Source organism: Streptomyces sp. NPDC021225, assembly GCF_044332865.1.
In the GTDB taxonomy this organism is placed as follows: domain Bacteria; phylum Actinomycetota; class Actinomycetes; order Streptomycetales; family Streptomycetaceae; genus Streptomyces.
Map to the genome: position 1 here is coordinate 1,125,824 of NZ_JBIRPV010000003.1, position 57,671 is coordinate 1,183,494.

The 57,671-nt window shown below is 72.6% G+C and carries 28 protein-coding genes (2 of these 28 running past the window's edge); 24 read left to right on the top strand and 4 right to left on the bottom strand.

What is annotated here, in order from left to right; all coding sequences use genetic code 11:
- On the top strand, positions 1–660 hold the 3' portion of the coding sequence (locus ACH4S9_RS18345) for an ABC transporter substrate-binding protein (protein WP_398372917.1). Its footprint begins 621 nt before the window's first position; only the last 660 of its 1,281 coding nucleotides appear in the window; its start codon lies off the left edge, out of view; it ends in the stop codon at positions 658–660.
- A gap of 7 nt (positions 661–667) precedes the next feature.
- Here the strand turns inward: ACH4S9_RS18345 and ACH4S9_RS18350 are convergent, their stop codons facing one another.
- A complete protein-coding gene (locus ACH4S9_RS18350) occupies positions 668–1,153 on the bottom strand; it encodes a VOC family protein (protein WP_311721758.1) in 486 nt (161 codons plus the stop codon).
- Positions 1,154–1,395: 242 nt separating this feature from the next.
- On the opposite strand from ACH4S9_RS18350, the gene ACH4S9_RS18355 reads away from it, so the two are divergent.
- The 6 genes from ACH4S9_RS18355 to ACH4S9_RS18380 all read left to right on the top strand — a co-directional run bounded on the left by ACH4S9_RS18355 (position 1,396) and on the right by ACH4S9_RS18380 (position 9,231).
- Entirely contained in the window at positions 1,396–2,505 is a 1,110-nt protein-coding gene (locus tag ACH4S9_RS18355; RefSeq protein ID WP_398372919.1) for a LacI family DNA-binding transcriptional regulator, read from the top strand.
- Positions 2,506–2,546: 41 nt separating this feature from the next.
- The gene (locus ACH4S9_RS18360; RefSeq protein WP_311721760.1) at positions 2,547–4,145 is read left to right on the top strand and encodes an FAD-dependent oxidoreductase; all 1,599 of its coding nucleotides are present in this window, start codon (positions 2,547–2,549) and stop codon (positions 4,143–4,145) included.
- Between the two features lie 85 nt (positions 4,146–4,230).
- A complete protein-coding gene (locus ACH4S9_RS18365; RefSeq protein ID WP_398372922.1) occupies positions 4,231–6,363 on the top strand; it encodes a hydantoinase/oxoprolinase family protein in 2,133 nt (710 codons plus the stop codon).
- Positions 6,360–6,911 (top strand): hypothetical protein, encoded by a 552-nt coding sequence (locus tag ACH4S9_RS18370; RefSeq protein WP_311721763.1) that lies wholly within the window; start codon positions 6,360–6,362, stop codon positions 6,909–6,911. The genes ACH4S9_RS18365 and ACH4S9_RS18370 overlap by 4 nt, the downstream gene beginning before the upstream one ends.
- Before the next feature lie 3 nt (positions 6,912–6,914).
- Positions 6,915–8,201: a transporter gene (locus ACH4S9_RS18375; RefSeq protein WP_398372924.1), complete on the top strand. Its 1,287-nt coding sequence runs from the start codon at positions 6,915–6,917 to the stop codon at positions 8,199–8,201.
- A 25-nt stretch (positions 8,202–8,226) separates the two neighbouring features.
- On the top strand, positions 8,227–9,231 hold the full coding sequence (locus tag ACH4S9_RS18380) for a hypothetical protein (RefSeq protein WP_385338553.1): 1,005 nt from the start codon (positions 8,227–8,229) through the stop codon (positions 9,229–9,231).
- A gap of 21 nt (positions 9,232–9,252) precedes the next feature.
- Here ACH4S9_RS18380 and ACH4S9_RS18385 read toward each other — a convergent pair whose 3' ends face one another.
- Positions 9,253–9,879 (bottom strand): class I SAM-dependent methyltransferase, encoded by a 627-nt coding sequence (locus tag ACH4S9_RS18385; RefSeq protein WP_398372927.1) that lies wholly within the window; start codon positions 9,877–9,879, stop codon positions 9,253–9,255.
- A 255-nt stretch (positions 9,880–10,134) separates the two neighbouring features.
- Between ACH4S9_RS18385 and ACH4S9_RS18390 the strand changes: the two genes are divergently transcribed.
- The 12 genes from ACH4S9_RS18390 (at position 10,135) to ACH4S9_RS18445 (ending at position 35,667) form a co-directional block, all read left to right on the top strand.
- Positions 10,135–10,941 (top strand): AfsR/SARP family transcriptional regulator, encoded by an 807-nt coding sequence (locus ACH4S9_RS18390; RefSeq protein WP_311721767.1) that lies wholly within the window; start codon positions 10,135–10,137, stop codon positions 10,939–10,941.
- A 73-nt stretch (positions 10,942–11,014) separates the two neighbouring features.
- Positions 11,015–11,290, top strand: coding sequence for an acyl carrier protein (locus tag ACH4S9_RS18395; protein ID WP_311721769.1), 276 nt, complete (start codon positions 11,015–11,017; stop codon positions 11,288–11,290).
- Between the two features lie 46 nt (positions 11,291–11,336).
- Positions 11,337–12,548 carry a beta-ketoacyl-[acyl-carrier-protein] synthase family protein gene (locus tag ACH4S9_RS18400; RefSeq protein ID WP_361182084.1) on the top strand — a complete coding sequence of 404 codons (1,212 nt, stop codon included), beginning with the start codon at positions 11,337–11,339 and terminating at the stop codon, positions 12,546–12,548.
- Complete coding sequence (locus ACH4S9_RS18405) at positions 12,545–13,672, top strand: beta-ketoacyl synthase N-terminal-like domain-containing protein (protein WP_398372930.1); 1,128 nt, start codon at positions 12,545–12,547, stop codon at positions 13,670–13,672. The genes ACH4S9_RS18400 and ACH4S9_RS18405 overlap by 4 nt, the downstream gene beginning before the upstream one ends.
- 15 nt (positions 13,673–13,687) lie before the next feature.
- Positions 13,688–14,725 (top strand): guanitoxin biosynthesis L-enduracididine beta-hydroxylase GntD, encoded by a 1,038-nt coding sequence (gene gntD / locus ACH4S9_RS18410; RefSeq protein ID WP_398372932.1) that lies wholly within the window; start codon positions 13,688–13,690, stop codon positions 14,723–14,725.
- A 133-nt stretch (positions 14,726–14,858) separates the two neighbouring features.
- Positions 14,859–24,419: an amino acid adenylation domain-containing protein gene (locus tag ACH4S9_RS18415; protein WP_398372934.1), complete on the top strand. Its 9,561-nt coding sequence runs from the start codon at positions 14,859–14,861 to the stop codon at positions 24,417–24,419.
- Positions 24,420–24,433: 14 nt separating this feature from the next.
- The gene (locus ACH4S9_RS18420) at positions 24,434–31,339 is read left to right on the top strand and encodes an amino acid adenylation domain-containing protein (protein ID WP_398372936.1); all 6,906 of its coding nucleotides are present in this window, start codon (positions 24,434–24,436) and stop codon (positions 31,337–31,339) included.
- 1 nt (position 31,340) lies between these two features.
- Entirely contained in the window at positions 31,341–32,345 is a 1,005-nt protein-coding gene (locus ACH4S9_RS18425) for a 3-oxoacyl-ACP synthase (RefSeq protein ID WP_398372938.1), read from the top strand.
- Positions 32,346–32,382: 37 nt separating this feature from the next.
- Positions 32,383–32,646 (top strand): acyl carrier protein, encoded by a 264-nt coding sequence (locus ACH4S9_RS18430; protein ID WP_358843065.1) that lies wholly within the window; start codon positions 32,383–32,385, stop codon positions 32,644–32,646.
- Positions 32,646–33,761, top strand: a complete 1,116-nt coding sequence (locus ACH4S9_RS18435; RefSeq protein WP_398372940.1) for an acyl-CoA dehydrogenase family protein — start codon at positions 32,646–32,648, stop codon at positions 33,759–33,761. The genes ACH4S9_RS18430 and ACH4S9_RS18435 overlap by 1 nt, the downstream gene beginning before the upstream one ends.
- Positions 33,758–34,783, top strand: a complete 1,026-nt coding sequence (locus tag ACH4S9_RS18440) for an HAD-IIIC family phosphatase (RefSeq protein ID WP_311721778.1) — start codon at positions 33,758–33,760, stop codon at positions 34,781–34,783. Before ACH4S9_RS18435 ends, ACH4S9_RS18440 begins: the two co-directional genes overlap by 4 nt.
- Positions 34,784–34,806: 23 nt before the next feature.
- Positions 34,807–35,667, top strand: coding sequence for a 3-hydroxyacyl-CoA dehydrogenase family protein (locus ACH4S9_RS18445; RefSeq protein ID WP_311721779.1), 861 nt, complete (start codon positions 34,807–34,809; stop codon positions 35,665–35,667).
- A gap of 62 nt (positions 35,668–35,729) precedes the next feature.
- On the opposite strand, the gene ACH4S9_RS18450 is transcribed toward ACH4S9_RS18445, so the two are convergent.
- Positions 35,730–37,019 (bottom strand): cation:proton antiporter, encoded by a 1,290-nt coding sequence (locus tag ACH4S9_RS18450; RefSeq protein WP_311721780.1) that lies wholly within the window; start codon positions 37,017–37,019, stop codon positions 35,730–35,732.
- Positions 37,020–37,261: 242 nt separating this feature from the next.
- A complete protein-coding gene (locus tag ACH4S9_RS18455; RefSeq protein WP_385338841.1) occupies positions 37,262–38,803 on the bottom strand; it encodes a tryptophan halogenase family protein in 1,542 nt (513 codons plus the stop codon).
- 518 nt (positions 38,804–39,321) lie between these two features.
- Between ACH4S9_RS18455 and sbnA the strand changes: the two genes are divergently transcribed.
- The 5 genes from sbnA to ACH4S9_RS18480 form a co-directional block, all read left to right on the top strand.
- Complete coding sequence (gene sbnA / locus ACH4S9_RS18460; protein WP_311721783.1) at positions 39,322–40,317, top strand: 2,3-diaminopropionate biosynthesis protein SbnA; 996 nt, start codon at positions 39,322–39,324, stop codon at positions 40,315–40,317.
- Positions 40,314–44,915 (top strand): amino acid adenylation domain-containing protein, encoded by a 4,602-nt coding sequence (locus tag ACH4S9_RS18465; protein ID WP_398372944.1) that lies wholly within the window; start codon positions 40,314–40,316, stop codon positions 44,913–44,915. The genes sbnA and ACH4S9_RS18465 overlap by 4 nt, the downstream gene beginning before the upstream one ends.
- On the top strand, positions 44,912–56,692 hold the full coding sequence (locus ACH4S9_RS18470) for an amino acid adenylation domain-containing protein (protein ID WP_398372946.1): 11,781 nt from the start codon (positions 44,912–44,914) through the stop codon (positions 56,690–56,692). Before ACH4S9_RS18465 ends, ACH4S9_RS18470 begins: the two co-directional genes overlap by 4 nt.
- Positions 56,693–56,756: 64 nt before the next feature.
- Positions 56,757–57,575 (top strand): ABC transporter permease, encoded by an 819-nt coding sequence (locus ACH4S9_RS18475; RefSeq protein WP_311721786.1) that lies wholly within the window; start codon positions 56,757–56,759, stop codon positions 57,573–57,575.
- A gap of 40 nt (positions 57,576–57,615) precedes the next feature.
- On the top strand, positions 57,616–57,671 hold the start of the coding sequence (locus tag ACH4S9_RS18480) for a cytochrome P450 (RefSeq protein WP_311721787.1). The gene runs 1,174 nt beyond the window's last position; only the first 56 of its 1,230 coding nucleotides appear in the window; the start codon lies at positions 57,616–57,618; its stop codon lies beyond the right edge, outside the window.

Below are 57,671 nucleotides of genomic sequence, written 5' to 3' on the forward strand. Positions count from 1 at the left end.
GAGGGCCTGACGGTGAACTTCTCCGAGGCCGTGCAGTCGGCCGGCGGTGTCGTGACCGACGCCGGCGGCAAGCCGGACGTCGACACCCCTGAGGCGAAGAAGGGCCTGGACTTCCTGGTCGGCTCCTTCAAGGACGGCACGATTCCCAAGGAGGCCCTCACCTACCAGGAGGAGGGCAGCCGTCGGGCGTTCCAGTCAGGGAAGCTGATCTTCCTGCGCAACTGGCCGTACGTGTACTCCCTGGCGCGGAAGAGCAATGTGGCGGGGAAGTTCGCGGTCGCGCCGCTGCCCGGTCTGAACGGGCCCGGCTCCGCCAGCCTGGGCGGGCACAACCTGGCCCTTTCCTCCTTCGCCAGGAACAAGGCCACGGCGATGGACTTCATGAAGTTCTTCACCAGCCAGGACAGCGCGAGAACGTTCCTCAAGGACGCCGCCTTCGCTCCGCCCTACGCTGCGCTGTACGACGACGCGTCGCTGACCAAGGAGTATCCGTACCTGCGCGTCCTCAAGCAGTCCATCGAGACCGCGGTGCCGCGTCCGCGCGTCGTGCGGTACGGCGAGGTGACCTCGGCCATCCAGCAGCAGGCATACGCCGCCCTGACCGGCGTCAAGAGCAGCGAGCAGGCGCTGAGGACCCTGCAACAGGACCTGCGGAAGTAGTACGGAGCTACGGCGCGGCGGGCCGCACCTGCTCGGCGCTCTCCAGGGGGTCCACCATGCGCATGACCTCGCCGGGCTCGTGCGAGGTGTGTTCCTCCATGGTGTAGAAACGCACCTCGTGGCCGTCGGGGTCATGCAGCGACGGCAGCACCCATCCGCGCAGGCCGCGCCAGACGCCGCCGTGCGGCTCGCCAAGCGCCTCCAGGCGAGCGGCGAGCGCCTCGATCGCGGCGCCGTCGGGCACCGCGATGGCGAAGTAGTCGAAGCCGGCGGCGGCCTCCGCCCGGTCCGGGGCGAGCCGCAGCGCCAGGTCCGGTCCGCCGGCCGGATGGCTCAGCACGATCTCGATCAGCACCCCCTGCTCGAGGAACTCGGCTGCCCGCTGGTAGCCGAGCGTGCGCCCGTACCACGCCTCGGAGCGGGCGAGATCGCGTACCGGCAGCTTCAGGTGGTGGACGCCGACGAGGCTCGGGATGTCGGCTTCCACGCTCATGGCTCACCTCAGGACGGGTCGGCTCGGCACTCGGGAGTCGAGATCGATCATGACCAGCTTGCCTTTTTCCTCCGGCTTCCGCACCCGCTGCGACCTTCTTCGCCTCCGTCAGCAGGCACCGCGGTTCGCAAAGTTGCCGCACACGTCTTGACCTACTCCGCGCGCCACCCGCAGAGTGCTCGGTAATGCGCATAGGTAATGCGCATTACCAATGGTTCAGCGGTGGCGAGAAGGAATCAAGCGTGGAGCAGTCGAGGAAACGGGCGAAGCCGGGACGGAATCCGGGCTCGGGCAGCCGTACGTCACGCCCGCGGCAGGCCGAGGTGGCTCAGCTCGCCGGAGTCTCGCAGGCCACGGTGTCGCTGGTGCTGTCGGCCCGCACGGACGGCAAGGCGGCGACGATCTCCGAGGAGACCCGGCAGCGCGTCCTCGACGCCGCCCGCAGCCTCGGATACACGCACGACCCGGCCGCGCGGCGGCTGGCCGCCGCCCGCAACAACCTCCTCGGCGTCTTCAGCTTCACCGCGACGTTCCCGACGGACGTGCAGCACTCGTACTACCCGTTCCTCGTCGGTGTGGAGCAGGAGGCCGCCGCCCGCGGCTACGACCTGGTGCTGTTCACCGGGTCGAGCAGCGGCGGCGCGGGCGCGGCCGGGCCGGACGCGTTGAGCCGGGTGCGCCTGGCCGACGGCTGCCTCTTCCTCGGCCGCCACGCGCCGGGCGCCGAGCTCAAACGGCTCGTGGCCGACGGCTTCCCCGTGGTCCACCTCGGCCGCCGCGAGCAGGGGGAGGGGCCGGCCTGGGTCGGCGCCGACTATGTCAGCGCCAGCCGCGCCGTCGTGGAGCACCTGGCGGCCCTGGGTCACCGGCGCATCGTCCTGGTGCGCGAGGACGACGACGCCCCGGCGTCCGCGGACCGTCAGCGGGGCTTTCTGGAGGGGCTGGCGGCCGTCGGTGCCGAGGCGGGGCCGGAGGCGGTGCTGCGCTGCGCCGACCCGGCGGGCGAGGTGACGGCGGAGCGGGTGCGCGCGCTGGTCGCGGACGGCGTGACGGCGTTCGTCGCGGAGGAGACGGACACCGGCGCGGCCTGGCGCGCGCTGGACGCCGCCGTCCGGGAGGCGGGGCTCAGCTGCCCGGGGGACGTCTCGCTCGGGCTGCTCGGCGGCCCGCCGCCGGACTTGGCCGCCGCGCCCGTACCCATGGGGTTCGACGTGCCCCGGCACCAGCTCGGCGCGGCCGCCGTCCGGCTCCTCGCCGCCCTGGTGGCCGGTGAGGAAGCCCATGAACCGCTGGTGGCCTGCGAGTTCCGCACCGGCGAGACGGCGGGCCCGCCCGGTCCGCGGCGGCCATGACGCCCCCTGACGAACACTCGGACACGAGAACAAGGAGCACTGTGACAGCGGAAACGGACATCCTGATCGTCGGTGGCGGCCTCGGCGGGGTCGCCGCCGCGCTCGGTGCCTGCCGGGCGGGCCGACGTGTCGTGATGACCGAGGAGACGGACTGGATCGGCGGTCAGCTCACCGCGCAGGCGGTGCCGCCGGACGAGCACCCCTGGGTGGAGCAGTTCGGTACGACGGCGTCGTACCGGGCGCTGCGCGAGGGGATCCGGGCCTACTACCGGCAGTGGTACCCGCTGCGCGCCGAGGCGCTGGGGCTCGCGGAGCTGAACCCGGGAGCGGGCAGGGTCAGCAAGCTGTGCCACGAGCCGCGGGTGGCGCTCGCCGTCCTGGAGAGCCTGCTCGCCCCGTACCGGGCCGCGGGCCTGCTGACCGTCCTGACCGAGCACCGCGCCGTGTCCGCCGAGACGGACGGCGACCTGATCCGCGCGGTGACCGTGCGCGACCTGCGCGGCGGCGCGCTGACCACGTTCACCGCCCGGTACGTCGTCGACGCCACCGAGACCGGTGAACTGCTCGACCTCGCCGATGTGGAGCACGCCAACGGGGCCGAGGCGCGGGACGAGTTCGGCGAGCCGCACGCCCCCGCCGAGGCGCGGCCCGACAACCAGCAGGGCATCACCGTGTGCTTCGCGCTCTCCCACCACGAGGGCGAGGACCACACCGTGGACCGGCCCGAGGACTACGACTTCTGGCGTGCCTACCGACCCGACTTCTGGCCGGGTCCGCTGCTCGGCTTCGAGGCGCCCGACCCGCGCACCCTGGAGCCCGTGGCCCGCACCTTCGTGCCCAACCCGGACCTCGACCCGCTGGCGGTCAGCGCCGACCAGAGCGCCGACGCCGGGGACAAGGAGCTGTGGGGGTTCCGCCGGATCCTCGCCCGCAAGCTGCACCGGCCGGGCGCCTTCGGCTCTGACATCACCCTCGTCAACTGGCCGCTGAACGACTACTGGCTGAAGCCCTACGTCGGGCAGGAGGTCGAAGCCCTGCGCGGGGCACGCCAGTTGTCGCTGTCGGTGCTGTACTGGCTTCAGACGGAGGCGCCGCGCGCGGACGGCGGCACCGGCTTCCCGGGGCTGCGGATCCGCCCGGACGTCACCGGCACCGCGGACGGTCTGGCCAAGGCGGCCTACGTGCGCGAGTCGCGGCGCATCAAGGCGGTGACCACGGTCGTCGAGCAGGACGTCGCGATCGACGTGGTCGGCCCGTACGGCGGGACCCGCTACCGCGACTCGGTCGGGGTGGGCGGTTACCGCATCGACCTGCACCCCTCCACGGGCGGCGACACCTACATCGACGTCGGCTCCGTGCCGTTCGAGATCCCGCTCGGCGCGCTGGTGCCGCGCCGGGTGCGGAACCTGCTGCCCGCCGGCAAGAACATCGGCACCACCCACATCACCAACGGCTGCTACCGGCTGCACCCGGTCGAGTGGAACGTCGGCGAGGTCGCGGGCGCGCTCGCCGCGCACTGCCTGGACGAGGGCGTGGAGCCCCACCAGGTGCAGGCCGACGACAAGCGGTTCGAGGAGTTCGGCCGCCTCCTGGACCGGGCGGGTGTGCAGCGCCGCTGGCCCGACGTCCGCGGCTACTGACCCCGTCCGACAGCACTTCCACGTTCTTCCGGCCCCCCACGTCATCGACCACGCAAGCACGTCAACACACAAGGAGGTGCCCGCCATGACACCAGACCGCCGCATCCGCGTCGGCATCGACGTGGGTGGCACGTTCACCGATGCCGTGGCGGTGGACGCCGCCACGCTCACGCTGGTGGGCCAGGTGAAGGTGCCCACCAGCCACCACCACGAGGACGGCGTCGCCCACGGCATCGTCCAGGCGCTCGAACAGCTCCTGGCCAAGGTCGACCGGACGGCGGGCGACGTGGTGTTCCTGGCACACGGCACGACCCAGGCCACCAACGCCCTGCTGGAGGGCGACGTGGCCACGGTCGGGCTGATCGGGATCGGCGGCGGGCCCGGCGCGGTGATCACCCGGCGGCTCGCCGCCTTCGGCAAGCTCGAACTCACCCCCGGCAAACGGCTTCCGCTGGCGTACGCCCACGTGGCCGACCCGTCCCAGGAGGCCGAGGTGCGCGCGGCCGTGGAGCGGGTGCGCGCCGAGGGGGCCGAGGTGCTCGTCGCCACGGAGCCGTTCGGCGTGGACCGGCCCGAGGGCGAGCAGGCCGTGCTCGACGCGGCCCGGTCCACGGGGCTGCCGCTGGCCGCCGCCCACGAGATCACCTCGATGTACGGGCTGCACAAGCGGACCCGGACGGCGGTGGTGAACGCCGCGATCCTGCCGCGGATGCTGGCGACGGCCGATCTGGTGGACGCGTCCATCACGAAGGCCGGGGTGACCGCGCCGCTGATGGTGATGCGCTGCGACGGCGGTGTGATGTCGCTGGACGAGATGCGCCGGCGTCCGCTGCTGACGATCCTGTCGGGCCCGGCGGCAGGCGTCGCCGGGGCGCTGATGCAGGAGCGGATCAGCGAGGGCGTGTTCCTGGAGACGGGCGGTACTTCGACCGACATCAGCGTGGTGCGGCGGGGAAAGGTGGCGGTGCGCCACGCGACGATCCTCGGCAGGACCTCCTATCTGAGCGCCCTCGACGTCCGCACGGTCGGGGTCGGCGGCGGTTCCATGGTGCGGGTCTCCGACGGGCGGGTGACCGGCGTCGGTCCGCGCAGCGCGCACATCGCCGGCCTGCCCTACGCCTGCTTCGCCTCGCTCGACGATCTGCGGGACGCCCGGGTGGCGACGATCCGGCCGATGACAGGTGACCCGGACGACTACCTGGTCCTCGACGCGGCGGGCGGCCGGTTCGCGGTGACGATGACATGCGCGGCGAACGCGCTCGGGCGGGTCGGGGAGGAGGACTTCGCGCGCAGCGACCAGACGGTCGCGCGGGCCGCCCTCGCCCCGCTGGCCGCCGCCCTCGGCACGGATGTGGCCGGTGCGGCCCGGGCGGTCCTCGACGCGGGGACGGAGCAGGTCAGGTCGGTGGTGGACACCATGATCCGCGACTACCGCCTGGACCGGGACACGGTACTCGTCGTCGGCGGGGGCGGCGGCGCGGCGGCGGTGACCCCGCACCTGGCCGCCTCCGCCGGGCTCGAAGGGCGCATCGCCCGGCACAGCGAGGTGATCAGCCCCGTCGGGGTGGCGCTCGCGCTGGTGCGCGAGCAGGTCGAGCGCATCGTGCCCGGCGCCACCCAGGAGCAGATCCTCGCGGTGCGCGCCGAGGCCGAGCGGGCCGTCGTCGCACAGGGCGCCGCCGCCGACGGCGTCGAGGTGGAGGTGACCGTCGACCCGCAGACCAACACCGTGCGGGCGGTCGCGACGGGCGCCACCGAGCTGCGCACCCAGGACCGGGCGCACCGCGCCGACGCCGACGAGCGGCTGCGCGCGGCCGCCACCAGCCTCAAGGCGCCGGAGACACGTGTGCGGACGCTGGCCGGTACGGACGCGTACACGGTGTACGGCACCGAGGTGCGGCGCCGGTTGCGGGCGGACCGCCATCCGGTGCGGGTGGTGGACGCGGACGGCGTGGTGCGGCTCGGCGCGGCCGACGCGCGGGTGGAGGTCATGACGGTGGGAAGCTCCGGCGAGGCGCTTGCCGCGCTGGTCCGCGACGCGACCTCCTACGGCGACGGAGGCGTACGGGCCCCGGCCGTGCGGCTTCTGGTGGGCGGCCGGATCGCGGACCTCTCCGGTGTCCTGGAGCCCGAGGCGCTGCTGGCCCTGGCCCGCACCGAGCTGCGTCCGCGCGGCACCGAGGAGCCGGTCGTCGCCGTCGTGGAGTCGCGGACATGAGCGATGACCACGATGTGGACCTCGCGGTACGGCTGCTCGGGGGAACACCCACGCATGAGGGCCGCGATCCCGTGCTGCTGCGCCACTGGGCGGTGACGGCGACGGAGTTCGGCCGCCGGATGACCCCGCGTGTCGAGGCCGTACGGGTCGTGGAGCGGGACGGCGGACTGGACGCCGGGCTGCTGGCCCGGTACCGGTCCCGGCCGCCGGTGGTCGAGGTGTACGTCGACACCGTCGAGCGGGCCGAGCGGCTGGTCGCCGAGCGCGGATGGCGGGACTGGTACCCCGCGGGGTCGGTGCGCGCGGCGGCGCTCGCCCACGAGCGCGCACACGCCTGGCTGCACCACGCCGCGGTGCGCGCCGAGTTCAAGCGGGCGCTGGGCCACACGGCACTGCGGCTCGGGCGGCGCCGGCTGTACGCGTACGTCGCGGGCGCGGACGAGATCGCCGCGCACGCCTACGCCCACGCCGCCTGCGGCCTGGGCCGCAGCCCCCTGCTGCTCACGGAGGCGCTGGCCGCCGCCGTGTCCTGTGAAAGCGAGAACTGATCGATGGGTGTCGTCATTCTGCTCGTCATGGCCGCGGGGGTCGCGGCCATGCTCAGCCGCAAGCTGCCCACGGCGTTCGCCCTGGTGCTGTTCGCCGTGGTGATCGCGTTCCTGGCGGGTGCGCCGCTCTCCGGCAAGGGCAGCGTGCTCGACACGGTGCTCCAGGAGGGGGCGCCCGCGCTCGCCGCCACGATGATCGCGATCCTGCTGGGCTCATGGCTCGGCAAGCTCCTGGAGGAGACCGGTATCGCCGGCACCCTGGTCCGCAAGATCGTCGAATTCGGCGGCGACCGGCCGGTGTTCGTGGCGCTCGGCGTGCTCGCCGTGTCGGCGCTGGTCGGCACCGTGACCGGATCGGCGCCCGCGGCGATGCTCGCCGGTCTGATCGGTATCCCCGCGATGATCGCGGTGGGCATCCCGAAGGTGACGGCCGCGGGCACGGTCCTCATGGGGATCGCCGTCGGCGTGCCCTTCGAACTGCCGGTGTGGCAGTTCTTCTCCACCGCCCTGGAGCTGCCCGTCGACACGGTGCGCGGCTTCATGGTGAAGCTGTTCCCGTTCGCGCTGGTGGCCGCCGTCGCCTACGTCCTCGTGGAGTCCCGGCGCCGCGGCGTCGAGCACACCTGGTCCCTGAAGTCGGTGCAGGCCCGGCCGTCGCGCGGCGACCGCCGCCGGCTGCTCGGCGACGCCCCCTGGTACGCCCTGCTCACCCCGGCGGTCCCGCTCACCCTCGCCCTCGGCCTGGACGTGGCCATCATCCCCTCGCTGCTGGGCGGCGTGCTGTACGCGCTGGTGACGACGACCCGGCCGCGGGAGATGAACCGCCGCCTGCTGCGCACCCTGTACGGCGGGTTCGAGGTGGCCGCACCGCCCATCACCCTCTTCGTGGCCATCGGCATCCTGCTCGCCGCGGTGAAGCTGCCCGGCGCCATCGACGCCCTGCAACCCCTCGTCAAGGCCGTCAGCCCGCAGAACGCCGTGCTGTTCGTCCTCGTCTTCACCCTGCTGGTGCCGCTGTGCCTGTTCCGCGGCCCCCTGAACGTCTTCGGCCTCGGCGCCGGCATCGCGGGCGTCCTGGTGGCCACCGGCATCTACCCGGCCGTCGCCGTCCTCGGCATGACCGCCTCGTACAACCAGGTCTTCGGGGTATCCGACCCGACCAGCACCCAGACCGTGTGGAGCGCCCAGTACGCGGGCGTCTCCCCGCACCAGGTGATGGTGCGCACCCTGCCCTACGTGTGGGCCGTGGCCTTCGGTGGCCTGTGGGTCACCGCCGCCACCTACCTCTGACAGCAACCGACTTCAGGAGCCGATCATGCATGAGCCGCAGTCCGGCCCGGACCGCCGGATGTTCCTGCGCGCCACCGCCCTCTCCGGCGCGGCGCTCACGTTCGGCGGGCTGGCGACGCCCTCCGCGTCGGCCGCGCCCGGCGGATTTCCCGACTACACCTACGTCCGCACGCTGCTCACCCCGTCGCAGCTGAAGTACAACCCGACGGGCGAGATCATCTTCCCCACCGTGCGCGGCGTCTACGACAAGCTCTCCTCGCCGCTGGGCCGCTACTACCTGTACTACGCGCCGCACGACGCGCCCGGCGGCATCTGCCTGGCCTACGGCGACTCCATGGAGGGCCCGTTCACCGAGTACCCGGACAACCCGATCGTGTCCAACAAGTGGGACCCGCACTACTCGGTCACCCATGTCTCCTCGCCGCATGTGCTGTGGAACCAGGACGCCAAGGAGTTCTGGCTGTACTTCCACGGCGAGAACACCACGACCCGGCTCGCCCGGTCGAAGAACGGGGTGGACTTCACCTACGACAAGGTGGTGCTGACGACGTCGATGATGCCCGCGGGCACCAGCGAAACGTCCTACGCCCGGGTGTTCCGGTACGACCTGCCCTCCCGCGGCGCCCGCTACGTCATGCTGTTCATGATCAACAACACCACCGACCACCGCGACATCGGCTGGGGCTGGTCCGCTGACGGCCGTAACTGGACCTTCGCCCAGACACCCCTGGTGCGCCACTCGGACGTGGGCGCGGTGAACATCGGCGGCCCGCACCTGCTGACGCGCGACGGCTCCGCGTTCGTCGTCTACAACAAGGACAAGTCCAGCGGTGGCGACATGATGATCACCGAGGTGGGGGCGGACTTCTCGCTCCGCAAGCACCTCGGCGTCTTCTACAACTCCCGCTCCGCGCCGCCCGACAACGGGCGCTCGGCGGCTCCGACCTTCGGCACGGACGGCGGCGTGCCGTACATGGTCTACGAGGCCGGGGAGCGCCTCGCCGGCTCCATCGCGGTGGCCCGGGGCTGAAGGGCGGCGCCGGCCACCGGGTCAGGCGGTGCGGCGGATGAGGAGGACATGGTCGATGACCTCGGCGGTGCGCCCGCCCGGGCCGGTCGCGATCCGGCGGGGGGTGTCGGCCCGCTCGACCGTCCAGGTCTCCGGCGCCAGCGCGATACCGGCGGCGACCTCCTGCGGGCTCGGGTACCGGAGGTCGGGGTCCTGGTTCCACGACCATGGCGAGGTCGAGCCGTGGTCGACGACCAGCAGCCGCCCGCCCGGGCGCAGTGCGTGCGCGGCCGAGCGCAGGACGGTGGCCCGGTCCAGGTCGAGAGGGGTGTGCAGGTAGTGGGCGCAGATCAGGTCGAAACGGCCGGACGGGAACGACGTGTGCAGGTCGTGCCGTACGGCGCTGACGCGGTCGCCCAGGCCGTGTGAGCGGGCGAGGGCGGCGAGCCGCTCGACCGCCACGGCCGAGATGTCGGTGGCGGTGACCTGCCACCCCTGGCCGGCGAGCCACAGCGCGTCGCCGCCCTCGCCGCATCCGAGGTCCAACACGTCACCGGGCGGCAGGCCCGTCACCATCTCGGTGAGGCGAGCATTCGGCCGCGGGTCGCCGGCTGCCGGCCGGGCCGCGTAGACGCTGTCCCAGAATGCGACCGCATCGGTGGTGCTCATCAGGACTCCTTGTGTCGGTGGACCCTCAGTCTTGCCAGGCGCACCATGACCTGGCACGAAAACTTGCCATAACGGCAAGACGGGCCTCATGGGTCCCGCGACGGACGACAACGGGCTCGACAGGCCGTCAGTGCGGAGTCACTGGCGTGTCATCGGGCCTTCGTAGTCTTCCGCTGGTTTCACGTGGGTGGTGTGCCGCGTCACCGGTAGTGCCGCTCGCGAGTTGTCGTCCGGGTGCCGACACCGGAGGGGTGCATGGAGTATCGGATTCTCGGACAGGTCGAGGTGCGGCACGGGGAGAAGCAGCTGCCGCTCCACGGCGCCAAACAGCGCACTGTGCTGAGCGCTCTGCTCCTGGCCGGCGACCTGGTGGTGTACGACTCGCAGCTGGGTGAGTACCTGTGGGGTCAGAAGGCGCCCGCCACCAGCAACGCTCAGATATACACCTACGTCTCGCGGCTGCGGAAGACGCTCGGTCCGCACGCCCGGATCATGCGTCGTTCGCCGGGTTATCTGATGCAGATCGGGTCCTCGTGGTTCGACCTGGACGAGTTCACCGACCAGTCGCAGCGCGGCCACGAGGCGCTGGACGCGGGCGACTACGAGCGGGCGGTCTCGCTGCTGTCCTCGGCCCTGTCGCTGTGGCGCGGGCCCGCGCTCGCGAATGTGTCCTCGCATCTCGCCGAAGCGGTGCGACCGCAGCTGGAGGAGGCCCGGATCACGGCGCTCACCGGCCGGTTCGAGGCCGAACTCGCGCTCGGCAGGCACGCCTCGCTGGTGCCGAGGCTGACTCAGCTGGTCCGCGAGTACCCGCTTCAGGAGCGGTTCCGCGCGCAGCTGATGACGGCCCTGTACCGCTGCGACCGCCAGGCCGACGCCCTCGCCCTCTACGAGCAGGGCAGGAGGATGCTGACCGGCTCGCTGGGCGTCGACCCCGGCGCGCTGCTGCGCGAGGTCATGCTCGCGATCCTCAACTCCGATCCGAAGCTGCTCGGCCCGGTCCGCGAACGCTCGACGGCCGGTGTCGGCCGCTCGGCGTTTCCGGGATTCGCCGTTCTCTGAGCGGTGGCCGGACCGACCACCCGTGGCGTGGGATCCCGCCCGCGTCCCGAACGACACCACTGGAGGCAACGTCATGACCGCACCTGTGCCCGAGACCGCGCTGGGGGACGAGGAACGGGCCCGCATCAAGGACGTGGTGTGCGAGGTTCTCGACATCGAACCGGAGGACATCACCCTGACCGGGTCGTTCACCGAGGAGTACGGCGCCGATTCGATGGCGCTGGTGGCACTCGGCGCGTCGCTGGAGCGCACCTTCGACGTCGAGATCGAGGACTCCAAGGTGGATCTGATGGACGATCTCAAGAACGTGTTCGTGGTGGTGGGCGAGGCCCTCGCCACGAGTCGCTGATCCGGTTTCACGACGCGAGGAGGGCGAAGTGAACGCGGACGGGGACATGGAGAGAGTGGTGATCACGGGTCTCGGCGTGGTCAGCAGCATCGGCATCGGGGTCGACGACTTCTGCGCCGGGCTGCGTGAGGGGCGCAGCGGGGCGAAGCCGATCACGGCCTTCGACACCACCGGCTTCGCGCACTCGATCGGGTGCGAGGTGACCGGGTTCGACCCGCACGAGTGGCTGGACCGACTGGAACCGGAGGGCATCGGCCGGGCCACCCAGTTCGCGGTCGCGGGTGCCCGGATGGCGCTGGCGGACGCCGCACTGGACGTCGAGGAACTGCGGCGCCGTCGGGCTCTCGTGTCCGTCGGCACCAGCGATGGCGAGACGCGTGACCTGGACACCCTGACCGAGCAGTATCTGACGGACGGTGCCGGGGGGCTCGACCCCGCGCTGGCCAGGCGCGCCGACGCGAACCAGCTCACCTCGGGCATGGTCCGCGAACTCGGGCTGCGTGACGTCGAGTCGATGACGATCGGGACGGCCTGCGCGGCGGGCAACTACGCGATCGGCAGCGCGTTCGACGCCCTGCGCGCCGGCGACGTCGACTTCGCGCTGTGCGGTGGCGCGGACGCCGTGTGCCGCAAGACGTTCACCGGCTTCTACCGGTTCGGCACCATCGCCCCCGAGAAGTGCCAGCCCTTCGACCGGGACCGCAAGGGCCTGCTCGCCAGCGAGGGCAGCGGAGTACTGCTCCTGGAGAGCCTGCGCTCGGCGCGGGCCCGCGGCGCGCGGATCTACGCCGAGGTGCTCAGCTACGGGCTCAACTGCGACGCGGGACACGCGGTCGCCCCGGACCGGGACAGCCTGGCCCGGTGTATCCGGCTCGCGCACCGCAACGCCGGCATCAAGCCCGAGGACGTGGACCTGATCTCGGCACACGGCACCGGCACCCCGACCAACGACGTGGTCGAGACCAGCGCGATCCGCCAGGTGTTCGCCGCCCCACCGCCGACGGTGTCGGTGAAGAGCATGATCGGGCATGCGATGGGCGCGGCGAGCGCGCTGGCCACGGTCGCCTGCGCGCTGGCCATCCACGAGGGCTTCATCCCGCCCACCATCAACCATATGAACACCGACCCGGACTGCGGGCTGGACTGCGTGCCGAACCAGGCGCGCCCCGCCGTGCTGAACGTGGTGCAGAACAACGCGCTCGCGTTCGCGGGCAACAACGTGGTTCTGCTGCTCGGTCGGACCCGGGAGACGACATGACGACGGTCGAGGCGACAGGGCCGCTGCGCCCGCGCGGGGTGGACGCGGACAGCCGGGCCCTGGTGCTGTCGGGATGGTCCACCGTGACCGGCTACGGCGTGGGCCGCGACGCCCTGCGCGACGGACTGCTGTCCGGACGCTCGGCGGTGGCGGATCTGGAAGCGGCCGGGTTCCCCGGGCCCGCCCGGGCCGCGGTCGTGCCGGGGTTCAAGGCGGCGGACCACCTGGGGCGCAAGGGGACCCGCACGATGAGCCGCTCCACGGCGTTCGCCGTGACGGCCATCGATGTGCTGTTGCGCGAGCTCGGCCCCGAAGTCACCGAGGACCCGGAACGGATCGGGCTGGTGCTCGGCGTCGGCCAGGGCAATGTGCAGGCCGCCATGGACTTCACCCGGGAGGCGCTCACCGCGTCCAGGCCCTATCACGTGGACGCGATGCGGTTCCCGGACACGTTCCTCAACCGGGCCGCGGGGCAGAGTGCGATCTGGCACCACCTCAAGGGCCCGAACACGACCATCGCCGGCGGCAGGCTGTCCGCGCTGCTGGCGATCGGCTACGGGGCCCGCCTGTGCCGTGGCGGGCACTGCCGACGGCTGCTGGTCGGCGCCACCGAGGAGTATTCGCAGGCGCGGGCTCTCCTGGTGGACGCGGCAAGCGGGCCGAGCGACACCCCTGCGCCGCTGGGCGAGGGCTGTCTGGTCGCGCTGATGGAGTCGGCAGCCGACGCGGCGGCGGCCGGACGCGTCCCGGTGGCCACGGTGCCGGCGACGCACTTCCGGGCGACCCCGGAGCCTGAGACGGGTGGCGCCGAGCTCGCCGAGTGCGTGCGTGCCGTGCTCGCCAAGGCGGGCGCCACCGCCGACCGGATCCGGCTGGTGGCGCCACTGGGCGAGCACTCGGAGCAGGAGGAAGCCGGTATCCGCGCGGTGACCGGCCGCTCCGCCATGCACTGGCTGCACTGCCGTCCGCTGCTGGGCGACGCGTTCGCCGCGTCCGCGGGGCTACAGCTGTCGGCGGCCCTGGCCGCCGGGCGGCACTGGTCAGAGCCCGCGGATCTGGCCCTGGTCACCGGCATCGATCGGGACGGCACGGTCGGCTGCGCCCTGCTCGGGCGTCCCGCCTGAGGAGAAGAGGAGGCCATGCCCAACAGCCAGGACGCGCGGCCGGGAGAGAGGGCCGTCGAGGACCCGAGCGATGTCTACCGGCTCGACGCGGCCGAAAGCGAGCTGCTGGACAAGGTGGCCGCCGAGGTCGCGGGGACCTATGACAGCGTGGAGGACCCGCGCTTCATCGCCAACGCGCGCCTGCACGCCCAGCGGCTGCCGTACGGCCTGCGCGAGTGGCTGGAACGGGTCCGGTTCAGCGACGACATCGGCGCGTTCCGTGTCCGCGGACACCGGCTGCGCGACGACGAACTCGGCGCCACTCCGGCGGAGTTCGAACGCCGGCCGAGGGAGCCGGCGCTGGTGCCCGAGATCTGCCTGGTGCTGCTCGGCGTGCTGCTCGGCGACGTGTTCGGCTGGGAGACCCAGCAGGCCGGGCGCCTGGTGCACGATGTGGTGCCCAGTGAGTACGCGCAGAGCTCGCAGACCAGCGCGAGCAGCTCCGCCGAACTCGGCTGGCACACGGAGGACGCCTTCCACCCGCACCGGGCCCACTATCTGGGGCTGGCCTGCCTGCGCAATCCGGACCGGGTGCCGACCACGCTCACCGAGCTGCGCTCGCTGCGGCTGACCGAGCGGACCCGGTCCGTACTGAGCATGCCGCGCTTCCACCACCTGCCCGACACCTCGCACAGCCCCACCGGCAGCGACGACGCCGGCGCATGGGCGGATCCGGCGCCGGCGCGGATCCTGGCGGGGCCGGCGGGCAACCAGTCGCTGTGCGTCGACGCCGACTTCACCGTCGTCTCCGGGGACGATCCGGAGGCGCGGGCGGCGCTGGACGAGCTCAAGGAGGAGATCGGCCGGCACCTCGGCGACCTGGCCCTGGAGCCGGGGGACTACCTGTTCCTGGACAACCAGCGCTGTGTCCATGGACGCAGGTCCTTCCGGCCGCGGTTCGACGGTACGGATCGCTGGCTGAAACGGGTGAGTGTGACCCGCGACCTGCGGCGGATGGCCGACGCGGGCGTCACGGCCACCCGGCGCACCGCTCGGGCATTCCTGTCCGGTTGACCTGGCTGTTTACCGCACAACTTAAAAATCTTCCGCGGCCTGACGCCGTGCGAAAACATGAAGTCCGTGCAACGGCCGGTGAGGCGACGGGGGAGGATCTTTGCGAGCGCCGTTAGACCTGTTCGCGGAAACGTTGGCACGCACACCGGACGCCCCCGCGGTCATCGCGGAGGACGAGCAACTGTCGTTCGCCGAGCTCGACCGGCGGGCCGGCGTCCTGGCCCACGCCCTGACCGAGCGTGGAGCCGGTCCCGAGCGGCTGGTGGGCCTCAGCGTACGGCGTGGCGCCGCGATGGCCGTCGGCGTGCTCGGCGTACTCAAGTCCGGCGCGGCCTATGTGCCGCTCGACCCGGCACACCCGAGGGCCCGGCTGCGGTGGATGGCCGAGGACGCGGGCGTGCGGGTGGTGGTGGCCGAGCCGGGGACGGCGGGGCTGTTCGACGGGCTGGCCGGGCTGACGGTGATGGATCACACGGCCGGTGCCCGGGCCGGGGGAGAGGCCGAGGCGCCGTCGGCGGCGCGTCCCGCCCCCGAGGATCTCGCCTACGTCATCTATACCTCCGGTTCCACAGGACCGCCCAAGGGCGTCGCCGTCGAACACCGCCAGCTGGCCCATATCTGGGCGGCCTGGGACGAGCTGTACGGGCTGCGCGCGGAGCCGCTGCGCTTCGTCTCGGTCACCAGCCTGTCCGTCGACCTGTTCTTCGCGGACATGCTGCGCTCCGTCTTCGCCGGTGGCGCTCTGGTGATCGCTCCCGATGAGGCGGTCACCGAGCCGGCGCGGCTGCTGGAGCTGGTCGAGCGGCACGGGGGCACGGCCGTGGAGACGATGCCGGGGCTCGCCACGGAGCTGGTGCGGGAGGCAGGGCGGGCGGGGCGCGGCATGCCGCCGCTGCGGCTGCTGTCGGTCGGCTCGGAGGGCTGGGCCGCCCGGGACTACCGGGAGCTCGCCGGGCGGCTGCATCCCGACACGGTCGTGGTCAACGCGTATGGGACGACCGAGACGACCATCGACTCCTGCGCGCTGCTCCCTCGCCCCACACCCGAGGCCGTACGGGCCGTCCAGGGCCGGTATCTGCCGATCGGGCGGCCCCTCGCGCGTACGGCCGCCTATGTGCTGGACTCCGGGCTGCGACCGGTGCGGGACGGGCAGCAGGGCGAGCTGTATCTGGGCGGCAGCGGGGTCGCCCGCGGCTATCACGGGCGTGCGGCGCTGACCGCCGGGCGCTTTGTCGCCGACCCGTTCGCGCCGGACGGGGCCCGGATGTACCGGACCGGGGACCTGGTGCGGTGGGGGGACGACGGAAACCTGGAGTATCTGGGCCGTACGGACGAGCAGTTGAGCGTCCGGGGCTTCCGGATCGAGCCCGGTGAGATCGAGGCCGTCCTGCTGCGCTACCCCGGGGTGCGGCGCGCCGCCGTGACCGCGGGGGAGGAGGGCAGGCAGGGGCTCGTCGGATACGTCGAGCCGGAGACGGGCGACGGCGCGCCCGTACGGCCGAGCGGCGACGCGTTACGGGTCTTTCTCACCGACAGCCTGCCCGCGCATATGGTCCCCGCGGCGTTCGTCGTGCTCGACCGGCTTCCGCTGCTGCCGGGCGGGAAGCTGGACCGGCGTGCGCTGCCCGCGCCGGAGCGGGGGGCGGCGTATGTTCCGCCGCGCACCGACGCCGAGCGGGCGCTCGCCGGGATCTGGGCCGAGGTGCTGGGCGTCGAACGGGTGGGCGCCGAGGACAACTTCTTCAACCTGGGCGGCGACTCCGTCATCGGCATCCAGGCCGCGGCCCTCGCCCGGTCCCGGCTCGGCGTCGGGTGGCCGTACCGCGCCCTGTTCGACCGGCCGACGCTGGCGGAGCTGGCCGCCGTGCTGGCACCCGCCGAGCCCGCCGGGCCGCCCGTACGGAGCGCGCCGCCGTCCGGGGCGGGCGCCGACGAGCGGCTGCCGCTGTCGTTCGCGCAACAGCCACTGTGGTTTCTGCACGACTACGAGCCGGGCGCCGAGTACAACATCGGCAAGGCCCTCCGGCTGACCGGCCTGCTGGATGTCGCGGCGCTGCGGAAGGCGCTGACCGAGGTGGTCTCGCGGCAGGACGCGCTCCGTACGACCTTCCAGAAGGTCGACGGGCAGGGTGCGCAGGTGGTGGTGGCGCCGGGCGAGGTGGCGCTGGAGTCCGTCGACCTGCGGGACACCGATGCCGGTCCATCCGTGGAGGACGCGCTGGAGCAGGTGTTGCGCGAAGAGTACGGCACGGTCTTCGACCTGCGGGCGGCGCCGCCGCTGCGCGCCCTGCTCATACGGCTCGGCGACAAGGAACACGTCCTCGCGCTGACGATGCACCACCTCATCACCGACGGCTGGGCCAACGAGGTCCTGCTCTCGGAGCTCGCCCACTGCTACTCCGCCGCCGTGCGCGGCGAGCCCGCCGAGCTGCCCCCGCTCGCCGCCCGCTACGCCGACTTCACGCGCTGGCAGCGCGAACACCTGGTCGGCGCCGACGCCGATCGCCGGCTCGACTACTGGCGTGCGCGGCTGGACGGGCTGACGCCCACCGAGCTGCCCACGGACCGGCCGCGCCCCGCCACCCGCGGCACCGCGGGTGCCGCGGAGTGGGCCACGGTTCCGGCCGAGGTGACCGGCCGGCTGAAGGAGCTCAGCAGGGCGCGGCAGGTGAGCCTGTTCACGACGCTGATGGCGGCCGCCCAGCTCCTCCTCTCCCGCCACTGCCGCCAGGCCGATGTGGCGGTCGGCACCGCCGAGTCGGGCCGGGGCCGGGCCGAGTGGGCGGATCTGGTCGGGTACTTCGTCAATACGGTCGTGATCCGCTCGACGGTGGACGAGCGGCAGGCCTTCGGCGACTTCCTCGGCCAGGTCAGGGACACGCTGCTGGATGCCGTCGCGCACGCGGACGTACCGTTCGAGCGGGTGGTGCGGGCGCTGGCACCGGAGCGCGACCCGGCCCGTTCGCCACTGGTCAGCGCCATGGTGGTGATGCAGAACGCGCCCGCCGGAGAGCCGGACTTCGCCGGGCTGACCGCGGAGGACCTCGAACTTCCCACGGTCGCGGCCAACTTCGACCTGACCCTGGAGTTCCGCGAACGGGGCGATGAGCTGCGGCTGTACGCCAACTACAACACCGATCTCTACGACGGTGCGACGGTGCGACGGCTCAGCGCTCAGCTGACCGCGCTGCTGGCGGAGATCGCCGCCGATCCCGAGCGGCCGCTGCGGCTGCTGCCGATGGGCGGGGACGGCCGGGAGTCGTCCGCGCTCTCCGCGCCGCCCCTGCCCTCGTCCCGGGAACGGCCGTCCGGGGGTGCCCATGAGCAGTTCGAGGAGTGGGCGCGGCGCACCCCCGAGCAGCTCGCCGTCCTGCACGGTGGGACGGAGCTGACCTACCGCGAGCTGGACGAACGCGCCAACGGGCTGGCCCACCGGCTGGTGGCGCGCGGGGTCGGCCCCGAGACACCCGTCGGGATCTGTCTGGAGCGCTCCCCGGACCTGATCGTGGCGCTGCTCGCCGTGCTCAAGTCCGGGGGCGTGATGGTGCCGCTGGACCCCGGGTATCCGCGTGAGCGCCTCGCGCTGCTGCTCGCGGACACCGGCACGCGGGTGGTGCTGACCCGCGAGCCGCTCCACGATGTGCTGCCCGGCGATACGACCGTGACCTGCCTGGATCCGGGCGGGGCCGAGCCGCCGGCACGGGCGGCCGCGCCGCCGCGCACCGAGGTGGGGCCGTCGAATCTGGCGTATGTCCTCTACACCTCGGGCTCGACCGGCCGCCCCAAGGGCGTGATGATCACCCACGGCTCCCTGGCGCTCGCCGCCGAGGACGCCCGCCGCATGTTCGGCTTCGGCCCGGCCACCAGGACGCTGCTGCATCTGTCGATCTGCTTCGACTGCGGGCTGTGGCAGGCCCTGACGCCGCTGTTCTCCGGCGCGACCCTGTGCCTGAGCGAGGCGGGCGAACGGGACGGCACCCTCGGCCTCGCCGAGCAGCTGCGCCGCGACGGCGTGACGCTGCTGTTGCTGACGCCCGCGCTGCTCGCCACGGTCGCCCCGGACGAGGTCCCGGCGCTTGAAACGGTCCTCGCCTGCGGCGAGGTCTGCCCGCCCGAGCTGGCGGCGGGCTGGCTGCCGGGGCGCACGTTCGTCAACGCGTACGGGCCCACGGAGACGACCGTCATGTCCACCGCGCACCTGCTGCCCGCGGGCACGGACCCGGGCACGGTCGCCGGGGCCGTGCCCATCGGCGGGCCCGTCAACGGCGCCCGCATCGAGGTGCTCGACCCCTATCTGCGGCCCGTGCCGGTCGGGATGGACGGGGAGCTGTACATCGGCGGGTCCGGAGTCGGGCGGGGGTATGTGGGCAGTCCCGGCCGCACCGCCGAACGTTTTGTGGCCGATCCCTACGTCCCCGGCGAGCGGCTCTACCGCACGGGGGACCTGGTCCGCCGGCGGGCCGACGGGGTGCTGGAGTTCCGGGGCCGGGTCGATCAGCAGGTGAAGATGCGGGGCTTCCGGATCGAACCGGGCGAGATCGAGGCGGTGCTGGGCACCCACCCCGGGGTGGGTGGCGTCGCGGTGGTGGTCAGGGACGAGCGCCTCGTGGCGTATGTCGCCGCCGACGGGCAGTCGGCCGACGGGCGGCCGACCCCCGAGACCCTGCGGCGCTTTGTCGCGGAGGTGCTGCCCGCGCCCATGGTGCCGTCCGCCTTCGTGGTGCTGGACGAGCTGCCCGTCAACCGCAACGGCAAGGTCGACCGCCCGGCCCTCCCGGATCCGGCGCTGCCCGCCGCCCGAACCCGCTTCGCGGCGCCGCGCACCCGCACGGAAAGGATGCTGGCCCGGGCGTGGACGGCGGTCCTCGGCGTCGAACGGCCCGGGATCGACCACAACTTCTTCGCCCTCGGCGGCGACTCGATCCTCAGTGTCCAGGTCGTCGCCGCACTGGGCCGGGAAGGGCTGCGGATCGCGTCGCGCGACATCTTCCAGCGGCAGACGATCCGCGAGCTGGCCGACGTGGTGTCCGTCGAGTCCGGCGCGCCCGGTGCCTCCGGTGATACGTCCGCGGCAGCGGACGCGTCCGACGCCTCCGTGTTCGGGCCGTTCCCGCTCACCCCGATCCAGCACTGGTTCTTCGAGAACATCACCGCGTGCCCCGACCGCTTCACCATGCCCCGCTGCGTCGAGCTGGCCGCCGGGGTGGACGTGACGGCCGTACGGGCGGCCGTGCACGCGGTCGTCGCCCACCATGACGCGCTGCGGACGCGGGCCGAACGAGCCGATGCCGAGGGGGACGAGGGGGCCTGGCGGCTGCGGATCGCGCAGGTGGAGGCCGAGGGGGACGGCGACGTCTTCCAGATCTGCGGCGAGTTGGCCGACGACCCGTCCCCGTCCCCCGATATGTCGACCGTCATCGCACATGCCGAGGCCGCGCTCGATCTGCGCGCGGGGCCGCTCCTGAAGGCCGTCTATATCGACCTCGGCCCGGCGCGCAGCCCCCGACTGCTGCTGATGGTCCATCACTTCGTCGTCGACGGGGTCTCCTGGCGGATCCTGCTGGACGATCTGCGCACCGCCTACGTCCAGGCCGCCGAGGGCACCCCGATCGACCTCGGCCCGAAGACCACGTCGTTCCCCGACTGGGCGCGGCGGCTGAACGAGTACGTGGCCTCCGGCGGACTCGACGGCGAACTGCCCTACTGGACCGCCGTCCAGGCCCCGCCACCGGGCATGGCCGCCCCCGCCGACGTCAGCACCAGCGCGGTCGTGACCGCCCGGCTGAGCCGGGACGAGACCGCGGCGCTGCTGCGCCAGGTGCCCGTCGCCTACCGCACCCGGCCGAACGACGTCCTGCTGGCCGCGCTGGCGCGGGCGCTCGGCCCGGGGCCCGTCGCGATCAACCTGGAGGGCCATGGCCGGGAGCAGCTCTTCGACGGGGTGGACATCTCCCGTACGGTCGGCTGGTTCACCACCCAGTTCCCGGTGACCATCGAGCTGCCGGATATGGCTGATACGGCAGACGCGGTGGACGCCGCCGACTGGGGCCCGGCCCTCAAGGTCGTCAAGGAGCAGTTGCGGGCCGTGCCCCGGCACGGCCTGGGCCATGACGCGCTGCGCTATCTGGGCCGGAACGGCTCCCCGAACGGGCCCCGGCCCCACGTCAACTTCAACTATCTCGGCCAGTTCGCGCCCCTGGACACCCACGGTGGCTTCTACAGCGGACGGGAGTTCCCGCTCACCGACGCCATCCACCCGGACGAGATCCGGCCCTTCGAGCTGGAGGTGACGGCCGAGACCACCGGCGGCGAACTTATCTTCACCTGGGACTACTCCCGCGCCGCCTACGACGAGACGGAGATCCGGCGACTCGCCGACGGCACGCTCGCCGCGCTGCGCGCGCTCACCGCCCACTGCCTGGCGCCCGGCAGCGGCGGGCGTACCCCCTCGGACTATCCGCTCGCCTCGCTGGACCAGGCACAGGTCGACGCGCTGGTCGGCGACGGCCGCGCGGTCGAGGACGTGTATCCGCTGACGCCTCTCCAGTCCGGGATGCTGTACCACTCGCTGAGCGGCGGCGAGCGGCTCGATGTCTACGGCCGCCGGTTCACGCTCGTCATCGACGGGGTCACGGACCCGCGGGCGCTGGATGCCGCCTGGCGGCGGGTGGTGGCGGCGCACCCCGTACTGCGCAGCACGGTGCACTGGTCCGGGCTCGCCGAGCCGGTGCAGGTCGTGCACCGCGCGGAGCCCCGGATCACACACCACGACCTGCGGTCGCTGCCGCCGGGCGAGCAGCGTGCGCGACTGCGCCGACTGGAGGACGGGGACCGCGCCGAGGGGCTGGATCTGCGCAGCCCGATCCCCTTCCGGGTGACGATCTCGCGGCTGTCGGACAGCAGGGCGCACGTACTGCTGACGACACATCATCTCTTTTTCGACGGCTGGAGCCTGACCAGGACCGTGGACGCGGCCCTCGCCGCCTGCGCCGCGCTCACCCGGGGGGAGGCGCCAGAACCCCTCGTGTGCAGGCCGTTCCGGGACTATGTGGAGTGGCTGCACGGGCAGGACGGCAGAGCCGACGAGGCCGCCGAGGCGTACTGGCGGGAGGCGCTCGCCGGGTTCGACACGCCCACGCCGCTGCCGTACGACCGTCCCGTGGGGCCGGTCGGCGGCCACATCCGGACGTTCGACCTCCGGCTGTCGGGCACCCCGGACATCGGAGACTTCGCGCGGCGCCACCGGCTCACCGTCGGCACGGTCGTCCAGGCGGCCTGGGCGGTGCTGCTGGCCCGGCACGCCGGAGTGGACGAGGTGCTGTTCGGCGCCGCGGTGTCCATCCGCCCGACCGCCGTCCCCGGCGTGGAGACGATCAGCGGGCCGCTGATCAACACCCTGCCGGTACGGGTCGCCGTCGACCCCGCGGCCGACACCCTCGACTGGCTGGCCCGGCTCCAGGAGGAACAGGCGGTGGCGCGGGAGTTCGGCCACTATCCGCTGGCGCGGCAGCAGGCCCACAGCGGAGTGCCCGCCGGGACCCGGCTGTTCGACAGCACGGTCGCGTTCGAGAACTACCCCGGTGAACCGACGGACGTCCAGCACGACGCGGTGCGCGTGGTCGAGCTGGACGGCGACGACAGCACCAACTATCCGCTCGCCCTGATCGCGTACCCGGGCGATGAGCTGGTGCTGCAACTGGGCTATGACCCGGAGCTCTTCGACGCCGCCACCATCGAGCGGCTGGCGGCCCAACTGCGGGCCGTGCTGCGCGGCATGGCCGAGGAGCCGCACCGGAGCGTCGGGGACCTGCCGATGCTGCCCGACGAGGAGCGGCGGCAGGTGCTCGGGGACTGGACCCGGTCCCCGCTCACCCCCGTCCCCCTCGGCTGCATCCAGGACCTGTTCGCCGAGCAGGCCCGCCGCGGCCCGGACGCGCTCGCCCTGCTGAGCGGCGACGGCGCCGAGCAGGTGACGTACGCGGAACTGGACCGACGGGCCGACCGGCTGGCCCACGCGCTCACCGCTCGCGGCATCGGGCCCGAGTCGATCGTCGGCCTGTGCCTGCCCCGCAGCGTCGCCATGGTGACGGCCCAGCTGGCGGTGTGGAAGGCCGGTGCGGCGACGATGCCGCTCGAGCCGGCGCACCCCGCGGAGCGGCGCGCGTGGATGCTGGCCGACGCGGGCGCCGCGCTGGTGCTGCTGCCCGCGGACTCCGGGTGGGATCCGGGCGTGCCCGTGCTCACCCTCGACCTCGACCTCGACCTCAGCCTCGACCTCGACGGAACGGGCGCGGCGGACGGACGTCCGGACACGGCGGCGCCGAAGGTGCGGGCCCACCCCGAAAACGCCGCCTACGTGATCTACACCTCCGGCTCCACAGGGCGTCCCAAGGGCACCGTTGTCACCCACCGCGGCATCGCGAATCTGGCCGCCACCGGGCAGCAGAACGGGGGCATCGGGCCCGGCAGCAGGGTGCTCCAGTGGCTCTCGGCCGGCTGGGACAGCGCGTTCTTCGAGCTCGCCGCGCCGCTGCTCACCGGGGGCGCCGTCGTGGTGGCCCCGCCGGGGCCGCTGCCGGCGCTGACCGGGTTCATCAGGGAGCGCGGGGTGACCCATCTGGTCGCACCGCCCGCGGTCCTGGCCACCATGCCGGCCGCGTCCGTACCCGGGGTGACCGTGTTCGCTGCCGGCGAGGCGCTGCCGGGTGAGACGGTGGAGAGCTGGTCGCGCAGGGGGCGGGTGCTCAACGGCTACGGGCCGACCGAAGCGACCGTATGCACGGTGATGAGCGCGCCGCTGTCCGGGCCCGCCACCCCGCCGCTCGGCAGGCCCGCCGCGGGCACCCGGTGCTTTGTGCTGGACCCGTGGCTGCGGCCCGTACCGGTGGGCGCCGTCGGCGAGCTCCATCTCGCCGGGGACTGCCTCGCGCGCGGCTACCTGGGCCGCGGCGGGCTGACCGCCGGGCGCTTTGTGGCCTGCCCGTTCGGCGAGCCGGGCGAGCGGATGTACCGCACGGGCGACCTGGTGCGCTGGGCCCCCGACGGCACCCTCCGCTTCGTCGGCCGGTCCGACGACCAGGTCAAGGTGCGCGGCGTGCGTGTGGAACTCGGCGAGGTGGAGGCCGCGCTCACCGGGCACCCCGAGGTGGCGCAGGCGTGTGTGGTCGCCGCCGGGGAGGGCGCGGGGCGGCACCTGGTGGCGTATGTGGTGAGCAAGGCGACCGACGTGGCCGGACCGGGGCCGGGGGAGTTGCGGGAGCACCTGGCGGCGCGGCTGCCGGAGCAGATGATTCCGACGGTGTTCGTCCCCATGGAACGGCTGCCGCTGAACCTCTACGGCAAGGTCGACCGCCAGGCCCTGCCCTCGCCGGACGCCACGGTGGACCCCGCGTATCTGCCGCCCCGCACCGACAGCGAGCGGACCGTGGCCGAGGCGTGGACCGGGCTGCTGGGCAGGGCGCGGGTCGGGATCCGGGAGAAGTTCTTCGAGGCGGGCGGCTCCTCGCTCACCCTCATCCAGCTCGCCGACCGGCTGCCCGCCTTGAGCATGGCCGAGTTGCTGGAGCACTCGACCATCGAGGGGATGGCGGTCCGCCTGGATCTGCGCCGCGCCGGGCACGCGGACGACGGCGACCGGCACGACGGCGCCCCGTACGGGAACGACCACGACTCCGACGGCGACTACGAACTGTGAGACGGGGGCATCGGATGGGCCGAGACGGCCGCGAGAGCCGAGAAGCTGTCGCGATCACCGGGATCGCGTTCGCGCTGCCGGACGCGGACACGCTGGAGCGGCTGCACGGCAACCTCGCCGCGGGCCGGGACAGCGTGCGGCCACCGGACGCCGACCGGATCCGGTACGCGGGCGGCCACCCGGGGACCGACTATCAGGCCCTGGGCTATCTGGACCGGGTCGACCTGTTCGACCACGCCTTCTTCGGCATCTCGCTGGGCGAGGCCGAACTGATGGACCCCCACCAGCGGCTGACCCTTCAGCTGGTGCACCAGGCGCTGGAGAACGCCTGCTACGCCCCCGCCACGCTGCGCGGCTCCCGCACCGCCGTGATCGTCAGCGCGCCGGAGCCGTCATACGCGCGGCTGTACGCGGAGGACGACCCGCAGCAGATCCTCGGCTCGATACCGGCCGCGCTGGCCGCCCGTATCTCGTATCTCTTCGACTTCGCGGGGCCCGCGCTGGTGGTCGACACCGCGTGCAGCGGCAGCCTGAGCGCGCTGGCGCTGGCTGTCGAGAAGTTGCGCGAGGGCCAGTGCGACCTCGCGGTCTCCGGCGGGCTCAGGGTCGAGTCGGTGTTGCAGCCCAAGCGGGCCCATGACCCACTGCTCGGCCTGTTCTCGCAGGAGGGCGTGTGCCGCCCGTTCGACGCGAAGGCCGACGGCACCACGCTCGGGGAGGGCGGCGGCTATGTCGTCCTCAAGCGGCTGTCCGAGGCGCTCGCCGACGGGGACCACATCCACGCCGTGCTGCGCGGGGTCGCCGTCAACCACAACGGCGCCGGGGCCACCAGCATGAGCGCCCCCAGTGCGAGCGCCCAGGCCGCCGTCATCGCCGAGGCGTGGCGGGACGCCGGGGCCGGCCCCGGCACGGCGGGCTGTGTCGAGTGCCACGGGTCCGGCACCCCGCTCGGCGATGTCATCGAGGCGGACGGGCTGCGCCAGGCCCTCGCGGCGAGCGGCGGACGGCCCGGTGCGCCGCTCGACATCGGCGCTGCGAAAAGCAACGTCGGGCATCTGGACCACGCGGCGGGCATGGCCGGACTGTTCAAGGTCCTGGCCGCACTGCGCCACACGGCGCTCTATCCGACCGTCCACTTCAGCACGCCGAATCCGCTGATCGAGTTCGCGGACCTGCTGAACGTACGGACGGAGACGGCGCCATGGCCGGCGCCGGAGGAGGGGCCCCGGCGGGCCGGGCTGAGCTCGTTCGGGCTGACGGGGACCAATGTGCACGCCGTCATCGAGGAGGCGCCGGAACCCTTGCCGGGGGCGGAAGCGCTCAGCGGCGCACCGCACCTGGTCACCCTCTCCGCGAAGACCCCCGCCGCGCTCGCCCGTTACGCCGCCCGTCTCACGGAGTTCCTGGAGGCCACCGAACACGCCCTGCCGGAGGTCGCGTTCGCGCTGAACACCGGCCGGGACGACCACCCGTTCCGCTGGGCCCGCACCGCGCACGACACCCGCGAGCTGGCCGAGGCGCTGCGCACGGCCGTACCGCCGGACCGGCCCGTCGCCCCCGAGGTCCCGGTGGTGCTTCTGTTCTCCGGCGACACGGAATTGGACGACGCGACCTGGATCCGGCTCTGCTCCGCGTTCCCCTCGCTGGACCCGGAGCAGACGGGGCGGCTGCTCCGGCACCGCGCGCTGTACGAGCTGGTCAGCGGGCTCGGCCTGAAGACCTCCCGGATGGTCGGCTCCGGGCCGGGGAACCTGGTGGTGCGGCTGCTCCGGGACCGGATCGGCGAGGACGAGGCGGTCCGGCTGGCCGCCGACACGCCCCCGACCGCCGAGGTCGACCAGGAGGGCCTGCGACGCGCGGTGCGCGGCTTCCTCGCCGAGGGCGCGGTGCTGCTGGAGATGGGCGCGGGCGGCGCCTTGTCGCGGGCGATGGCCACCGAGGCGCCCGAGCTGCCGCTCGTACGGCTGCTGTCGGACGACGGTACGGACGGCGGGGTCCTCGGCGCGATGGCGAGGCTGTACGAACTGGGCGCGACCTTCGACTGGCGCGCGCACCACGCGGGCGCCGGCGTCCGCCGCATCGAGGCCCCGACCTACCCCTTCGAGCCCGTCCCCTGCTGGTACGGCACGCAGGAGGCGCCCCGCGGCCCCCAGAGCGGCGAAAGCGGTCGAAGCCGTCAACTTCCTGCGGCTTCCACCAGCACACCGGACAACCCGGACATCGAGCAGTCCATCGCGGACATGTGGCAGCGGATGCTCAAGGCCCCGGGCATCCAGGCCGACTCGGACTACTTCGCGCTGGGCGGCACCTCCATCGCCGGCATCAGCCTCCTCCGCGAGGTCGAGCGCAGATTCGCCGTCCAGCTGACCTTCACCGACCTCTATGAGCACCGTACGGTCAGCGAGTTGGCGGCCCTGATCGGCGGGCGGCGCGGCGCCGACGACGCGAACACGGACTGGACAATTCCGCTGCTGCCGCGCGAGCACGGAGGCCCGCTGCCCCCGTCCGTCGGCCAGGAGCAGCTCTGGTACATCGACCAGCTCGCCCCGGGCACCCCCCTCTACAACATCCCCCTCGATCTGCGCCTGCACGGCCCCCTGGACCGTACGGCCCTGTGCGGCGCGATCGCCGACCTGGCGCGGCGGCACGAGGTGATGCGCAGCCGAATCGCCGCCGACGCCGACGGCGTGCCGTGGGTGCACGCCGATGTGCCGGAACCGGAGCTGAAGGTGGTGGACCTGAGCGGGGCGGCGGACCCGGAGGAGCGGCTGCGGGAGCTGGCGGCGGCCGAGGCGACCACGCCGTTCGACCTGGCGCGCGGCCCGCTGGTGCGCGCCGTCCTCTTCGCCGTCTCGGATGAGGACCATCTGCTGCTGTGCACCTGGCACCACAGCGTCTTCGACGGCTGGGTGCCCCGGATCTACTTCCGCGACATGGCCGAGTTCTACGCCGCACGCCTGGCCGGACGACCCCCCAACCTGCCCGAACTGCCCGTCCAGTACGCCGACTTCGCGGCCTGGCAGCGCAGGCGGCTGGACTCCGGGGTGCGGGAGCGCGGCCTGGAGTTCTGGCGCGCGCAGCTCGCGGATCTCCGCCCGCGCGAACTGCCACTGGACCGGCCGCGCCCCGAGGTGGAGTCCCACGCCGGGGCGCTGATCAAATTCGCGCTGAGCCCGGAAGACACCGAGGGGATCAGGGAGTTCAGCCGCCAGGAGGGGGTGACGACCTTCGTCACCATGCTGGCCGTCTTCGACGCGCTGCTGCATCTGTGGGCGGGCCACGAGGACATCGTGGTCGGCTCCGCCACCTCCGGACGGCTCAACCCGGCGACCCACGAGCTGATCGGCTACTTCAACAACGCGCTGCCCTTCCGTACGAGGGTCGACGGCGGGATGACGTTCCGCGAGCTGGTCCGGCGCTGCAAAGCCACCGTCGCCGGGGTGCTGGACCACGAGGAGGTGCCGTTCGCGGACATCGTGGCCGCGCTGAAGCCGCCGCGCGACGCGTCCCGGCACCCGCTGTTCACCGTGGCCTATTCGCACCAGAACACCGCGACCCACCCGGCGGAGCTGGAGGGTGTCACAGTCGCGCCCCTCGAGGAGGACAGCACCGACGGCATCGCCCCCGGCACCGCCAAGGTCGACCTGACGCTCGGGATCGGCGACCAGGACGACGAGCCGATGCGTGGCTATCTGGAGTACGCGGTCGACCTGTTCGACGAGTCCACCATGCGCGAACTGCTCCGACTCCACCAGGACATCATCGCCGCGGCGCTGGCGGACCCGGACAGCCCGATCAGCGATGCCGCGCCCCGCAGGGGCACTGATCCCACGGCGCATCCGGACCCGGCGTGGGAGGTCATCAGACGGCACGCCGAGCGCGCCCCCGAGCGAACCGCCCTGGTGGATGCCGGGACACATATCTCGTACGGCGAGCTGATCAGCCGCGCCGAGGAACTCGCCAGGCGGCTGCGGCAATCCGGCGCGGGCCCACTGATCCCGGTGTACGCGAAACGCGGCCCGGACCTGGCCGTGGGCTGGCTCGCCGCACACGCCCTCGGCGCGGCCTTCGTCTGCCTCGACCCCTTGGCCCCCGAGACACGCAGGGCCGCGATCCTGGGCGAACTGCGGGCCCCGGTCATGGTCGAGGGCAACGACGTGACCGTACTGCCGGACCGCGGCGAAAGCGGCCACAACGCCTCCCCGGAGACTTCCGGGGGATTGGCCTACATCGCGTACACCTCTGGCTCGACGGGCCGACCGCAGGGCTGCGAGATCGAGCACCGCGGCCTCCTCACCCTGCTGCGCTGGTACGGAGACCAGCTGCGGATGTCCGCCTCGGACCAGGTGGCGCAGTCCTCGGCCGCCGGATACGACGCCGCCGTCATGGAAATCCTGGGCGCCCTCTACCACGGCGCCACCCTCCACTTCCTCCCGGAGAACCAGACCCCCGCGCAGCTGCTGAGCTGGCTGGCGGAGCACCGGATCGCCGTGCTCATGCTGCCCACGCCCAGGGCGGAACTGCTGCTCGGCGAGTACACCCCCGTCCCCGGACTCGCGCTGCGCACCCTGGGGACCGGCGGGGACCAGCTGCGCGTACGGCCGCCCGCCCGGCTGCCGTTCGAGGTGCTGAACCTCTACGGGCCGACCGAGTGCACGGTCCTGTGCACCTGCTCCCGCGTCTCGGCATCGGGCAGCGCGGCCCCGGACATCGGCCACCCGATCGCGGGCTCCGACGCCTATGTCCTCGACGAGCGCGGCCGCCCGGCGGATACCGGCGAGCTCTATATCGCGGGCGCGTCCGTGGGGCGCGGCTACCACCGGCGGCCGGGCCACACCGCGGCCCGTTTCGTGGCCGACCCGTTCGGCGCACCGGGCTCGCGGATGTACCGAACCGGCGATCTGGCCAGCCGCGGGCCGGACGGCACCCTCACCGTGCACGGTCGCGCCGACAACCAGATCTCCCTGCGCGGATTCCGTATCGAACCCGCGGAGATCGAACGGGCCCTGGTGGCGCATCCGGGTGTGCGCGAGGCCCTCGTCGTGACCGAGCGACAGGCGTCCGGCTCGCTGCGGCTGATCGCCCATATCGCGGGGGAGGCGCTGCCGGGCGAGGCCGAGCTGCTCGCCGCCGTGGCCGAGCGGGTGCCGCCGCACATGGTCCCCGCGCGCGTCGTTCCGCACACCGCCCTGCCCAAGACCTCCGGCGGCAACAAGATCGACCGCCGCAGCCTGAGCCAGGAATCCCAGGAGCCGACCATGCCGCCTGCCGAACTCCCTCACCCTGCCCTGTCCTCGACCGAGACCGAGCGGGTGCTGGCCCGGATCTGGTCCGAGCTGCTCAGCCGCGACGGCATCGGGCCCGATGACAACTTCTTCCAGGTCGGCGGGGATTCCGTCCTCAGCGTCGGGGTCGCCGCGAGGGCTGCCCGCGCCGGCGTCTCGGTCACGCCCCAAGACGTGCTCCGCCACCCGACGCTGCGCGGCCTCGCCGAGGTCGCGAGTGCGAGTGCGAGTGCGGGGGTGGCGGGCAGCGCACAGCTCGAGGCCCCGGCGGACACCGGCCCGCACGACCCCGCTCCCTCTGGCCCCCTCCCTCTCACCCCCCTGGTCCACCGCCTGCTGGACGGCCGGGACGAGGCGCCCACGGACTTCGTCACGGTCGAGGTCCTGGAGGTCGCGCCCGGCGTGGCGGCCGAGGCCGTCCGTACGGCGCTGGTCCATCTCGTGGCGCTCCAGGAGCCGTTGCGGTACCGCTTTCTGCACAACGGCCTCGGCTGGCGCGCGGAGTGTGCGGCAGCGGAACACGCCGAGCTGCTGGAGACCACCGTGCTGCCACCGATGGGCCCGGAGGACGAACTGGCCCTGCTCAAGGCCGACATGGACAAGCTGATCGACAAGCTGGACCTCGCGCGCGGCCCGCTGCTCCAGGCCAAGTTCTACAGCCGGGGCCCGCACCACCCCGGGGTTCTGCTGTTCGTGGTGCACCACTTCGCCTACGACGAGATCTCGACCGTCCCCCTGCTGGAGGACCTCAACGGGGCCCTGGCGGACATCGCCGCCACCGGCGCGCCGCGCCGCGAGACCCGCCCGCCCGCCTGGCGCGCATGGGCCCAGCGGCTGCACACCATGGCCCAGTCCGACCAGCTCGCGGGCGAGCTCACCTACTGGACGAGCGTGCTCCGCGCGGGCCAGGAGGGGAACGACCTTCCTGAGGCGAAGGCGGTGGCGGAGTCGTCCGCCGAGCCCGGTGTCATCCAGAGGCGGGTGCCCGCCGACGCGTTCGCGGCCCCGCTCACCGTCTCGGGCCCGGCGAGCCGGGAAGCGGCGCTGGCCGCCGTGGCCTGTGCGTGGGCCCGGTGGCGGGGGCAGCCACACGCCTTTCTGTGCACCGTCGGCCACGGCTCGCCGAACCCGTACCGGCCGTCGGACCGGTCCAGGTCGCTGGGCTGGTTCACCAACTCCTTCCCGGTGCTGCTCCCCGTGGAGCCCGGCGCCCGCGTCCCCGACGCGCTGCCCGGTGTCGTCGACACGCTGCGCGCCGTCCCGCACGACGGCGTCGGCTTCGGCATCCTCCGCACGCTGAGCCCGCGGACCGCCGCCGTCGCACGGCTGCGGGAGCTGGCGGAGCCGATGGTGCTCGTGGAGCACAAGGTCGGCGGCGTCGACGCCATCAAGGTCGGTGACGGGGCCCTTCGGATCAGGCAGGCGCCGCTTCCCGCCCAGCAGCGGACGTTGCTGGAGGTCCAGCCGATCGTGGTCGTCACGGCGGTCGTGGACGGCGTCCTGGACATCACGCTGGTCTACAACGGGCGGCTCGACGCCGCCGGCATGGCCGTGTTCGCCGACCACCTCGCCGAGGCGTTCGGCGAGCTGAGCGGCGTGGCGCCCGAACTGCCCGGCGTACGGCGGGAGGGGTGAGATGGCCGCGACCGTGGCCCTGCGGGCCGTCGCCCACTATCTGCCGGAACGGACGCTGAAGGTCCCGGACCTGCCGGAGCTCGACGAGCTGCCCGCCGCCGAGGCGGAGACCTGTCTCCAGCTCGGCATCGACGAGATCCGCGCCGACGACCTGTCGGCCACCGAGCTCGCGGCCGGTGCCGCCTCGCGTGCCCTGGCCGACGCGGGTCTCAGCCCGCACGAGCTCGACGCGCTGATCGTCATCGACGCGCGCTCGCCCGAGACCCTGATGAGCTCGGAGGCCACCCGGCTCCAGGCTCTTCTCGGCGCCCGCCGCGCCCTGACCTTCTCCGTGGGCGGCCTGGGCTGCGCCTCGATCGGTCCGGCGCTGTTGGCCGCACGCGGGCTGCTGGCCGCCGACGACACGCTCGACAACGTGCTCATCGCCCACGGCAGCAAGCCCGCCACGCCGCGCCGCTACCGCCACCCGGTCACCGTGAGCGGCGACGGCGGCCAGGCCGTACTGGTGTCCCGGCGCGGACCGCTCCGGCTGCTCGACGTGGCCCAGCGCACCAACGGCGACTACTGGAACCTCTTCACGGTCGACTACCGCGACCGCCCCTCCGCCGACTGGCGCGAGGACTGCGCGGACGTGCGCAGTTATTCCTTCAAGCTCGCCATCGAGACCCGCAACCACCTGCGCGAGCTGCACCGCGCGCTGCTCGACCGCAACGGCATGCGCCCCGCCGACGTCGGCTGCCACCTCAGCCAGAACCTGTCGCTCGGCTCCTTCCGCTTCACCGAGGAGACGCTCGGCGTCGAGCTGGCCGGGGTGTGCGCGGGCAATCTGCGCCGCTACGGACACCTCGGGCCGGGCGATGTGCTGCTGAACCTGATGTCGGCCATCGAGTCGGGCGCGCTGGCCGAGGGGGAGCGCGCGGTGCTGATCAACGTCAGCCCGGTGGCGGCCTGGAGCCTGCTGCTGGTCGAGCACGGAGACGGCGGCGGCACGTCGCACTACCTGTAGGACCGGCAGGGACACGGAACCGTAGGGAGGAGAACGGATGGGCACGGAGACTGGCCGGCCGGCGGCGGGCGAGGTGAGCAGCGAGCTGACGGCGTTTCTCACCGCCGGGGCCCGGCAGCCCATCGGACCCGACGACGACTACTTCGCCCTGGGCCTGGTCAACTCGCTCTTCGCGCTGGAGCTGGTCACGTTCGTGGAGCGGCGGTTCGGCCTGGAGGTCGGCGTCGAGGACCTGGACCTCGACCACTTCCGTACGGTCAGCCGGCTCACCGACTTCGTGCTCCGCAAGACGGCGGCCTGATGCGCACGCTGCCGGACCTCGCGGCACTGCGGGACGAGGCCGCGGCCTGGGACCTGCACGGTGCGCTGCCTGAGTCGGCCGTGCGGGACCTGGCCGCCGCCGGGCTGCTCGGCCTCGATGTGCCCGAGCGCTACGGCGGCCGCGGAGCCACCCCGCTGGAGCTCGGCGAACTGTGCGCGCGGCTCGGCTCCGTATGCAGCGCGCTGCGCGGCCTGGTGACGGTGCAGGGCATGGTCGCGGCCGCGCTGGCCCGCTGGGGCAGCGCTGCGCAGCAAGCGGAGTGGCTGCCGCGGCTTGCCACCGGGGACCAGCTCGCCGGATTCGCCGCCACGGAGCAGGGGGCGGGCAGCGATCTGACGGCCGTCGAGACGCGGATCGGCGCGGAGAGCGATGCGCTGACGGTCACCGGAGTCAAGCGGTGGATCACCTTCGGCGAGCTCGCCACCGTCTATCTGGTCCTCGGCCGGCTGGACGGCCGTCCCGCCATGGTCCTCGTCGAGGCCGACCGGCCCGGGGTGACACGTGAGCCGGTGAGCGGCCAGCTGGGTATGCGGGCGGCCCGTATCGCGCACCTACGGTTCGACGCGGTCCGGGTGGAGAGAGACCATCTGGTGGCGCCCCCGGGCTTCGGCCTTTCGCATGTGGCGGGGACGGCGCTGGACCACGGACGGTTCACCGTCGGCTGGGGGTGCCTCGGGATGGCCGAGGCGTGCCTGGCCGACGCCACCGCGCACGCCGCGGCCAGGACCCAGGCCAAAGTGGCCCTGGCCGAGCACCAACTGGTCCGCGGGGCGCTGGCCCGCGCCGCCGTGGACACCGAGGCGGCGCGCGAGCTGTGCCGGGTCGCCGCACGGCTGCGGCGGGAGGGGGATCCCGAGGCGATCTCCCGGACCGTGATGGCCAAGTACGCGGCGGCCCGGGCCGCCGCCTCGGTGAGCCGGCGCGCCGTACAGGTGATGGGCTCGGCGGGGTGCGCGCCGGACAGCAGGGCCGGGCGGTTCTTCCGGGACGCACAGGTGATGCGGATCATCGAGGGTTCCGACGAGGTGTCCGAACTGCATATCGCCGACCATCTGCTGCGCCGTGCGGCCGGAGAAGGGGGCCCTCGCGAGTGAGTACCGTCAAGTGTCTGGTGTGGGACCTGGACGACACCCTGTGGGACGGCGTCGTCCTGGAGGGCGACGACCCCGTGCCCGTATCCGCCGCCGTCGAGACCCTGACCGCGCTCGACAAGCGCGGCATCCTGCACGCCGTCGCCAGCCGGGGCGAGCACGAGGTCGCGGCCGCGCATCTCCGGCGGCACGGCCTGGACGACCTGTTCACCGTGGTGGAGGTGGGCTGGGGCGCCAAGAGCGCGGCCGTCCGCCGGATCGCCGAGACCCTGGGCATCGGTCTGGACACCCTCGCCTTCGTGGACAACGACCCCGTCGAGCGTGCCGAGGTCGCCGCGGCGCTGCCCATGGTCCGCTGCTACCCGGCCGAGCAGGCGGGGCGGCTTCCGGATCTGGGGGAGTTCCAGCCGGAGTTCGTCACCGCCGAGTCCCGGCAGCGTCGGACGATGTACCGCGTCGAGGCCGAGCGGCGCTCCGCGGAGGAGGACCACACGGGGCCGGCGACGGACTTCCTCGCCTCCCTCGACCTGGTCCTGACCCTCCGCCCGGCCACCCCCGACGACCTGGCCAGGGCCCATGAACTGACGGTACGCACGCACCAGCTCAACACCACCGGCTGGACCGCCGATATGGCGGAGCTGCGCCGGCTCTGCGCCTCGGGCGACCACGAGGTGCTGGTCGCGAGCCTCACGGACCGGTTCGGCCCGTACGGCACCATCGGGCTGGCGATCAGCGAGATCGGTGCGACGGAGAGCGTGCTGAAGCTGCTGCTGATGTCCTGCCGGGTGACCTCGCGGGGCGTCGGCGCGGTGCTGCTCGACCACCTGGTGCGGCGCGCGCTGGCGGCGGGCCGCCGCCCGAGGGCCGAGTTCGTACCGACAAGCGTGAACCGGATCATGCTGGTCACCCTGCGGTTCGCCGGTTTCGACGTGGTGGACCGGGCCGGCGACCGGCTGCTGCTCGAGCTGCGGAACGAGCCGTCAGCGCAGACGGGGCATGTGCGGGTCGTCACGCCCGGATTCTGAGCCTCAGCGGAGGAGGAGGAGCCATGCAGCACGAGCAGCAGGAGAGACCGGCCGGGGTGGTCGGCGGCGGCATCATGGGATGCGGTATCGCACAGTGCCTCGCGGACGCGGGCCGCCGGGTCGTGGTGTACGAACCGGACGCGGGAGCGCGGGAGTCGGGGCCCGGACGGCTGCGCGACGGTGCGCGGCTCGCGGGACTGCTGCGGCGGGCCCGCCGCAAGCCGGACGAGATGGTGGCGGATGTCCGCTGGACGGACCGGTGGGCGGAGCTCGGCACCGCCTCGTTCGTGATCGAGGCGGGCCCGGAGCGGGTGCCGGTCAAGGAGGAGACGTTCCGGCTGCTGGAGGAGCACTGTGCGCCGGACGCGGTGTTCGCGTCCTGCACCTCGGCGATTCCGATCGGCCATCTCGCGGCCCGCACCCGACGCCCGGACCGTGTTCTGGGCATGCACTTCATGAATCCCGCGCCGCTCAAGGAGGCGGTGGAGGTGATCGTGACGGACCGGACCTCCGAGGCGACGCTCTACGAGGCCACCGGGCTCCTCTCCGCGATGGGCAAGAAGGGCCTGGTGGTCTCGGACGGGCCGGGCTTTGTCTCCAACCGGGTGCTGATGCTGACCGTCAACGAGGCGGCCACGGTGCTCCAGCAGGGCACGGCCGATGCCGCGACCGTCGACGCCGTCTTCCAGGACTGCCTCGGTCACCCGATGGGCCCGTTGCAGACGGCGGATCTGATCGGCCTGGACACGATCGTCGACACCCTCGATGTGCTGCGCGAGTTCACGGGCGACGACCGCTTCGAGCCGTGCGCGCTGCTCACCCGGCTGGTCCGGGAGGGGAAGCTGGGCCGGAAGAGCGGGGGGCGCGGACTTTACGAACGCTGATGTCCCGCGTTCGTGAAGTCCGCGCCCCGACGCCCTGGCCCAGGGCGGATCTGACGGAAGTCTCAGCCGCGTGCCTTGACCGGCTCGGCGTGAGCGGGCGTGGGCTTCGTCCCCCAGGCCTCCTCATCCCGCGGCAGCAGCGGTCCGGCCATGGCGGTGGTGACCAGTGCCATGATCACCATCATGGTGAACAGCGATGTGTCCAGGATGCCGAGACTGGCACCGACGTTGAGAATGATCAACTCGGTGAGGCCCCGGGTGTTCATCAGCAGCGCGATGGTCCTGGCCGGTCCCCATCCCATGCCGCACGCACGGGCCGCGAGCCCGGCGCCGAGCAGCTTGCCCGCGCAGGCCACCGCGATGATGGCGGCCAGTTCCAGGTAGTTGGCGGCGGAGAGCCCGCCGATGTCCACACCGAGCCCGGTGACGATGAAGAACGCCGGCATCAGCAGCGCGCTGACCATGTCCAGTGGCCTGCGCACATGCACCTGGAGCAGATCAGCCGGCTCCCGCGGTGTGACGAGTCCGAAGAGGAACGCGCCGAAGATCGCATGGATGCCGATCCACGTCGTGGCGTAGGCGGACAGCAGCGCGCCACCGGCCAGCAACACCAGCAGGTGCGGCAGAGCGCGTCTCCTGGCGAGCCGGCGGACCAGCATCGCCAGCACGGGCCGGACCACGGTGAACATCAGCGCCACATACACGAAGGAAAGCCCGGCGATCTGGAACAGATCGCCACCGCCGCTCGCGGTCACCGTCGCCGACACGACCGCCAGGATGCACCAGGCGAGCACGTCATCGATCGCCGCGCCGGCGAGGGCCAGAGCCCCGACCGGCGTACGCATCATCTTGCTGTCCGTCAGGATACGTGCGAGCACGGGGAAGGCGGTGATCGACATCGCGGCACCCATGAACAGGGCGAGCGAGGTGCTGGACGACCCGCCGCCCGGCGCATGGCGCGAGTGGATCGCGAGGGCAAGGCAGACGCCGAGCCCGAAAGACAGCGCCACGGACGAGAGCGAGACCGCCACCGCGGCCGTCCGCCGATTGCGCAGCAGGCCCTTCTCGAACTCCCAGCCGATCATGAACATGAACAACAGCAGTCCGACCTGCGCGATCGCGTTGAGCATCGGCCGCGCCTCGGCCGGAAACACCTTGTCGGTGAGGTTGCCGGGCAGTTGCCCGAGCAGGCTCGGGCCCAGGGCGATGCCCGCGATGATCTCTCCGATCACCGCGGGCTGCCGCAGCCGTCGCGCCCCGGCACCGAGCACGGTGCCGAGGACGAGGATGAACGCGACGCCCGCCATCGCGGTCGCCAACGTCAGTTCCGCGTGGGAAGCCGGGCTCTGCATCAGTCCTCCGCACGCTCTCGGGCCGGCAGTGAGGCGGTCGCCGAGCCCGGCGGACCGCCGCCGACGCGTGCAACGCCGTAGTGCCGAGTCTCGGACATGGGACATCCCTTCGAATACTTGGCGACGGACACGGAGAAGGTGCCCCACCTGCAATGTGCGAGCTGTCGAAAAACACCTCGCCGAGGAGCGGGGGGCACCAGGTCCGTACCGACACACGTGGGCCGACGCCGTCAGCGTCCCGGCTAGCTGGTCCTGCCGTGGAGCTTGCGCAGGTAGTCGTAGGTGGACGGGAGGCTCGCGGCCAGCTCCTCCTGCTTGGCCTTGATCCCCTCGAACACCGGCTGGGCGCGGTCCATCATGTCCGGCCGGGCCGCGAGGATCGGCGGCGTGTGCTTCGGCAGGTGGTTCAGGCCGGCGAAGATGCAGTAGTAGTTGCTGTTGTTCCAGAAGTTGCGGAACTCGGCGTCGAAGTTGCCGTAGTACGTGGCCTCGTCGGTGATCGGCATGTTCACCGGGAGCCCCGCCTGGTACATCTCCATCTTTTCCTTGATGTCGTCGGCCAGCTCGAGGTCCTTGCAGGCCCGCCAGAACGCCGTGTCGTTGCGCGGCGCGAAGCTGAAGTGGGCCTGGAGGAAGTCCCGGGTGTCGTCGAACATCGTCTCGATCTCGGCGTTGAATCGGCGCTGGAGGATCGGGTCGAACCGCTTGTCCGGGAAGTGCTTCGCCAGCTGGTAGAGCGCCGCGTAGGTGAAGTAGATGCCGGTGGACTCGAGCGGCTCCAGGAAGCACGACGCCAGCCCGATGCTGACGCAGTTGCGCACCCAGGCGCGGCGGTTGCGGCCGACCCGGAACTTGATCTGGTTCAGCGGCTGGGTCTCCGGGTCCAGGCCCCACATCTTGCAGAACTCGAGGGTGGCGTCGTCGCGCGACTGGAAGCGACTGGAGAACACGTACCCGGTGCCGAACCGGCCCAGCATCGGGATCTTCCACGTCCAGCCCGACGACATGGCGATCGCGCCGGTGTACGGCTCGACGCCCTCTGCCTCGTCGTCGTGCTGGACCGCGGTGGCCACCGCGCTGTCGTTGAGGAGGTGGTCGCTCATGTCCAGGAACGGCTCGCGCATCACGCCGTTGATCAGCAGCGCGCGGAAGCCCGAGCAGTCGATGAACAGATCGCCTTCGATGACCCGCCCGGTCTCGGTCTTCACACAGGTGATGAAGCCCCGCTCGTCCACCTCGGCGCTGGTCATCTTGTCCTGGATGTGGATCGCGCCCTGCTTCTGCACCGCGAACCGGCAGAGGAAGTCGGCGACCAGGTTCGCGTCGAAGTGCCACGCGTAGTTCGTCCACTTGGTGCCGTCCATGAACCGCGGCGACAGATTCTGGTCCATGACCGGAGGTTCGCGGTAGCACGCGTAGTCGAACGGTTCGTCGGTCTGGCCGGCCAGCTTCTTGTGCGTCCAGTGGTGCGAGATCGGCAGGTTGTCCGAGTTCGCGAGCAGGCCGAACAGGTGGTAGAAGTAGTCCTTCCCGCCATCCATGGCGCGCGGATCGGCCTCACCGTCACCCGGAGTACGCCAGTTGGTGAACTTGATGCCCATCTTGAAGCTGGCGTTGCACTCGCGCATCCACTCTTCCTCGGTGAATCCGAGGTAGTCGAAGAACGTCTTGTGCAGGTTCGGCACCGTCGCCTCGCCGACGCCGATGCGGCCCACCTGCGGCGACTCTATGACGGTGATGGATACGTCCGGTCCGAGCGCCTTGCCGAGGTACGAGGCGGACATCCACCCGGCCGTACCGCCACCGAGAATGACGACCCGCTTGATGCGATGATCCTCCACCACTGCTCACCCTTTCCGCGCCGTCATGCGGCACCGGTTCGTTGTGGCTGTTCAGTCCCGGTCAATCCCGACGTGGGGCCGCCCGCTCGCGCATGGTGTTCGCGCGTCCACCCGTGCTGAACAGCTACGGTTCGTTCGATCGCCAGAATTGCGAGAACGTCTTTTTCTGAGGCGTTTGCAGAATTTCTCACGCGTGTCCCTCGAGTGTCAACGAATCGAGGGGGATACCCCGTGCGAGAAGTTTGCAACTTTCTATATTTCCTCTTCAGCCCGCGCGATTTTCCTGGCGCCGACAGGAGAGGTCAGTGCTACGTCATCGCCCTGTCAGCGGGGGAAGCGACCATCGTCGGGGATTGCGAGTCAGGGAGTAGGGGTTCGGAGAAGATGTCGATGACGGAGTCGCGGTCGGCTTTCTCGATCACTTCTGGGGATCGGATCCAACGAGTTCTCCGGGAGTTGCGATGACGGTGATCACCCGGCCCGAGGAGTTCAACGTCGGGGACCTCTATGTGGCCATGGAGCCGATGTTCGGGCAGTCGCTCTACCTCAAGTGCGAGGGCTTCAACTTCGCGGGCTCGGTGAAGCTGAAGGCGGCCCTGGAGATGGTCGGCGCCGCCGAGCGGGCCGGCGTGCTGCGCCCCGGCACGACCATCGTCGAGAGCTCGTCGGGCAATCTGGGCGTCGCGCTGAGCATCGTCGCGGCGAGCTACGGCTACGGCTTCGTGTGTGTCACCGATTCGCGCTGCACGCTGAGCGCGCAGCGGTTGATGCGGGCGCACGGCGCGGAGGTGCGCGTGGTGACCGAGCCGCATGCGGAGCGCGGGTTGCTCGGTGCCCGGCTGGCGTACGTCGAGCAACTGTGCCGGGAGAACGAGCAATACGTCTGGCTCGACCAGTACAGCAACCCGGCGAACTGGATCGCGCACGCGCGCACGACCGGCCCGGAGATCCTCAAGCAGTTCCCGGAACTGGACGTGCTGTTCGTCGGTGCGGGCACCACCGGAACGCTGATGGGCTGCGCGCGCCACCTGCGCGAGGAGAAGCCGTCCGTGCGGATCGTGGCGATCGATGCTGAGGGGTCGGTCACCTTCGGGTTCCCGCCCGCGCCGCGGTTCATCCCGGGCCTCGGCACCGCGGTGCGGCCCACCCTGCTGGACCGGTCATACGTCGATGAAGTGGTCCTCGTGGCCGAACCGGACACCGTGCGCACCTGCCGGACGATGCAGCGCAACGGTTTTCTGTTCGGCGGCTCGACCGGGACCGTGGTCGCCGGCGCGCTTCGCTGGCTGGCCGAGCACGCGCCGGCCGGCGACCTCACCGCCGTGGCCATCGCACCGGACCTCGGTGAGCGCTATCTGGACACCATCTACGACGACGAGTGGGTGGCGGAGCACTTCGGGGCCGGCGCGCCGGCCCCGACCGTGGCGGAGTCCGCCACCACCAGGAGGCAGTCGTGACCGCAGCGCAGCCGCACCCGACGGCGGATACCCGGACCGTGTTCCCGCTGATGGCGGGCCAGGCGGAGATCTGGTACGACGAGCAGTTCTCCGGCGGGACGCCGGCCTACAACTCCGGCGTGTGCGTGGACATCCGCGGCCCGGTGGACCCTGCGGTGCTGGAGGCCTCCGTACGGCAGCTGGTGCACGAGGCGGAGTGCACCCGGATTCAGTTCGTCGAGCGGGACGGGCTGCCCCAGCAGACCGTACGGCCACTGCCCGCCCTGCCGATGACCTGGCACGACCTGTCCGGAGAGCCGGACACCGAAGCCGCCGCCCGGCGGTGGATGGACACCGACCTGGTGCGCCCGTTCGCGATCACCGACTTCCCGCTGATGCGGCTGGCCGCGCTGCGGCTGGGCCCCGAGCGGACCCAGCTGTACCTCTGCATCCACCATGCGATCAGCGACGGCTACAGCCATATCGTGTACTGGCGCCGGTTCGCGGAGATCTATGCGACCCGTGCCGTCGGCGGCGACCCGGGCCAGGGTGCGCTGCCGCCGTTGCGGCTGCTGATCGAGGAGGAGGAGTCCTACCTCGGATCACGGTTCGAGGAGCGGGACCGCACGTTCTGGCGGGCCCGGTTTCCGCGGCCCACCGCGGCGACCACGCTGTCCACCCGGTCGCCGGTGCACTCGCTGCCCCGCGCGTTCCTGCGCCGTACCCGCGTGTTGGACGAGCGGGTGTCCGGCGCCGTACGCGGTGCCGCGACCGGGGCCGGGGTGACCACCGGCGCGCTGATGATGGCCGCGACCGCCCTCTACACCAACCGGATGACGGGCGCCGAGGACGTGACGCTGACGGTCGCGGCGAGCGCCCGGACGAGTGCGGCCGCCCTCAAGATCCCCGGGATGACCGCGAACTTCCTGCCGATGGAGGTGCACGTCGACCGCGCGGAGAGCCGTCCGGAACTGCTCCGCCGAACCTCGGCGGAGCTCGGCGGGCTGCTGCGCCGCCAGCGCTACCGGGTCGGCGCGATCCGCCGCGACCTCGGCCTCCAGGCCGACGACCCCTGGCCGACCGGCCCGTTCGTGAACATGCTGCCGCTGCTGACCGGGCTGGACCTGGGCCCGTGCACGGCGACGGTGGAGAACCTCACCACCGGCCTGGTCAGCGACCTGATGGTGACCACGGTCGACAACCCCGGCGAGACCCTGCGGCTGAGCATCAACGGCAACCCGGACCTGTACCACCCGGACGAGGTGGCCGATCACCTGGACCGGTTCGCGGGGTTCCTCGGCCGGTTCGCCGGCTCCGCGGAGCAGGCCCTCGTGGGCGAGGTGCCGCTGCTCGACGCCATCGAGGTTGGCCACTACGACCGGATGTCCGCCGGGCCGGTCCGCGACGAGCCGTACCTGAGCGTCCCCGCGACGATCCGTGCGGTCGCCGCGCGGCAGCCCGACGCGGTGGCGCTGGTCGACGGTCCGGGCGACGCGCCACGCGAGGTGACCTACGGGCAACTGGTGGCGCGCGCGAACGCGTTGGCCCGGCGGCTGCCGGACACCGGGCTGGTCGGCGTGGTCGCCGGGCCGGGCGCCGCGTTCGTCGTCGGGGTGCTCGGCACCTGGGGCGCGGGCGCGGCATACGTGCCGTTGGACGTGCGGGCCCCCGTCGCGCGCACCGCCGGCCTGGTGGCCGACAACGCGATCGGCTGCCTGCTGGTGGACGCCGAACACCTCGAGTTGGCCACCGAGATCGCCGCCGTGACCCATGCCGACATCGTGCTGCTGGACGACGCTGAGGACACCGACCTCGCCGAGCTGCCCGACGACCCGGACGAGCTGGCGTATGTCATCTTCACCTCCGGCTCCACGGGCACACCGAAGGGCGCGATGGTGCACCACGGCGGCATGGTGAACCACCTGCGCGCCAAGATCGAGGACTTGGGCCTGACGCCGGCCGACACGGTCCTCGAGAACGCGCCGCTCACCTTCGACATCTCCGTCTGGCAGCTGCTGGCGGGCCTGCTGGTCGGCGGCCGGGTGCGCATCGTGTCGCGCGTCGTCGCCGCCGACCCGAACCTGTTGTTCCCGCTGGTCGTGGACGAGGGCGTCACCGTGGTCGAGGTGGTGCCGTCGCTGCTGCGCGCCGCGCTGGACTCGTGGGACGCCCTGGACGGCGGCCCGCGGCTGAGCACCCTGCGCCGGCTTCTGGTGACGGGCGAGGCGATGCCCGCCGACCTGTGCCGCCGCTGGTTCCGCCGCGAATCGAAGATCCCCGTGCTCAACGCCTACGGACCCACCGAGTGCTCGGACGACGTCACGCACGCGGTGCTCACCGCCGAGGACGGCACCAGCGGCATGGCGCGGCGCCGGGTTCCGATCGGCCGCGCGGTCCGCAACACCTCGCTGTATGTGCTGGGCGACGATCTGCGTGCGGTGCCCCGTGGCGCCATCGGCGAGTTGTACGTCGGCGGTTCCGGCGTCGGCCGCGGCTATCTCGGTGATCCGGCGAAGACCGCGACGGCGTTTCTGCCCGATCCGTTCGCGGGCGCCGGTTCGCGGATGTACCGCACCGGCGACCGGGTGGTCTGGCGGTCGGACGGGCAGCTGGAGTTCGTGGAGCGCCGCGACCACCAGGTGAAGCTGCGCGGAAACCGGATCGAACTGGCCGAGGTCGAGGCCGCGATGCAGGCGCTGCCGCAGGTGCGGGACGCCGCCGCGGCCGTGTTCGGTGAGCTCGGCAGGCAGCGGCTGGTCGGCTATGTGGTGCCCACGGGTGGAGCGGAGGCCGATCCGGCCCGGCTGCGCGAGCGGCTCGGCGAGGTGCTGCCGGAGTACATGGTGCCGTCCGTGCTGGTGACCCTGGACGCGCTGCCGCTGACCGGGCACGGCAAGGTGGACCGCCGGGCGCTGCCCGAGCCGGAGGCGGACGAGGTGGCGCGGGCGGGTGTGGCCCGTGACCCGGAGACACCGGAGGAGCAGCTGCTCTGCCGGCTGTTCGCCGACGCGCTCGGGCTGCCCGCGATCGGCCCGGACGACAACTTCTTCGCCCTGGGCGGGGACAGCATCATCTCGATCCAGGTGTCCAGCCGGATCGGCAGGGAGGGCCTGCTGGTCACCCCGCAGCAGATCTTCCAGCTGAAGACCCCGGCCGCGATCGCGGCCGCCGCCGTGCCGGCGGGGCAGTCGGCGGTGCCGCGCGCGGAGGACGGCGTCGGCGAGGTCGAGCCGCCGCCGGTGACCGCGCAACTGCGCGCGGACCTGGCCCTGTTGGCCGCGGACGGCCTGCCGACGGCGGTCCGCCGCTACGGCCAGTACGTGGTGGTCGAGGTCCCGTCCGAGGTGGACGTCGACCGGCTCGGCTTCGCGCTCCAGGCCGTGCTCGACCACCACGACGCGCTCCGGATGCAGGTGAGCGTCCCGGTCGCCGGGCAGTGGGTGATGGAGACCCTGCCGCCGGGGGCGGTGAAGGCGAGCGACGTGCTCACCGAGGCCGCCCTCGCGCCGATACCGGAGCTCGCGGCGGCCGCACAGGCCCGCATGGACCCGGAGCGCGGGATCGTCACCCAGGTGGTGCTGGTCCGCGGCGCGGACGGCGCCCCGGACCGGCTGCTGTGGCTGGTGAACCACCTGTGCGTGGACGGCGTGTCGTGGCGGGTGCTGGTGCCGGACCTGCGCGAGGCGTGGGAGTCCGCGGTGGCGGACCGGGACATCGCGCTCACCGCCGTCGGCACCTCGTACCGCCAGTGGTGCCGCGCGCTCGGCCGGAACGCCCGGTCCAGCGCCCGGCTCGCGGAGTTCCCGGCCTGGCTCGAGCAGGTGCGCGACCCGGGGCCGCCGATGGCCGACCGGCCGCTCGACCCGCTGCGCGACACCTACGCCACCGGGCACTCGCTGCGCCTGGTCCTGCCGCCCGAGGTGACCAGGCCACTGCTCAGTGTGACCCCGGCCGCACTGGGGGTCGAGGTCAACGACGTGCTGCTGACCGCGCTGGGCATCGCCGTCGCCGACTGGCGGCGCCGCAGGGGCGAGCCCGCCGGGCAGGTCCTGGTGGAGCTGGAAGGGCACGGCCGCGAGCCGATCGACGGCGAGGACCTGGCCCGCACGGTGGGCTGGTTCACGAGCATCTTCCCGGTGCGGCTGGATGTGTCGGCGGACGGTGCGGTGCCGGACTGGGACGACCTCTGGGCGGGCGGTGAATCGCTGGGACGGCTCGCGGCGCGCACGTACTCCGCGCCCGACCGCGGCCTGGGCTACGGACTGCTGCGCTACCTCAATGCTCAGACGGAGTCCGCGCTGGGGCGGTTCGCGCCGCCCGAGCTCGGCCTGAACTACCTGGGCCGGTTCACCGCGGGTACCGGAACGGGCGCCTGGCGGCTGGACGGCGGCGACGCGGTGATCGCCACCGCCACGAGCGCCGACATGCCGCTGCGGCACGTCCTGGCCGTCACACCCGTCACCGAGGACCGGCCGACCGGGCCGCACCTGGTGGCCGACTGGCTCTGGGCGGGCGAGCTGTTCGGCGACGCGGAAGCCGGAGACATCGCGCACACCTGGTTCCGGGCGTTGCGCGCCCTCGTCGTCCACTGCGGACTCAACGGTAGGGAGAGATCGTGACACAGCCGGAGACAGCCGCAGCGGGCGGACAGCACGACGCGCACGATGTCGAGCTGACCCCCTCGGTGCAGCGGCTGCGGGACCGGGCCGGTGCGCTGCCGGGTCCGGCCGCGCAGCTGGGCGAGTACCTGGTCCTGGACGCCCCGGAGGGCACCGACCTGGCCGCGCTGACCGCGGCCGTGCAGGCGCTGCTCGACCGGCACGAGGCGCTGCGGCTGTGCTTGAACGAGCCGTTCGAGGGCCTCCTGACGCTGGGCGTACGGCCGGCGGCCGCGGTGCGCGCGGAGCGGCTCGTGACCGAGGCCGCCGCGGCCACAGGCCCGGCAGAGCCGGCCGAGCTGGCCGCCGCCGCGCGGACCCGGCTGGCGGTGGGCGAAGGCGTCGCGCTCCAGGTGGTGCTCACCGGGCAGCGCATCCTGATGCTGGCGCACGAGCTGGTGGCGGACGCCGCGTCGTGGCGGGTGCTCGCCGAGGACCTGCTCGCCGGGTGCCGCGACGCCGTCGCCGGCCGCGTGCCGGTGGCGGGCGACGTGCCGGTGTCCTACCGGGCGTGGGCGACCGAGCTGGCCGGGCAGGCGCGCGCCGCGCGCCGGGTGCGTGAACTGCCGTCGTGGACGGAACAGCTCGACTCCGACGCCCAGTTGGTGCCGGACGCCGTGCTGGACCCGGCCACGCACACCGTGGCCGCGGTGCGTCACCTCCGGCAGGAGGTGTCCGCCGGGACCAGCACGGCGCTGCTGTCCACGCTGCCGTCGGCGTTCCACGCCACCACCGAGGACGCGCTGCTGGCCGCGTTGGCGCTGGCCGGCTCCGCGCACCGCGGAGAGGCCGAGACGGGCCGCACCGCCCTGCTGGTCGAGCTGGACGGATACGCGAGGGAACGGCTCGTCGAGGGACTGGACCTCGGCCGTACGGTCGGCCGCTGCACCAGCGGGTTCCCGGTCCGGGCGGACGCGGCCGTCACGTATGTGGAGGATCTCGCCCCGGGCGATGCGGACCTCGACGACGCGGTCAAGCGGGTCAAGGAGCAGCTGCGGGCGCTGCCGGACGGCGGCTCCGGCTATGGCCTGCTGCGCCACCTCAACCCGCAGACCGGCGACGTGCTCGCCCGGCGCGGAACCCCGCAGGTGCGGCTGCGGTTCGACGGCGAGCTGCCGGGCCCGGTGACCGCCGAGGCGGACCCGGCCACCCCGGCCGGCCATGTGGTGACCGTGACCGTGGCGGTTCGCGACGGCAGGCTGGTCGCCGACTGGGCGTATCTGCCCGATCTGCTCCCCGGCGGCGAGGAACTGGCCGGGGAGTGGCTGCGGCTGCTGGACCTGCTGGCCGAGCACACCGCCACGCCGGGCGCGGGCGGCCGTACGCCCTCCGACCTGACGGTATCGACGCTGACGCAGCGCGAGATCGACGGACTCGAGGCCGACCTCGGCCCGCTCGAGGACGTGCTGTCCCTGTCGCCGCTCCAGAAGGGCATGCTGTTCCACGCGGGCCTGCACAAGAACGAGCTGGACGTCTACCACGTCCAGGTGCTCGCGGACCTGACCGGCCCGCTGGCTCCCGATCGGCTGCGCGCCGCCGCGGCGAGCCTGTTGGACCGGCACGTCAACCTGCGCTGCTGCTTCCGCTACAGCGCGACCGGCGAGCAGCTCCAGGTCATCCCCGAGTCGGTCGAGCTGCCGTGGTCGGAAGTGGACATGACCGGCGCCTCCGAGGCGGAGCTCGCCGATTTCGCGGCCGCCGACCGGGATCGCGGTGTCGACCTGGCGGCGCCGCCGCTCATGCGGTTCACGCTGATCCGCGTCGGCCCGGACAGACACCGTCTGCTGTGGACGTTCCACCACATCGTGGCGGACGGCTGGTCCACCCCGATCGTGATGCGCGAGCTGCTGGCCGCCTACCGAGGGGGCGCGGCGTCGTTCACCGAACCCAGGCCGTACCAGGACTATCTGAGATGGCTGGACAGCCGGGACGACGAGACCGCCGAGCAGGCGTGGCGTGGCGCGATGGCGAACGTCTCCGAGGGGACGCTGATCTCACCGCACGGCGACGAGGTCCCGCCGGTGCGGCCCGAGCATCTCTTCTTCGACCTGCCGGCTGACCTGACCTCGGCGGTCACCGAGTTCGCCCGCCGCCGTGAGCTCACGCTCGGCACCGTGATGCACAGCTGCTGGGCGATCCTGGTCGGCCAGCTCACCGGCAGCCGGGACGTGGTGTTCGGCAGCGTGCAGTCCGGCCGCCCGGCCGACCTGTCCGGAGTGGACGACATGGTCGGCATGTTCGTGAACACCCTGCCGGTGCCGGTGCGGCTCGACCCGTACCGGTCGTTCGCCGAGGTGGCGGCCGACCTCCAGGACCAGCAGCTGGGTCTGACCGAACACCAGCACCTCGGTCTCGGCGACATCCAGCGGCTGACCGGGATCCGTCGGCTGCTGGACACGTCGGTGACCATCCAGAACTACCCGATGGACATCGCGGAGCTGAGCGCGATCGTGCCGGGGCTCGCGGTGGACGACATCCGCGCCGAGCTGTCCGGCGAGTACTCGATGGCGCTGCTGGTGCATCCGGGCAGACAGATCAGGCTACAGCTGGCGTACCGTCCGGACCTGTTCGGACCGGCCGACGCCGAACGGGTCGCGCGGCGGCTGATCGGGCTGCTGGGCACCGTGGTGGCGGGCGCGGACCGCCCGCTGGGGGCGCTCGACGCGCTCACCGCCGGTGAGCGTGGCGACATCATCGGCCCGTGGGCGGGTTCGATCGCCGAGCGCCGTGTGTGCGACGTGCCGACGCTGTTCGCCGAGCGGGTCGCCGCCGCGCCGGACGCACCGGCGCTGAGCTGGACCGGCGCCACGATGAGCTACGCCGAACTGGACGCGCGGGCCAACCGGATGGCGCGCGAGCTGGTCGCGTGCGGCGCGGGCCCGGACACGCTCGTCGCGCTGGTGCTGCCGCGCACCCCCGAACTGCTGGTATCGGTGCTGGCGACGCAGAAGGCCGGTGCCGCCTATGTCCCGGTCGACCCGCAGTATCCGGCCGACCGGATCGCGTTCATGCTCGGCGACTCCCGGCCCGCCGTGATCGTGTCCACGGTGGACATCAGCCAGGCGCTGCCGGCGTCCGAGGCCGAGATGATCCTGGTCGACGACGCGGACTGCGCGGCGCGGGTGGCCGCCCGTCCCGCGGGCGACCTGACCGACGCCGAGCGCACCCGGCCGCTTCTGCCCACCGATGCCGCGTATGTGATCTACACGTCCGGCTCGACCGGGCAGCCCAAGGGCGTCGTGGTGGACCACCTCGGGTTCACCAAGATGGTCTTCGACCTGATCGCGAAGTTCGACGTCGTGCCGGACACCCGGATGCTCCAGTTCGCGCCGTCCAGTTTCGACGCGTCGATCTGGGAGTGGTCGATGGCGCTGCTCGGCGGCGGCACGCTGGTGCTGACCGACGAGCTGAGCAGGCTGCCCGGTCCGGCCCTGGTCGACCTGATCGCCGAGCAGCGGGTCAACCTGCTGGCGTTCCCTCCCGCCGTCGCCGCGGCGCTGCCCGACGGCAGCACCCTGCCCTCCGACCTGACCATGGTGGTCGCCGGCGAGGCGTGCCAGAAGGAGGTCGTGACCCGCTGGTCGGACAGCGTCCGGATGTTCAACGGCTACGGCCCGACCGAGACCGTGCTCGCCTCCACCGCCGCGGGCCCGCTGCACGGGCCCGAGCGCCCGGCGATCGGCCGGCCGCTGGCGGCGCACCGGGTGTACCTCCTGGACTCCGCGCTGCGCCCGGTACCGGCCGGGGTGACCGGGGAGATCTACGTCAGCGGCGGCCTGGCCCGCGGCTATCTGAACCGGCAGGGCTTCACCGCGACCCGGTTCGTGGCCTCCCCGTTCGATCCCGGTGGCGAGCGGATGTACCGCACCGGCGACCTGGCCCGCTGGGACGACCGCGGTGTGCTGCACTACGTGGGCCGCGTGGACGACCAGGTGAAGCTGCGCGGCTACCGGATCGAACTCGGCGAGGTCGAGGCCGCGTTGCGCGGCGCGCCCGCGGTCGGCGACGCGTCCGTGGTGCTCGGCGAGGACGGCGGCGGCAAACGGCTGGTCGGCTATGTCGTGCCGGTGCCCGGCGGCGAGCTGCCGGATGTGGACCTGGTGCGCGAGCACGTGTCCGGGTCGCTTCCCGACTACATGGTGCCCGCCGCGCTGGTCGCGCTGGAGACCCTGCCGCTGACCCCGAACGGCAAGGTGGACCGCGCGGCGCTGCCCGAGCCGGGCGCCGTGGCACGGCCCGCCGGCCGCGCTCCGAGGACCCCGCTGGAGGAGAGCCTCGCGTTTGTCTTCGCCCAGGTGCTGGGCCTGGACTCGATCGGCATCGACGACGACTTCTTCGCCCTGGGCGGGCACTCGCTGCTGGCCACGAAGGTGATCGCCCGGCTGCGGGCGATGCTGAACCTGGAGGTGCCGATCCGGGCGCTGTTTGAGGCCCCGACGGTCGCGGGCCTCGCGCTGGCGATCGGCGGCGCGGCGGCAGCGCGCCCGCCGCTGCGGCCGGCGCCCCGCGAAGGCGGGCGGACCGGGCTGTCCTTCGCGCAGCAGCGCCTGTGGTTCCTGGACCGGCTCCAGGAGGACGAGGGCGCCGGCATGTACAACGTGCCGATCGCGGTGCGGCTGTCCGCGGCCGCGGACGAGCCCGCGCTGCGCGCCGCGCTCGCCGATGTGACCACGCGCCACGAGGTGCTGCGCACCGTGTACTCCGACGAGGGCGGTGCCCCCGTGCAGCGGGTCCTCGATCCGCGGCCGGAGGTGCCGGTCACCGTCGTGCGCATCGGGGCCGAACACCTGGACGACGCGCTCGCGACCCAGGCGGACTTGAGGATCGACCTGACCCGGACACCGCTGCGCTGCGTGCTGTACGAAGTGGACAACGGCGAGCACGTGCTGCTCCTGGTGATCCATCACATCGCCTTCGACGGCGGGTCGATCACCCCGCTGGTGCGCGATCTGTGCGCCGCGTACTCGGCGCGGATCGCCGGGCACGCCCCCGACTGGGCGCCGCTCTCCGTGCAGTACCGGGACTACGGCGTATGGCAGAGCGACTTCCTCGGAGACACCGACGATCCGGAGAGCGTGTCCGCGCGCCAGCTCGACTACTGGCGCAAGGCGCTGGAGGGCGTCCCGGAGGCGCTGGACGTCGCGACCGACTATCTGCGCCCCGCGGTGTCCGGGTACGAGGGCGAGGAACTGCCGTTCGAGGTCCCGGAGCGGCTGCACCGCGACCTGACGCGCCTCGCGGCCGATCTGGACGCCAGCCTGTTCATGGTGGTCCAGGCGGCGTTCGCGACGCTGCTCGCCCGGCTCGGCGCGGGCACCGACATCCCGGTCGGCACCCCGGTCGCCGGCCGCGACGACGAGGCGCTGGAGGACCTGATCGGGTTCTTCGTCAACACCCTGGTGCTGCGGACCGACACCAGCGGCGACCCGACGTTCGCCGAGCTGATCGACCGGGTGCGGGAGTCGGACCTGGCTGCGTACGCCCACCAGGATCTGCCGTTCGAGCACCTGGTCGAGGCGCTCAACCCGAACCGGTCACTGACCCGGCAGCCGCTGTTCCAGTACATGCTGACGATGACCAGCCGGGTCGACACGACCGCTGAGGCGGCCGCGTTGTTCGGATCGGTCGAGCCGGTTCCGTTGCGCCGTGCCAAGTTCGACCTGTCGCTGCTGCTCGACGAGTGCTTCCGCGACGGCGAGCCGAGCTCGATGGTCGGCGTCCTGGAGTATCGCACCGAGCTTTACGCCCGATCCACCGCGCAGCGCACCATCGACCGGTTCCTGGCGCTGCTGACCGCGGTGGTCACGGACCCGCACGCCCGGCTGAGCGAACTGGGCGCGCTGCCGGCGGCGGAGCAGGCGCACCTGCACACGCTGGGCACCGGCCCGGTCACCACGGAGCGCTACGAGGGCCTGGTGGCCCGCGTACGGGCGCACGCCGCGGCCCGGCCCGACGACATCGCGGTGGTCGACCCGGACGGTGCCACCACGTACGCCGGCCTGGTCGGCCGGGCCAGCGCGCTGTCCCGGCGGCTGACCGGCAGCGAGCGGGTGGCCGTGCTGTCCGACCGCGGTGCCGGCCACATCGCCGCCGTGCTGGGCGTGCTGGGCGCGGGTCGGGCGTATGTGCCGCTGGATGTCACGGCGAGCCCGAGCCGGCTCGTCGACACCCTGCTGGACAGCGGGGCGACCCGGCTGGTGGTCGATGAGTCCCACAGCGCCCTCGGCACCGAACTGCTCGCCGTGCTGGCGGAGCAGCACGAGGTGCGGGCCGAGCTGGTGCCGCTGGGGGACCAGGTGGACGAGGCCGCCGATCTCGCGCCGGACGTGGACGCCCCGGAGGCGCTCGCCTACGTGATCTTCACGTCCGGGTCGACCGGCCGGCCGAAGGCGGTCGCGGTCCACCGCGCGGGCATGGTCAACCACCTGCTCGCCAAGGTCGAGGCACTGCGGCTGACCCCGGAGGACCGGCTCATCCACAACGCGCCGGTCACCGTCGACATCTCGGTGTGGCAGATGCTGACGCCGCTGCTGGTCGGCGGCGTGGTGCGGGTGGTGGACCACGACGTGGCCCGCGAGCCGCGCGTGCTGTTCGAGACCGTGCGGACCGACGACGTCACCGTGCTCGAGGTGGTCCCGTCCCTGCTGTCGGCCGCGCTCGACGGGTGGGAGACCGACGGCGCCGAGGTGGACCTCGGCACTCTGCGCTGGCTGGCGATCACCGGCGAGGCGGTGCCGCCGGACCTGTGCAACCGCTGGCTGGCCAGGTTCCCACGGGTGCCGATGATGAACTGCTACGGCCCGACCGAGTGCTCCGACGACGTCACCCACGCCGAGATCCGCACACCGCTGGCGGCGGCCCGGCGGGTGCCGATCGGCAGACCGCTGCGCAACACGACGTTGCATGTGCTCGGCCCCGACCTGCGCCCGGTACCCAGCGGCGTGCCCGGCGAGCTGTTCGTGAGCGGCGCCGGTGTCGGCGTCGGCTACCTGGGCCTGGCCACGCGCACCGCGACCGCGTTCGTGGCCGATCCGGCCGCGGCGGACGGCAGCCGGATGTACCGCACCGGCGACCTGGTCCGCTGGGGCGCGGACGGCGACCTGGAATACCTGGGCAGGCTCGACGACCAGGTCAAGGTCCGGGGGTTCCGGATCGAGCTGAGCGAGGTCGAGACCGCGCTGCGCGCGCTGCCCTACGTCAGGGAGGCCGCGGCGCGCGTGGACGGGAAGGACGGAAACACGTGGCTGTCCGGCTACGTCGTGCCCGCCCCGGGCGCGCAGGTGCCGGCCACCGCCGTCATCAAGGCCGATCTCGCGGCGGCCCTGCCCGACTACATGGTGCCGTCGGCGGTGCTGCTGCTCGACGAGCTGCCGCTGACGCCCAACGGCAAGGTGGACCGCCCCGCGCTGACGGCGATCGAGCCGAGCGTGTCCGAGGAGAGCCGCGAGCCGCGGACCCCGGCGGAGCAGTTGGTGTGCACCGTGTTCGCGGAGGTACTCGGCAGGACCGGTGTCGGCCTCGACGAGGACTTCTTCGAGCTGGGCGGGCATTCGCTGCTGGCGATCTTCGCGCTGGGCCGGGTGCGCGCCGCGACAGGCGTCGACCTGCCGGTTCGCGCGCTGTTCGAGGCGCCCACCCCGGCCGCGCTGGCAGCGCTGCTGCCCGAGGCCGAACAGGCGAGCCGGCCGCCGTTGCGGCCCGCCGCCCCGCTCGCCGACGGCGAGCTGTGGCCGCTGTCGTTCGCACAGCGCAGGTTGTGGTTCCTCAACCACATGGCCGAAGGCGGAACCGGCACCTACAACGTGCCCATCGCGGTGCGCTATTCGGGCGTGCCCGACCCGGGGGCGTTCGAGGCGGCGCTCGGCGACGTCGTGGCACGCCACCAGGTCCTGCACACGGTCTTCCCCCAGGACGCCGACGGAGTGCCGCACCAGGTGCCGAGGCCGGAGTTCCGGCCGCGGCTGCGGGTCGTGGACATGGCGGCAGCGGACCTCGCGGCCGAGCTGGCACATGAGGTGGACCGCGGCTTCGAGCTGGAGACCGAGTGCCCGCTGCGGGCCCACCTGTACCGGCTGGACGACGGCGAGTCGGTGTCGCTCATCGTGTTCCACCACATCGCGGTGGACGGTGTGTCGACCGGACCGCTGCTGCGGCAGTTCGCCGAGGCGTACACCGCGCGGCTGGCGGGCCGGGCGCCGGACTGGGCGCCGGAGGCCCTGCAGTACACGGATTTCGCGGTGTGGCAGCGAGATCTGCTCGGCTCCGAGCGGGATCCGGACGGCCCGCTGTCCTCGCAACTGGACGAATGGCGCGAGGTGCTCGCCGATCTGCCGGACGAACTGGAGCTGCCACGCGACTTCGCGCGGCCCGCGGTCAGCGGCCACACGGGCGACATGGTCCGCTTCGATCTCGACGCCGACCTGCATCACGCGCTGGCCAAGCTGGCCCAGGAGCACAACAGCACGCTGTTCATGGTCATGCAGGCCGCCGTCGCGGCCCTGCTCACCAAGCTGGGTGCCGGCACGGACATCCCGCTGGGCAGTACGGTCGCCGGCCGCGACGACGAGGGCCTGCACGACATGATCGGGTTCTTTGTGAACACGCTCGTGCTGCGCACCGACACCAGCGGCGACCCGAGCTTCGTGGATCTGCTGGATCGGGTCCGGGAGACCGACCTGGCCGCGTACGCCCGGCAGGACGTGCCGTTCGAGTACCTCGTGGAGGCGCTCAACCCGGCCCGGTCGATGGCCAGGCACCCGCTGTTCCAGGTGCTGGTGCAGTTCACCCCGGACGACGGCGCGTCGGCGCTGGGGCTGCCGGGCTTCGACTGCCGCGAGGAGCCGCTCCACACCACGCGGCCCAAGGTGGACCTGGCCTTCGACCTGTTCGAACGACGGTCGGACGGCGCGCCGGACGGCGTCTCCGGCGTCCTGGTGTACAGCTCGGACCTTTTCACCAGGACCTCGGCGCAGCGGTTGGGTGAGCGGCTGACCAGGCTGCTGCGCGCCGTCGCCGAACGGCCGGACGAGCGGCTGGGCGCGCTGACGGTGCTGGAGCCGGGTGAGCGGGAGCGCATCCTGGTGCGGCGCAACGACACCGCGGCCGCCGTGCCCACCGCGCTGCTGCCCGGCCTGTTCGCCGAGTCGGTGCTCCGCAACCCGGACCGGGTCGCACTGCGCTGCGGCGCACACGCGCTCACCTACCGGGAACTGGACGGGCGGGTCGGCCGGTTGGCCGCCGCGCTCCTCGCGCGGGGCGCCGGTCTCGAGACGGTGGTCGGCATCGCGCTGCCACGCGTGACGGACCTGGTGGTCGCCGCGCTCGCGGTGGTTCGCGCCGGGGCGGCGTATCTGCCCCTGGACCCGGACCACCCGGTCGACCGCATCCGCTACATGCTGGAGGACGCACGGCCGCTGCTGGTGATCACCGACGCGGCGACCTCGGCCGAGCTGCCGGACACGGATGTGCCGCGGCTACTGGTCGATGAAATGGACGAACTGGATGAAACGGGCGGGCTGGACAGGCCGGCTGAGGCGGTCGGGACGGCCCTCGCGGAGCCCGTCGGGCTGCTGCCGGACCACGCGGCGTACCTGATCTACACATCCGGCTCGACCGGCCGCCCGAAGGGCGTCGCCGTGCCGCACGGTGCGCTGCGCAATCTGCTGGCCGACATGCGCGGCAGACTGGCGGTCGCGGCGGGGGAGCGCTTCCTCGCGACCACCACGTTCGGCTTCGACATGGCCAACCTGGAGCTGTTCGTCCCCCTGCTGACGGGCAGCGAGGTCGTCCTCGCGGACCGGGCGGCGGTACGCGACGCGCAGGCGCTGGCGGCATTGATCACGGCCGAGCGGATCGATGTCATGCAGGCGACCCCGAGCCTGTGGCAGGCGCTGTTGGACGCGGACGCCGAGGCGCTGCGCGGACTGCGGGTGATCACCGGCGGGGAGGCGATCAGCGAGCCGCTGGCGGCCGGCCTGGCCGCGGCGGCCCGCTCGGTGCTCAACGTCTACGGCCCGACCGAGACCACGATCTGGTCCACGTCCTCCGAGCTGGACCCCGAGCGGGCCGGGGCGCCCGCGATCGGCCTGCCGATCGCGAACACCCGGGTCTACCTGCTGGATTCCGCGCTGCGACCGGTGCCGGACCGCGTGCTGGGCGAGCTGTACATCGCCGGCGACGGCCTCGCCCGTGGCTACCACGGCCGCCCCGGTCTGACCGCGGACCGGTTCGTCGCCGACCCGTTCGGCTCGCCCGGCTCCCGGATGTACCGCACCGGCGACCTGGTCCGCTGGGGCCACGACGGTCGGCTCGAGTACGTCGGCCGCAGCGACCACCAGGTCAAGATCCGCGGCTTCCGGATCGAGCTCGGCGAGGTCGAGGCCGCGCTGCGCGCGCTTCCCGGCGTCCGGGACGCCCTGGTGACCGTCGACGGCGAACGGTCACGGCTGTTCGGCTATGTGGTGTCCGAGCCGGGCGCCGAGCCGGAGGCGGCGCAGCTGCGCGCGCAGCTCGCCGCGTGGCTGCCGGAGTATCTGCGGCCGTCCGCCCTGGCCGTACTGGACGCCTGGCCGCTGACTCCCAACGGCAAGGTGGACCGGTCGGCGCTGCCGGCACCGGAGGCGGCGGTCACCGACCAGCGCGCACCGGAGACGGTGCTGGAGGAGCTGCTCTGCGGCGTGTTCGCGGATGTGCTCGGCCTGCCCGAAGTGGGCGTGCTGGACGACTTCTTCGAGCTCGGCGGGCACTCGCTGCTCGCCCCCGGGCTGATCAACCGCGCCGTGCGGGCCGGGCTCCGGCTGGATATCTCGGACCTGTTCACCCATCGCACGGCCGCCCGACTGGCCGCGGTCGCGAGCGAGCGGCAGCCGCCCGAGCGGGTGGCGGCCTGGCGCGGCGAGGCGATGGGCCGCGTGTTCGACGACGCCGAGGGTGTCGAGGAACTCGACCCGGTGGCCCCGGTGCTTCCGATCCGGCCGGAGGGCGACCGCGCCCCGCTGTTCTTCGTGCACAGCGGCGTCGGTTTCGCGCTGCCGTACATCGGCCTGGCCCTGCGCCTGGAGCCGGGCCACCCGGTCTACGGGCTCCAGTCGCCGGCGCTGTCCGGTGCGGCGGAGCTGCCGGAGAGCGTGGGCGAACTGGCCGACGAGTACCTCGCCCGCATCCGGGAGATCCAGCCCGAGGGTCCGTACCACCTGTTCGGCTGGTCGTTCGGCGGCCTGGTGGTGCAGGAGCTCGCGGCCCGGCTGCGGAAGGCGGGAGCGCAGGTCGCCCTCGTGGTGAATCTGGACGGCTACCCGGAGCACGACCAACCGGCGGAGCAGCGGTCCGAGTCCGAGATGCTGGTGAACGTCATGGAGGTGATCGGGCACGATCGAGCCCAGTTCGATGGGCGCGAACTCACCCCGGACGACGTGCTGGACGTGCTGCGTCACGGCGAGCATCCGCTGCTCGCGCTCGGCGAGGACCGGGTGCGCCGGATCATGGCACTGTCCCACCGGCACGGGGCGCTGATACGGGAGTTCGTGCCGCAGCACTACGACGGCGAGATGCACCTGGTGGCCGCCACCGCCGACCGCGACGACGCGGAGGCGGCGGAGCTGGTCGACCGCTGGCGGCCGTACGTCGGACACGTCACCAGGCACGCCGTGGACGTCGGGCACGAGTACCTCATGCACCCGGCCCCGCAGGCATGGCTCGCCGCCGTGATCAACCGTCTGCTGAAGGAAGTTTCGGCCTGATGTGTGTGCAGGAGTTCGATGCCGTGTCCGGACGACCGGAGGCCCCGATGAAAGGTAGTGCGGCATGACCACGGAGGTGGTGCGGGTCCGGGAGCGTGCCCTGGCATCGGCCATGATCGAGATCGAGACGGTGGCGGGCCGACGGCTGCGCAGGCTGCGCCGCGCGCCCGGCAGGATGGTCGGAATCATCATGAACCCGATCATCGTGCTGGTGGCGTTCGGCTATCTGCTCGGCGGATCGGTGGTGGCGCCCGGCAACACCGACTACACCGAGTACATCTTCGCCGGTGGGCTGATGCAGGTGGGCCTGGCCGGCATCACGCCCACGGCGGTGGCCGTCGCGCTGGACCTGCGCAGCGGACTCGTCGACCGGATGCGCTCGCTGCCGATCTCCAGGGCCACGGTGCTGATCGGCAACTCGCTCGGCGATCTGGTGATGGGCGTGCTGGGCATCGCCGTGGTCACCCTCGCCGGGTTGATCCTCGGCTGGCGCCCGCACACCGACCCGCTGTCCGTGCTGGCGGGGTTCGGGGTGGCGGCCGTGTTCATCTACGCCATGGTCTGGGTCGGCATCATGCTCGGCCTGCTCTGGCGCAACCTGGAGACCATCGAGTCGGTCGGCGGCCTCATCGCGGTGCTGTTCTCGTTCCTGTCCACCGGGTTCATCTCGCCCGACAAGATGCCCGCGCTGGTCCGCCCGGTCGCCGAGTGGAACCCGGTCAGCGCCGTGGTGACGGCGGTGCGCGAGCTGTGGGGCAACCCGCAGAACGTCTCCGGGTTCGCCGCCACCCACTCCGCCCTCGTGTGCGTGGTGTCCCTCGCGGCCGTGCTGCTGATCACCGGCGTGATCAGCATGCGGCGCTACCGGACCAGTCAGTACTGACAAGTCCCACCGAAGGAGTTTCGATGCCGAGGGAGACGTCATGACCGCGCAACCGGCCGACGCGCGCGAAGACCTGCGGTTCCCGGACCTGGCCGA

Excerpts from the sequence above, each read along its gene's own strand:
- ACH4S9_RS18350 (WP_311721758.1), bottom strand. The coding sequence starts at position 1,153 with ATGAGCGTGGAAGCCGACATCCCGAGCCTCGTCGGCGTCCACCACCTG.
- ACH4S9_RS18365 (WP_398372922.1), top strand. The coding sequence starts at position 4,231 with ATGACACCAGACCGCCGCATCCGCGTCGGCATCGACGTGGGTGGCACG.
- ACH4S9_RS18370 (WP_311721763.1), top strand. The coding sequence starts at position 6,360 with ATGAGCGATGACCACGATGTGGACCTCGCGGTACGGCTGCTCGGGGGA.
- ACH4S9_RS18375 (WP_398372924.1), top strand. The coding sequence starts at position 6,915 with ATGGGTGTCGTCATTCTGCTCGTCATGGCCGCGGGGGTCGCGGCCATG.
- ACH4S9_RS18380 (WP_385338553.1), top strand. The coding sequence starts at position 8,227 with ATGCATGAGCCGCAGTCCGGCCCGGACCGCCGGATGTTCCTGCGCGCC.
- ACH4S9_RS18385 (WP_398372927.1), bottom strand. The coding sequence starts at position 9,879 with ATGAGCACCACCGATGCGGTCGCATTCTGGGACAGCGTCTACGCGGCC.
- ACH4S9_RS18390 (WP_311721767.1), top strand. The coding sequence starts at position 10,135 with ATGGAGTATCGGATTCTCGGACAGGTCGAGGTGCGGCACGGGGAGAAG.
- ACH4S9_RS18395 (WP_311721769.1), top strand. The coding sequence starts at position 11,015 with ATGACCGCACCTGTGCCCGAGACCGCGCTGGGGGACGAGGAACGGGCC.
- ACH4S9_RS18400 (WP_361182084.1), top strand. The coding sequence starts at position 11,337 with ATGGAGAGAGTGGTGATCACGGGTCTCGGCGTGGTCAGCAGCATCGGC.
- ACH4S9_RS18405 (WP_398372930.1), top strand. The coding sequence starts at position 12,545 with ATGACGACGGTCGAGGCGACAGGGCCGCTGCGCCCGCGCGGGGTGGAC.
- gntD (WP_398372932.1), top strand. The coding sequence starts at position 13,688 with ATGCCCAACAGCCAGGACGCGCGGCCGGGAGAGAGGGCCGTCGAGGAC.
- ACH4S9_RS18420 (WP_398372936.1), top strand. The coding sequence starts at position 24,434 with ATGGGCCGAGACGGCCGCGAGAGCCGAGAAGCTGTCGCGATCACCGGG.
- ACH4S9_RS18425 (WP_398372938.1), top strand. The coding sequence starts at position 31,341 with ATGGCCGCGACCGTGGCCCTGCGGGCCGTCGCCCACTATCTGCCGGAA.
- ACH4S9_RS18430 (WP_358843065.1), top strand. The coding sequence starts at position 32,383 with ATGGGCACGGAGACTGGCCGGCCGGCGGCGGGCGAGGTGAGCAGCGAG.
- ACH4S9_RS18435 (WP_398372940.1), top strand. The coding sequence starts at position 32,646 with ATGCGCACGCTGCCGGACCTCGCGGCACTGCGGGACGAGGCCGCGGCC.
- ACH4S9_RS18445 (WP_311721779.1), top strand. The coding sequence starts at position 34,807 with ATGCAGCACGAGCAGCAGGAGAGACCGGCCGGGGTGGTCGGCGGCGGC.
- ACH4S9_RS18450 (WP_311721780.1), bottom strand. The coding sequence starts at position 37,019 with ATGCAGAGCCCGGCTTCCCACGCGGAACTGACGTTGGCGACCGCGATG.
- ACH4S9_RS18455 (WP_385338841.1), bottom strand. The coding sequence starts at position 38,803 with ATGTCCGCCTCGTACCTCGGCAAGGCGCTCGGACCGGACGTATCCATC.
- sbnA (WP_311721783.1), top strand. The coding sequence starts at position 39,322 with ATGACGGTGATCACCCGGCCCGAGGAGTTCAACGTCGGGGACCTCTAT.
- ACH4S9_RS18475 (WP_311721786.1), top strand. The coding sequence starts at position 56,757 with ATGACCACGGAGGTGGTGCGGGTCCGGGAGCGTGCCCTGGCATCGGCC.